This is a genomic window from Streptomyces sp. GESEQ-35 (genome assembly GCF_017948485.1).
Classification (GTDB): domain Bacteria; phylum Actinomycetota; class Actinomycetes; order Streptomycetales; family Streptomycetaceae; genus Streptomyces.
In genome coordinates this window covers 56,691-112,784 of record NZ_JAFFSX010000022.1, presented here as the reverse complement: position 1 = coordinate 112,784, position 56,094 = coordinate 56,691, and the positions used below count along the sequence as shown (strand labels likewise).

Sequence of the window (56,094 nt, the reverse complement as noted above, 5' to 3'; positions counted from 1 at the left end):
ATGCGGCGGCCCATCTCCTCGATGGGCTGGCGGACGCTGGTGAGGGGTGGGTCCATGTGGCGGGCGATGGCGGAGTCGTCGTAGCCGACGAGGGCGACGTCGTCGGGGATGCGGCGGCCGGCCTCGCGGAGGACCTGGCGGGCGCCCGCCGCCATCACGTCGGAGCCGGCGAAGACCGCGTCCAGGCCGGGGCAGCGCCCGATCAGCTTGGCCATCGCGCGGTGGCCGCCCTCTTCGGTGAAGTCGCCGGGTTCGATGAGGAGTTCGTCGACCTCCTGGCCCGCGTCGCGCAGGGCGTCGCGGTAGCCGTCGACGCGGCGCTGGGCGCCGTAGACGTCCTGGCGGCCGGTGATGTGGGCGATCGTGCGGCGGCCGCGGGCGAGGAGGTGCTCCACGGCCGAGCGGGCGCCGCCATAGTTGTCGGAGTCGACCGAGGTGAGCCTCTCGGCGGCCGAGCGCGGGCCACTGATCACCGCGGGTATCTCGAGCTGGACGAGGAGGTCGGGGAGCGGGTCGTCCGCGTGGACCGAGACCAGCAGGACGCCGTCGACGCGGTGTGCGGCGAGGTACTGGGCCAGGCGGGCGCGCTCCCGGTCGCTGCCGGCGAAGATCAGCAGCAACTGCATCTCCGTGTCGGAGAGTTCGGCGCCCACGCCCTTCAGCATGTCCGAGAAGTACGGCTCCGCGAAGAAGCGGGTCTCCGGCTCGGGGACGACCAGGGCGATCGCGTCGGTGCGGTTGGCGGCGAGGGCGCGGGCGGCGGTGTTCGGGACGTAGCCGAGTTCCGCGACCGCCGCCTCGACGGCCGCGCGGGTGGCGTCGCTGACCCGGGGCGAGCCGTTGATCACCCGGGAGACCGTGCCACGGCCGACCCCGGCGCGGGCGGCGACCTCTTCAAGGGTGGGCCGACCGCCACTCCGGCCCCGCGCTCCATGGATTGCCATGTGGCTCCGCCCTTCCACCGTCAACGCGCCGGCCTGGAATCTAACAGTCCCGGCTGAGATGGTGACCTTCCGAGCCGTCGCCCCGACCGGCCGGATCCTGCCCCGAGGTCCAGTTAACAGCCCGATAACTGAACGCATCTCTCCGCGCCCGCTCCCTTGACACCCCCGCCCGGACCGACGACTCTTCAACACATCACATGTGGGAGCGCTCCCACAGTACCTGACACATAAACATCCCGCACGTTCCCCGCCCGAGCCGCAGCGAGAACCAACGGGCCCAACAGTGCAGTTGGCCGGGGGGTCGGCACGTCAGGCAACAGGAGGACGCAATGCGCACGAGTACCCGCCGGTCCCGCAGGCTGTCGGCCCTCGCGGTCGCCGCCGCGCTGACTACGGGCCTGCTGGCCGGATGCGCCGAGGACTCGGACGGCTCCGGATCGAACGAGGGCGGCGGCAACGCCGACGGCAAGACCACCCTGACCGTCGGTACGTTCGGCACCTTCGGCTACAAGCAGGCCGGCCTCTACGACGAGTACATGAAGCTCCACCCCGACATCAGCATCAAGGAGAACGTCACCACCCGGACCGACGTGTACTGGCCCAAGGTCCTCACCCGGCTACAGGCCGGATCCGGTGCCGACGACATCCAGGCGATCGAGATCATGAACGTCACCGAGGCGGTGGAGACCCAGGCCGACAAGTTCGTCGATCTCGGCAAGGAGGTCGACAAGTCCCAGTGGCTGGACTGGAAGAACGCCCAGGCCACCACCAAGGACGGCAAGCAGATCGGACTCGGCACCGATGTCGGCCCGATGGCGATCTGCTACCGCAAGGACCTGTTCGAGAAGGCCGGCCTGGAGACCGACCGCACCAAGCTCGCCGAGCAGTGGAAGGGCGACTGGGGCAAGTACGTCGACCTGGGCAAGCAGTACATGGAGAAGGCGCCCAGCGGCACCAAGTTCGTGGACTCGGCCTCCTCGGTCTACAACGCGGCCCTCGGCGGCGAGCCCGAGCGGTACTACCAAACGGACGGCACCGTCACCTGGGACAAGTCGGCGAGCGTCAAGAAGGCCTGGAACGTCGCCATGGAGGTGGCGACCAGCGACATGTCGGCGAAGCTGAAGCAGTTCGACAAGCCGTGGGACCAGGGCTACGCGAACGGCACCTTCGCCACGGTGGCCTGCCCGGCCTGGATGATCGGCTACATCCTGGAGAAGTCCGGTGACTCCGGCAAGGGCAAGTGGGACGTGGCGGCGGCCCCGACCGCGTCCAACTGGGGCGGCTCCTTCCTCGGCGTGCCGACGGCGAGCAAGAACCAGAAGGAGGCCGTCGAGCTGGCGAAGTGGCTGACCGCGCCCGAGCAGCAGGCGAAGGTCTTCGCCAAGCAGGCCAGCTTCCCGTCGACCCCGTCGGCGTACGACAGCCTGAAGCCTGCGGCCGCCACCACGGCGTACTTCTCGAACGCGCCGATCACGGAGATCTTCTCGGCCTCGGCCGAGACCATCCCGAGCCAGTACTTCGGCATCAAGGACCAGGCGATCAACACCGCGCTGACCGACGTCGGCATCCTCCAGGTCGAGCAGAAGGGCAAGTCGGCCGACGAGGGCTGGGACGCAGCCGGCAAGGAGATCAAGGACGTGCTCGGCCAGTGACCAGCTCCAAAGAGGCTCTCGCGCATCCTGCGTCGAGCGCCGAGGCCGCGTCCGGCGATGAGCCGGGCGCGGCCCGGGGCGCTCACGGTCGCGGTACGCCGCCCCCGGGCCCGGGTTCCTGGCGGAGCCGGCTGTACCGCTGGGACATGAAGGCGTCGCCGTACGCGTTCATCGCCCCCTTCTTCATCGTCTTCGGGGCTTTCTCCCTCATCCCGCTGCTCTACACGGCCTGGTATTCGCTGCACAACGTGCAGCTGTCGAACCTGGACGGCCAGACGTGGGCGGGCCTGGACAACTACCAGAACCTGCTGTCCTCGGACTTCTTCTGGAACGCCCTGTGGAACACGTTCACCATCGGTGTCATCTCGACCGTGCCGCAGCTGATGATGGCGATCGGCCTGGCGCACCTGCTCAACTACCGGCTGCGCGGTTCGACGATGTGGCGGGTCGTGATGCTCACCCCGTACGCCACCTCGGTGGCGGCGGCGACGCTGGTGTTCGTGCTGCTGTACTCCTGGGACGGCGGCGCGATCAACTGGGCGCTCGGCGGCATCGGCATCGATCCGGTCAACTGGCGTGAGTCGGACTGGGGTTCGCAGTTCGCCGTGTCGTCGATCGTGATCTGGCGGTGGACCGGCTACAACACGCTGATCTACCTCGCGGCGATGCAGGCGATCCCGTCCGACCTGTACGAGTCGGCGTCGATAGACGGCGCGAACCGCTGGCAGCAGTTCATCCATGTGACGATCCCGCAGCTGCGGCCGACGATCCTGTTCACGGTGGTCGTCTCCACGATCGGCGCGACCCAGCTCTTCGGTGAGCCCCTGCTGTTCGGCGGGGTCAGCGGCTCCAAGGGCGGCTCCGACCACCAGTACCAGACGCTCGGTCTGTACATGTACGACCAGGGCTGGATCATCGGCAACCTCGGCAAGGCGTCGGCGATCGCGTGGTCGATGTTCCTGATCCTGGTGATCGTCGCCGTGATCAACCTGGTGTTCACCCGACGTCTGAGGAAGTCCCAATGACCACAAGTGAACTGACGCGACCTCAGGCGCCGGTGAAGAGGGATGCACCACGGCGCCTGAGGATCATGGGCGCGGGCAAGCAGCGGCACGCCGGCCCGGTGACCTACGTCGTCCTGACCGTCTTCGCCCTGGTGTCGCTGGCGCCGCTGGTGTGGACGGCGATCGCCGCCTCTCGCACCGACCGGCGGCTCGCGGAGACTCCGCCGCCGCTGTGGTTCGGCGGGAACCTGTTCAAGAACATGGAGACGGCGTGGGAGGAGGGGGGTCTCGGCACGGCGATGTTCAACACGACGTTCGTCGCGGGCACGATCACCGTCTCCACGGTGCTGTTCTCCACACTCGCCGGGTTCGCCTTCGCCAAGCTGCGGTTCAGGTTCTCCGGTGTGCTGCTCCTGCTGACCATCGGCACGATGATGATCCCGCCGCAGCTGGCCGTCGTACCGCTGTATCTGTGGATGGCCGACCTGGGCTGGTCGAACCAGCTCCAGACCGTCATCCTGCCCACCCTGTGCACCGCGTTCGGCACGTTCTTCATGCGGCAGTACCTGGTGCAGGCGCTGCCGACGGAGCTGATCGAGGCGGCGCGGGTGGACGGGGCGAGCAGTCTGCGGGTCGTGTGGCACGTGGTCTTCCCGGCGGCGCGGCCCGCGATGGCCGTGCTGGGCCTGCTGACGTTCGTGTTCGCCTGGAACGACTTCCTGTGGCCGATCATCGCCCTGAACCAGGAGAACCCGACCGTGCAGGTCGCGCTGAACTCCCTCGGTACCGGCTATGTCCCGGACCAGGCGGTGATCATGGCGGGCGCGCTGCTGGGCACGCTGCCGCTGCTGATCGCCTTCCTGCTGTTCGGCAAGCAGATCGTGGGCGGCATCATGCAGGGCGCGATTAAGGGCTGACGCCCGCCCGCCGCCCAAGGGGCCGAGTCACCGCCGCCTCGGCCCCTTGTCCCCCTCCCCCTCCGTCTCCGGTCTTCCCGACCTCCAATGGGAGCGCTTCCATGCCTGAGTCCGAAACGCCCGTGACCTTTCCTCCCGCCTTCCTCTGGGGCGCCGCGACCTCCGCGTACCAGATCGAGGGGGCGGTGCGGGAGGACGGCCGCACCCCCTCGATCTGGGACACCTTCAGCCATACGCCGGGGAGGACGGCCGGCGGTGAGCACGGTGACATCGCTGTCGACCACTACCACCGCTACCGCGAGGACGTCGCGCTGATGGCGGAGCTGGGCCTGACCGCGTACCGCTTCTCGGTCTCCTGGCCGCGGGTGCAGCCGACGGGCCGCGGTCCTGCCGTCCAGCGCGGCCTGGACTTCTACCGCCGGCTGGTCGACGAACTGCTGGCGGCCGGCATCAAACCGGCCCTCACCCTCTACCACTGGGATCTGCCGCAGGAGCTGGAGGACGCGGGCGGCTGGCCGGAGCGGGACACGGCGTTCCGGTTCGCCGAGTACGCGCGGATCGTCGGCGAGGCGCTCGGTGACCGGGTGGAGCAGTGGATCACACTCAACGAGCCGTGGTGCAGCGCGTTCCTGGGCTACGGGTCGGGGGTGCACGCGCCGGGCCGCACGGACGCGGCGGCCTCGCTGAAGGCGGCCCACCATCTGAACCTGGCGCACGGACTGGGTACGTCGGCTCTGCGCTCGGCGATGCCGGCCCGCAACTCCGTGGCGGTGAGCCTCAACTCCTCGGTGGTCAGGACGGTTTCCGAGGACCCGGCCGACCTGGCGGCGGCCCGGAAGATCGACGACCTCGCCAACGGCGTCTTCCACGGTCCGATGCTCAGCGGCCGCTACCCGGAGACACTGTTCGCGGCGACGTCGTCGGTCACGGACTGGTCGTACGTCCTGGACGGCGATCTCGCCCTGATCCACCAGCCGTTGGACGCGCTGGGCCTCAACTACTACACCCCGGCGCTGGTTTCGGCGACGGAGCCGGACGCGAGCGGCCCGCGGGTGGACGGCCACGGAGCGAGCTCGTTCTCCCCCTGGCCGGGCGCGGACGACGTCGCCTTCCACCAGACCCCGGGCGAGCGCACGGAGATGGGCTGGACGATCGACCCGACCGGCCTGCACGACCTGATCATGCGCTACACGCGGGAGGCTCCGGGCCTGCCCCTGTACGTGACGGAGAACGGCGCCGCCTACGACGACAAGCCGGACCCGGACGGCCGCGTCCACGACCCCGAGCGGATCGCCTACCTCCACGGCCACCTGACCGCCGTACGCCGGGCGATCAGCGACGGCGCCGACGTCCGCGGCTACTACCTGTGGTCCCTGATGGACAACTTCGAGTGGGCGTACGGCTACGGCAAGCGCTTCGGCGCGGTCTATGTGGACTACTCGACGCTGGAGCGGACGCCGAAGTCGAGCGCGCTGTGGTACGGGGAGGCAGCGCGCACGGGGGCGTTGCCGGCCGTAGAGGGGGACTGAGCGGGGGGCGGGGCGCGGCACGTCGAGGGTCGTGCCGCGCCCCGGTCTGTTCGGTGGGGTTGCTGTCCAGTGGGGCTGTCTTCTAGTGGGGCTGCCGTACGACCGCGATCTCTCCCGGCGCCACCTCGACCGTGCCCTCCGTGACCGGCTTCCCGGTGAGGAGTTCGGTGGCGTCCGAGGGGACCGGGATCTCGGCTCCCTTTCCGGCATGGTCGATCAGGAAGAGGTAGTCGGCGTCCGTGCCGCGCCGCAGCACCGCCTCGATGCCCTCGGGGACGGCGTCCAGCACCGGCCGTACGCCTGCCTCGTCGCGGATGCGCTCCAGGAGGGCGGCGAGGGTGTCCGGGTCGGGGCGAGTGGACAGATACCAGGTCGTGCCGGTGCCGTGGGAGTTGCGGGTCACCGCCGGGACTCCCTCCAGCGGGCCGTCCGTGTACGACGCCACCGCCTCGGCGCCTTCCAGGCGGACGCGCTCCGACCACAGGGTTCCGGTCGCGTCGCCGCCGAGGCCGACCCTCTCGCCCGGCAGCAGCGGGAACAGTTCGTCCGTGCGGACGCCGAGCGCCTCCCGGAACGCGCCCGGGTAACCGCCCAGCCGTACATGGCAGTTGTGGTCGACCATCCCGCTGTGGAAGCCGACGGCCAGCGTCCCGCCGCGCTCGGCGAAGCCGGTGAGGTTGGCGGCGCCCGTGTCGTCGATCAGGTAGAGGCTGGGGGCCAGGACCAGACGGTACGAGGACAACTCCGCGTCCGGGCGTACGAAGTCCACGGCGACGCCCGCCCGCCACAGGGGCTCGTACCAGTCACGGACCAGGTCCTGGAAGCGGACCTGCTCGCTCGGCTGCGACGGCAGCTCCATCGCCCAGCGTGCGTCCCAGTCCCAGACCACGGCCACTTCCGCCGTACCCGTGCTGCCGCGCACTTCGGCCAACGCCTTGAGATCCGCGCCGAGTCGGACGACGTCCCGCCAGATCTGGCTGTCCGTCCCCGCGTGCGGCAGCATCGCCGAGTGCCACTGTTCGGCGCCCGCCCTGGCGGCCCGCCACTGGAAGTAGGCGATGCCGTCCGCACCGTGGGCGACATGGGCGAGGGCGTTGCGGCGCAACTCCCCTGGGTCCTTCGCCCTGTTGACCGGCTGCCAGTTCACCGCGCCCGTCGAGTGCTCCATCAGCAGCCAGGGGCCGCCCGCGAGGGAGCGCACCAGGTCGCCGCTGAGCGCGATGTCGATCTCCGACTCGGGGTCGGCGGACTGGAGGTAGTGGTCGTTCGAGACCACGTCCAGCTCGGGGGCCCAGCGCCAGTAGTCCAGGGCGTCGAAGTTGTACATCACCATGAAGTTGGTGGTGGCGGGGGTCGACGGGGCCGCCTCCCGCAGTACGTCCCGTTCGGCCTTGTACAGCGACAGCAGTGCGTCGCTACAGAAGCGGCGCCAGTCCAGCTGGTGGGTCGGGTTGGGGACGGCGCCCGTCGCGCGGGGCGGGATGATCTCGTCCCAGTCGTAGTACCACTGGCTCCAGAAGGCGGTGCCCCAGGCGTGGTTCAGCGCCGCCAGGTCGTCGTACTTGGCCCGCAGCCAGCCGCGGAACGCCGCCGCGCTCTCGTCGCAGTAGCACTCCGCGTTGTGGCAGCCGTACTCGTTGTGGACGTGCCACATCACCACAGCCGGGTGGTCGGCGTACCGCTCGGCCAGCGCGCCCGCGATCCGCAGCGCCGCCTCCCGGTAGGCCGGGCTCGAAGGGCAGAACGTCTGGCGGCTGCCGTACGAGAGCCTGCGGCCGTCCTTGTCGACGGGCAGCGCCTCCGGGTGGGCCTTGAAGAACCACGCCGGGGGTGCGGCCGTCGGGGTCGCCAGGTCGGCGGCGATGCCGTGCTCGTGCAGCAGACCGAGGATCCGGTCCATGCGCGAGAAGTCGTACTCGCCCTCGGACGGTTCGAGCAGCGCCCAGGAGAAGATGCCGACGCTGACCATGGTCACGCCGGCCTCGCGCATCAGGCGTACGTCCTCGGCCCAGACGTCCTCGGGCCACTGCTCGGGGTTGTAGTCGCCGCCGTAGGCGATGCCCGGGACGTTCAGCATGCGTCAACTCCGGTGAGAAGGCGGCGAGTCGTCTGCACGCCCCACTCGTCCAGCGACAGCAGCCGGTCGCTGGACGCCATCAGGCCGCCGGTCGCCTCCACGTGCGCGGCCCAGCGCTCCCGCGTCTCGACCGCCGGACGCGCCATCAGACAGTCCGGGTCGTTGATCCAGAGCCGCCCGTGCTGCCACCGTCGTCCGACGCCCGTGAACTCGGCGGCGTCCTGGCCGGGTTGGCTGTAGTCGTCGGCCTGGGGGCGGCGGTACGGGGCCGTGTCGGCGCTGACGCGCATCGCGTCGAACAGGCCGATGGAGGGGAGGATCGGGGCGCCGCAGCCCAGCAAGTACGCCTCCTCGCCGATCGCCTCACGGATGAGGGTGATGCCCTCGCGGTACGCGGTGAGTGCGTCCGCGCCGGAGTGCCGTACGCCGTCCAGGGCGCCCGCGTAGAGGAAGTCGACCTTGAAGTAGTCGTAGCCCTCGGCGCGCAGGGTGGTGAACACCTCGACCAGGTAGGCCGCGGCCTCCGGGTGCGTGGTGTCCAGGACGTACAGGTCGTGGCCCCAGTTGACGCCGGCGTTCAGGGGCGCGCCGTTCTCGTCGCGCACCAGCCAGTTGGGCTGGGTGGCGGCCAGATTGCTGCTCGGGTCCACCAGGAACGGTGCCGTCCAGATGCCCGCCCGGCGGCCCCGGGCGCGGATCGTGTCGGCGATGCCCGCGCGGGAGCGGAAGCGGCCGGAGAGGGTGAGCCAGTCGCCGAGGGCGCTCTGGTAGCCGTCGTCGATCTGGACGACGTCGATGGGCAGGTCGAGGGTGTCCATCGCACGGAGGTTCTCGTGGATGTCGTCCTCGGTGACGTTGGTGAAGTACTCGTACCAGGAGCACCAGACGGTGGGTGCCGGGCGAGGGGCCGGTGTGCCGAGGCCGTCGGCCCAGTCCGCCAGCACCGCCTGGACGGACGTCCCGGTCAGCAGCTTCACCGGCCCGTCGGCGCTGACCTCCGCGTGGTCGCCCTGGACGGTCAGCCGGATGGACGGGACCGTGTGCCGCGGGTCCGCCGCCGCCCACAGCCGGACCGGTGAGCCGTCGCCCGGGTCGAGCGCGAGCAGCCCCTCGCCCTGGAAGGTCCCGGCGGGGACGGTGACGCCGGGGCGGTAGCAGACGGTCGCCCAGTTGGCGTTGGTCGGGCGGTGGGGGGTGTCGCCGAGGGCGTAGGCGCCGCTGGGGCTCCAGGACTGCCAGCCCTCCTCGTGGACGCGGGCGGTGCGCGGGTCCACGGGGACGGTGGCGAGCGGGGTGAAGGGGGTGTGCACGGGGTTCTCTTTCGGGGAAAGGGGGGTCAGCCCTTGTTGGCGCCCAGGGTCAGGCCGCTGACGAACTGGCGCTGGAGCACGAAGTACACGATCAGCGTGGGGATCGCGGTGAGCAGGGCGCCGGCGGCGACCAGGTTGGGGTCGGTGAAGTACGCCCCGGTGAGGTTGTTGAGCGCCGAGGTGATCGGCATGTTCTCGCCGGTCGAGATCAGGACGAGGGCCCAGAAGAAGTCGTTGTAGATCCAGATGGACAACAACGTGGCCAGGGCGGCCATCGCCGGGCGGCACAGCGGCAGCACGATCTGCCAGTACTGGCGCCACACCGAGGCGCCGTCCACCAGCGCGGCCTCGGTGAGCTCGTGCGGCAGCGAGCGCATGTAGTTGCTCAGCACGAAGGCGCAGAAGCCGGACTGGAACGCGACATGGATGAGGACCAGGCCGAGCGCGGAGTCGTACAGCTTGCCGGACATGGTGATGCCGGGCAGGTCGATCAGCAGGTACATCCGGTACAGCGGGGTGATGATGACCTGCTGCGGGAGCAGGTTGCCCGCCGTGAAGACGAGCAGCAGCGCGATGTTGAGGCGGAAGTCGAAGCGGCTGACGTAGAAGGCGACCATCGAGGACAGGAACAGCGTCAACAGCACCGCCGGCACGGCGATGATCAACGTGTTGACGAAGTAGTGGCCCATGTCCGACTGCGTGAACGCGTTGGTGAAGTTGTCGAAGTTCAACGTGTCCGGCCAGGACACATATCCCTTCTCACTCGTCTCCGCGTACGGCCGCATGGCCGAGTACAGCGCCCAGAGCAGCGGCCCGAGCCAGGCCAGTGAGGCGCCCGCGAGGAAGAGGTGCAGCAGGATCCGGGCGGGGCGGACGGGCGTACGGGACTTGGTCACGACGGTGGTGCTCATGCGCGCCGCTCCTTCCGGAAGGTGGCCACCAGGTACGGAATGATCACGACGAGCGAGATCAGCAGCAGGACGACCGCGATCGCGGAGCCGTAACCGATGCGGCTGGACTCGCCGATGATGTTGTTGGTGACCAGGATCGAGAGCAACTCGGTGCCCTCGGCGCCCTTGTTGAAGACGAAGACCAGGTCGAAGGCGCGCAGGGCCTCGATGATGGTGACGACCAGGACGACGGTGTTGGTGGGGCGCAGCGTCGGGAAGATGACGTTCTTGAACGTCTGCCACTCGTTGGCGCCGTCGAGCGCGGACGCCTCCCGCAGCGACGGGTCGACGCCCTTCAGGCCGGCCAGGTAGAGGATCATCATGTAGCCGGTGTGGCGCCAGGACGCGGCGATGAGGATGGCCCAGAGGTTGAGGTCCGGGTCGCCGATCCAGTCGATGTACTTGCCCGGCTCGTTGGCCCCGATGATGCTGTTGATCAGTCCGGTGTCGGGGTTGTAGATGAGCTGCCAGACGAAGCCGATGACGGCCATCGACATGACGACGGGCAGGAAGAACGCCGTCTGGTACACCCTGCTGAACCGGATCTTCTTGTCCAGCTGCACCGCCAGGAACAGGCCGAGCGGGGTCGGGATCGCGATCAGCACCACGAACCAGATGACGTTGTGCTGGACGGCGGGCCAGAACTGCGGGTTCTGCTCGAACAGTTCCTTGAAGTTCTGGAGCCCGACCCACTGGATCGTGTCGAAGCCGATGCCGTCCCAGGTGGTGAAGGCCAGCGCGATCGAGGCGAGGGCGGTGACCCAGACGAGGGCGATGTGCAGGATCGTCGGCAGACCCGCCATGAAACCGAGGGTGATCCGGTCACGGCGGGTGAGCAGACGGCGGTGGCCGCGGTGGGCCTTGGGTGCGGGGGCAACGCCCGGAGGCGGCACGGCGGCCGCCTCCGGGATCTCCTTGGTGGTTTCGGTTGTCATGAGGAGGCGAAGATCGTCTTCTTCTGGCGCTCGATCGAGGACAGCAGACTGTCGACGCCCTTGGGGTCGCGGATGAACTTCTGCAGCGACGGCTGCATCACCGTGGAGGTGAAGTCCGGACGGCTGTCGCGGTCCATGAACTGGGTGAGGCTCTTGGCGCCGGAGATCATGTCGTACGCCTTCTTCTGAAGGGGGGTGTACGACGAGGTGTCGGCCTTGGTGGAGGCGTGGACCGCGCTCGGGTCGGACTTGAGGTAGATGGTCTCGGCGTCCGGAGTGCCCAGGTACTCCAGGAGCTTGACCGCCTCGGTCTTGTTCTTCGGGCTCTTGCTCATCATGAAGCCGTCGGTCGGCGCCTCGACGGTGTCCTGCCCGTACGCCGGGTCGATCTCCGGGAAGGCGAAGAAGTCGAGGTCTTCCAGGTCGGCCGCGTTGGTGAACTGCTGCGCCACGAAGGTGCCCAGCAGGTACATGCCCGCCTTCTTCGACACCAGGGTCTGCGCGGCGTCCTGCCAGGTACGGCCGACGGCACCCTCCTGGTGGTAGGGGAGGATCTCGGCCCACAGGTCGAAGACCTTGCGCACCTTGGCGTCGGTCCAGGACGCCTTGCCGCCCATCAGGTCGACGTGGAAGTCATAGCCGTTCTGACGGAAGTTGATCTGGTCGAAGGTGCCGAGCGCGGGCCAGGCGTCCTTGTCGCCGAAGGCGATCGGGACCAGCTTGTCCTTCTGCATCTGCTTGCACAGCGCGACGAAGTCGTCCCAGGTGGTGGGGACTTCGTAGCCGTACTGCTTGAAGACGCTCTTCCGGTAGAAGATCGCCCAGGGGTACGTGTACAGCGGCACGAAGTAGTACTTGCCGTCCTCACCCTTGCTGAGCTTCTGCATCGCCGCGGGGAAGTTGCCCCCGATGGTCTGCCACACGTCGTCGATCGGGGTGGCAAGGCCCTTGGCCGCGAAGAACTGCATCCGGTAGCCGGCGAACCAAGTGAACACGTCGTCCGGCGTGCCCTGGAGGTAGGAGTTGATCTGCTCCTGGAAGGTGTTGGAGTCCTTGGTGTTCACGTCGACCGTGATGCCGGACTTCTTCTTGTACGCCGCGTAGATGTCGGCGAACGCCTTCTTCGGCACCGCGTCCGACGCCTTCGAGCCCAGCGTGACCGTCTTCGGGTCGGCGGCCGTGCCGCTGCCGCCGCAGGCGCTGAGCAGGGGTATGCCGGCACCGAGCACGGCCGCGCCGCCTATGCCGCGCAGCAGGGTGCGCCGGCTGGGCGCGGGGAGGGCGAGACCCGAGGGGGAGAGATCATGCATGAACGGCTCCAGGGGTGAGGGTTCGGCCATGAGCGAGCCGCATCGAGTTCCGCCGTAATCACTCAGAAATCAACGTGACCGAACATGGGTGGCGTAATAACAGCCGTATGTCCTGCCATGCGTCAAGGGTTTGCCGCCCCAGTTGTCGAAACGTAATCGACATCACCGGGCACCTGTCGGGAGACGCAAAGGGGGCGCACAGCCGCCGGTGCGGCTGCGCGCCCCTGTGGGGGGTGGCCTGACCTACTGGAAGGCGGCGAACGCCTTCGAGAACGCGTGCTCGTCCTGGAGGATCGAGCTGCATGTCGCGTCGGCGGACGGCTTGGTGCCGCCCGGGCACTGCTTGTCACGGGTCGCGGACCACATCGACAGCCAGCCGAGGCCCTTGGACTTCGCGAAGTTCACCAGCTGGGTGGCGTCGTCGACCTTGAAGATCTCGGTCACGACGTCGTTGACGCCGATCATCGGGGTGACGGCGACCGTCTTCCAGGCCGCGCTGTCGGAGAGCCCGAGGACGCTCTTGACCTGGGCCTGGGTGGCGGTGGCGGCCTGCTCGGCGTAGGTGCCCATGTCGCCGCTGTACGCCGGGCCGTAGTCCATCGCCATGATGTTGACGGTGCCGATGCTGACGCCGTTCTTCTTGGCGTCGGACAGCAGGTCCACGCCGGCCTGGGTCAGGCCCTCGGGCATGACCGGGAGGGTGAAAGAGACGTCCAGGCCAGGGTGCGCCTGCTGAAGCTTGGCGATGGCCTGGGCGCGGCGGGTGTTCGCCGCCGTGTCCGGCAGCGCGCCGCCCTCGACGTCGAAGTCGACCTTGGTGAGCTTGTAGGCGTCCACGACCTTGGTGTACGCCGTCGCCAGCGCGTCGGCCGACGAGCAGGTCGTGGCCAGCTCGGAGCCGGCCGCGCCGCCGAAGGAGACCCGGACGTCGCCGCCCTTGGCCCGCAGGTCGCCGATCTGCGCGGCCACCGCGTCACTCGCCAGGTCGCTCACGCCGCCCCACTTGGGCGTGCAGCTGCCACCGTCGGTGATGAAGGCGAGGTTGTAGTTCTTCACGCCGGTGGCCGCGGCGGCGCCGACCAGGTCGAAGGCCGGGTAGAGGGAGGTGTCGACGTACGGGGCGAAACCGGCGGCGGCGGTGGTGCCGTTGCCGGAGCTCTCGGAGGGGGTGGCGGTCGGGGTCGCGGTCTCGGTCTCGGACGGCGTGGCGGTGGGCGTCGGGGTCGCCGTCGGGGTCGAGGTCTCGGTCGGGCGGCCGCTCGGCTCCGGCGTGGCGCCCTCGTCCGCGGAGCACTTCTGGTCGCCGATGAGACAGCCGGCCGGGGCGCCGGTGCCGTTCACCACGAAGCCGACGGTGACCGACTCGCCGGCCGCCAGGCCGTCCTTGTCCCAGGACGCCGGCTTCACGGTGACGTGCGAGCCGCTGACGCTCGACTCGGCGTTCCACAACGAGCCGAGTCTGCTGCCGGAGGGCAGATCGAACTCCAGCGTCCAGTCGGCGTCCCGCTCACCGCTGTTGTTCGTGACGACGTACTGCCCGGTGTAACCCGTCGACCAGTCACTGGTCCTGGTGTACGCGGCGCCGACGCCTGCCGCCTGCGCGGTCCCGGTGAACAGGATCGCGCCGCCGCCGACCACGGCCGCAGCGACCAGGCCGCCTATCACCTTGTTCCTGCTGCTGACCTTGCGCCGGTGCGCCATCGCGTGCCTGCCTTCGCTGTTCACGGGGGTGGGGTGCGGCAGCACGCTAGCGATCCGGAATCGGGCAAAGCGCCTGATCCGGGCGGGGGTTGGGGATCTTAGGGCGGGCTTAAGGATGGGATCGGGGGCGGTTAAAGGTCGAGACCAATCCCCCTTGCAACTACAACGAAAGGCGGGGGAAGGGCGTTCACTTCACGGAAGCCGAGCGCCTGCGCCGACGTACCGTCCCCCGGTGCCCCCTCCGCTCCGGCGCCCGCCCGTCCAGCTGGACCCAGATCCGCACCTCCGTGCCGCCCAGCACCGAGGAACCGATCCGTACGTCGCCGCCCGTCGACTCCGCGAGGCGCCGCACGATGTCGAGTCCGAGGCCGGTCGAGCCGGCGCTCCCCGACCCGCGCCCGCGGGCCATCGCCGCCTCGGGGTCGAGAATGCCGGGACCCGCGTCGGAGACCAGCACGATCACCGCGTCCTCGCCGTTGTGCACATCGACCGCGAAGGCCGTGCCCTCGGGAGTGTGCCGGAAGACGTTGCCCAGCAAGGCGTCCAGCGCGGCCGCCAGATCCGCCCGGGCCACGGGTATCCGCACCGGCCGGTCGACCCCGGCCACCCGCACCTTGCGCCCCTCGTCCTCGGCGAGCGCAGACCAGAACCCCATCCGCTCCCGCACCACCTCGGCCGCGTCGCACCCGCCACCGGCACCCGGCGCCGCGGTCTGCGGCTTGGCCTCCCGCGCCGTCTGGATGATCGTGTCGACCTCCCGTTCCAGCTGCGCGACGGCGGCACGGGTCTGCTCGGCGGCCGGCCCGTCCCCGAGCGAGGCGGCGTTGAGCCGGAGCACGGTGAGCGGCGTCCGCAGCCGGTGGGACAGATCGGCCGCCAACTCCCGCTCGTTCGCGAGCAGTTGTACGACCTGATCGGCCATGGAGTTGAACGCGACCGCCGCCAGCCGCAGTTCGGTCGGTCCCTCCTCCGGCACCCGGGCGCCCAGCTTCCCCTCCCCCAGTTCATGCGCACCCTCGACCAGACGCTGCGCGGGCTGCACCATCCGGACCCCCAGCCGGTCGGCGACCGCGACCGAGCCGACGACGAGCGCGACACCGACCGCGGCGAGCACGGCCCACGCCGTGTCGACGCCGTTGGTGACCTCGGACTCGGGGACGTACACCTCCACGACGGCGATCTCGCCGGAGCTGAGCGCGACCGGCTGGAGCAGCGTGGAGCCGCCGGGCACCTCCGTGGTGGAGGCGCGGCCCACCTTCCGCACGGTCGCGATGTCCTCGTCGGCGGCGCGCTGCTTGCCCAGGTCGACGGCGGTGGCGCCGTCGGCGGCCGGTATGTGCACGGCCATCCCGGAGTCCGAGCCGGCGGAGGCGACGACGCGCTCCAGCTGGTCGCGGTCGGTGGTGATGGACAGGGCCGGGGCGACGGCCGCGGCCTCCCGCTCGGCGTTGGAGAACGCGCGGTCGCGGGCCATCTCCTTGATGACGAGGCCGAGCGGCACCGCGAAGGCGACCACGACCATGGCGGTGACCGCCAGCGAGACCTTGACCAGTGCCCACCTCATGGCTCCACCCCCGGTGGCTCCAGCTTCACGCCGACCCCGCGCAGGGTGTGCAGATAGCGCGGTCGCGCCGCCGTCTCCCCCAGCTTCCGGCGCAGCCACGACAGATGGACGTCGATGGTCTGGTCGTCGCCGTACGACTGCTGCCACACCTCGGCGAGCAGCTCCTTGCGCGCCACGACGACACCGGGCCGCCCGGCCAGGAAGGCGAGCAGGTCGAACTCGCGCCGGGTCAGGTCGAGGCGTACGCCGTCCAGCTCGGCCTGTCGGCGCAGCGGATCCACGGTCAGCCCGCCGACGCGGATGACGGTGGACGGGGGCGCCTCCCCCGCCGTCGCACGGGACCGCCGTAGCACCGCGGCCATCCGGGCGGAGAGGTGGTCGACCGAGAACGGCTTGGTCAGGTAGTCGTCCGCGCCCGCGTTCAGCAGGCGGACGATCTCCGTCTCGTCGTCCCGCGCGGTGGCGATGATCACGGGGACATCGGTGATGCCGCGCAGCATCTTCAGCGCCTCTGACCCGTCCAGATCGGGCAGACCGAGGTCGAGGATGACCACGTCGAAACGGAAATGGGCGACCTCGCGCAGCGCCTCAAGCGCGGTGCCGACGCTGCGCACGGTGTGCGCGGCATCGGTCAGATGCCGGATGAGGGCCGAGCGTACGAACTGGTCGTCCTCGACCACGAGCACACTTGCCATGCGCCGCACCGTACGCCATGCGATGGACACCGGTCCGGCGCCTGTGGACAACTCCTCGCGGTGTGCATCCGGGCGACACCGGTGGGATGCGTGAGGCAGTATGGCCCGCGATGCGCAGAGGTCTCATACACGTACTGGCGTGGACGCTCGCCACGGGCGCGGCGGTCACGCTGTCGTGGTGGGGTGTCCACACGGTGATGGCGGGAACGGCCTACGACCCGCCGCGCGCCCTGCCCATTGCCTCCGGCGGTTCAACCACGCAGGAGTCGAAGCCGCTGGCCTCCTCGACAGCACGCGCCGAGCCGACGGGCAGCCCGTCGAGCACGCCGCCGTCGGCGCCGAAGCCGAGTGCGACGCCCTCGACGGCGCCGACGCAAGCCCCCAGCCCGTCCCCTACCGCCTCCGGCCGGGTCAAGAGCTACGACACCGACGGTGGGCGAGCGGTCTTCGACCTGAGTGAGACCTACGCGACGCTGGTGTCGGCGTCGCCCGCCGCGGGCTGGTCGATGCAGGTGTGGAAGACGGAGACGTGGATCCGGCTGGAGTTCGCGAAGGGGGCGGATCGGGTTTCGGTGTTCTGTACCTGGCACGACAGCGCGCCTCGGGTGGAGATCGAAAACTATTAGCTCCGCAGGTTGCGCAGTTTGCTGGGTGCGGGCCGGTGAGGGCTGGTCGCGCAGTTCCCCGCGCCCCTAGGGGGTGGTGGTGAGCCGGCGTTCAGCAGCGCCCGCGTTCAGCGGAAGACCGACGGTGGGGGTGCGGGTGACGCCACCGCTACCGCGTCTGTGACCGGTGCCGCTCCCCCGGTGAAGTCGGTCAGTGGTTTGCCGTGTTCGACTCGGCCCGGGTGTGGGTCGGAGGCGGCGCGGCGGGTGAGTTCGGGGAACGGGAGCGGGTGGTCGGAGGCGACGAGGACGGCGTTGCCGAATCGCTTGCCCCGCAGCACGGTCGGGTCGGCCATCAGCGCGAGCTCGGCGAAACAGGCGGAGGCGGTGGCGACCTGCCCCCGCAGATGGGCCAGCGGTGGCCCGTCCGCGAGATTGGCGGCGTACCACCCACCCGGCTTCAGCGCCCTGCGCACCTCGTCGAGGAACTCGGTCGAGGTCAGATGGGCGGGCGTACGGGCCCCGCTGTACACATCGGCGACGATCAGGTCGGCCCACCCGTCGGGCACCTTGGCGAGCCCCTCCCGCGCGTCCACGGACCGCACCCGGACCCGGGCCCCCGACTCCAACGGCAACTGCCGGCGCACCAGTTCCACCAGGGTGGCGTCCCGCTCGACGACCTGCTGGGTGGACCGGGGCCGGGTGGCGGCGACATAGCGCGCCAGTGTCAGCGCCCCGCCGCCGAGATGCAGGACGTGGACGGGGCCGCCGGGCGGGGCGACGAGGTCGACGACGTGACCCAGCCGCCGCTGGTACTCGAAGGAGAGGTGCAAGGGGTCGTCCAGGTCCACATGGGACTGGGGTGCCCCGTCGATGAACAACGTCCAGGCCCGCCCCCGGTCCCGGTCGGGTATGAGCTCGGCCAGCCCACCGTCGACGGCCTCGACGACAGGCGCATCGCCCGCACCCCGGCGCCGTGAGTTCCTGGACTTTCCCATTGGGCCATTATCGGGGCGCGGGGGAAGGTCGGCGCGGGCACGTCACCGACAGTTGTCCGCCGCCTCGATCAGCCGGGCCGCCTCCCCCAGCGCCGCCCGCAGCACCGCGGGGTCCGTCGCCAGGTCGGCCTCTCCCGGGGGCAGCAGCCAGTCCGAGCCCTCCACCGGCGGCTCGGGGTTCAGACACAGCCCCCGCCCGTTCGTCTCCGTGCACGTACTCCCGGGCACGTCCCATGCCGCCGCGGTCCCCGACGGCACCACGAACCCCAAGGTGTCGCACCCGTCGTCATGCAGCACCGGCCCCACCGAGTCCGCGGCGGCCCCGCGCCGCAGAATGTCGACCGCCTCCAGCCCCTGCCGGGCCGGCACCGTCACAAGATCGCACCCGTCCCCTTCGGCAGCGAACTCGGCGGCGAACGGCGTCGCACTGCTCTCCGGCGTCGGTGCATGCCCCGCCGTCGTCACCGGGGCACTCGGCACATACGGCACACACGATGCGACGCACTGGCTGGTCTCCACGCCGGCCTCCACCACGGAACCCCTCCTAGGACGAGCGGGTCGGGAGTCGGGCGGCTCCCGGTCCACTGAGTCCAACGCGTCGCCGCGTCAACGGCTACGCCGGAAGTCCGCCGCAAAGGATGGCAGTTCATGGCAGATCGTGGATGAGATATCCGGTTTGTAGCCAAACACTGCGTGGTGGCTCCGACACAGCGGGTACGTTCTTGCCCGCCGGACGCAGGGTGCCACACGGACAACCAGCCCTATATCCGGCATGGTTCGACGGTTCGCACGAGAGGACCCGGCCATGGCGTCGTCACAGATGACCCCGTCTCAGTACCCCCGGCCACCGCGGCCGAATCTCGCGTTCCGGCAGCTGCGCGGCCAGCGCTCGCCGGCCGAGTTCGCCGCGGCGGTCCGTCGGGCCGCCCGCGAGATCGGTGAGCGGGTCAGCTGCGACGCGCGCTACGTCGGTCGGGTCGAGGCGGGTGAGATCCGCTGCCCCAACTACGCATACGAACGGGTGTTCCTGCATATGTTCCCCGGTCGCACACTCACCGACCTCGGCTTTGCGCCCCGCGCATCCGTACGCGGACGCGGGGCGCGCGAACCCGACGACACGCCCCCTTCGCACACCACGAGCCCGGCGTACGGGATGGGTGAGACGGAGGGGGCACACGAGCCGTATGACCCGCAGAACCCCTACGAGACGCACGAGAACGACGAGGAGAGCGACGTGCTACGTCGCGCATTCATGACCGGCGGGGGCGCCACAGTGGCCGCCGCCCTGGGCCCCATCGGGCTCACCTTCGAGGCCGCGGCCGCACAGCGCCCGGCCCGCCGTTCCGGAGCGGGCGAGGCGGACGCTCTGGAGGAAGCCGTCCGCAGGATCCGGCTGCTCGACGACCGGCACGGCGCGGACGGCCTCTACCGGCGCGCGGCGGCCCCGCTGCGCGCCGCGTACGCCCTGCTCGACGCCGGCGCGACCCGGCAGACGACCGCCGACCGGCTGCACTCGGGCGCCGGTGAGCTGGCCATCTCGGTGGGCTGGCTGGCCCATGACTCGGGCCGGTTCGACGATGCGCGCTCGCACTACGCGGAGGCGCTCGCGACCGCCCGGTTGTCCGGCGACCCGGGGCTGGAGGCGCACGCCTTCTGCAACACGGCGTTCCTCGCGCGGGACGCGGGACGGCCGCGGGAGGCGTTGCGTGCCGCGCAGGCCGCACAGCGCGTCGCCCGCCCGCTGGGCTCCGCGCGCCTGATGTCGCTGCTCGCGCTGCGCGAGGCGGGCGGCTGGGCGGGGCTCGCCGACCGCACCGGCTGCGAACAGGCACTCGCCCGCGCACACGCCCTCTACGACCGAGGGACCTCGGACATCGACCCCGAGTGGATGAGCTTCTACGGAGAGGCCGAGCTGGAGGGCCTTGAGGCACAGTGCTGGTCCACCCTGGGCGACTGGCCCCGCGCGGCCCGCCACGCCCGGCGCGCCGCCCACCTCCAGGACCCCCACTTCACCCGCAACATCGCCCTGTACACCGCCGAACTCGCCGACGACCTGGCCCGCGGCGGCCACCCCGACGAGGCGGCCCTGGCCGGCATGCGCGTCCTGGACCTCCTGAACGAGGTCCAGTCGTCGCGCATCCAGACCATGCTGGCGGGAACGGCCCGCGTGCTGCTCCCGCACCGCCGCGCCTCGGAAGTATCGGCCTTCCTGGAGAGACACGCGTCGCTCCCGCGTACGGCATGAGCGACTGCGTACGGCGTGAGCGGCTGCGTACGCCCTACCCGCCCAGGTGCCCCAGGTCGTTCCAGCTCTCGATCGCCGGCTCGCCGTACGCCCATCCCAGCACCGACAACGACGTGGGATTGAGCCGTATCCGAGCCGCGAAATCCAGCGGCAGCCCCAGCCACCGCGCGCCGATGGACCTCAGGATGTGCCCGTGGGCGAAGACCAGCACATCCCGGTCCTCCGCCCGCGCCCACGCGACGGCCTCGTCCGCACGGGCCGTCACCTCGGCCAGGCTCTCCCCCTGCGGCACCCCGTCACGCCAGATCAGCCAGCCGGGCCGGACGGCCTGGATCTCCTGGGGCGTCATGCCCTCGTACGCGCCGTAGTCCCACTCCATGAGCACGTCCCAGGCACGCGCGCGTTCCCCGAAGCCGGCCAGTTCGCATGTCTCACGCGCGCGTGCCAGCGGGCTGGTGCGCACCTCGACGCCGGGGAGAGTGTCGTACGGCGCCCGGTGCAGCCGCTCGCCGAGCAGTTTGGCGCCGCGGCGGCCCTCCTCGAGCAGGGGGACGTCGGTCCTGCCGGTGTGTCTGCCGGACAGCGACCACTCCGTCTGTCCGTGCCGGGCCAGCAGGATGCGCGGTGCCATGGAAGACCTTTCCAGAGGGATTCCGGGAGGAATCGAGTCGGGCGTGTCCATCATCGCGCACGGTAGAAAGGGGCAACCCGCCGGGCGATCTCTGCGTCTATCAGGGCCGGGGGCGCCCCTCGGGGGCGCGCACATACACCGTAAAGTGGTACGTCCGGAGCGCCGGGCCGCGCGACGAGAAGGGGGAGGGCGATCGGATGCCGCACGCCGAAACACTGAGCACCGAGGCAGCCCCACGGACCCGGCTGCGCTGGTGGACCGAACTGCCGCTGATCCTGCTGGTGTACGCCTGCTACTCCGCGGGCCGGCTCCTCGTCGGGGGCGATGTCTCCAAAGCCGTCGACCACGGCCTGGCGATCCTGAAGATCGAGAAGGCCCTGCACCTCAACGCGGAGCATCCGCTCAACCGCCTGTTCACCCGCGAGGCCTGGATCGGCATCCCGGCCGACTTCTGGTACGCGTCGCTGCACTACGCCGTCACGCCCGCGATCCTGATCTTTCTCTTCCGGTCCCGTTCCCGGCACTACCAGGCGGCCCGCACCTGGCTGATGACGTCCACCTTCATCGGCCTGATCGGTTTCACGCTGCTGCCGACCTGCCCGCCGCGCCTGCTCGCCGACGGCCACGGCTTCGTGGACACGATGGCCCAGTACAGCTCGTACGGCTGGTGGGGCGGCGACGCGAGCGCGCCGAAGGGGCTGGGCGGCCTGACCAACCAGTACGCGGCGATGCCGAGTCTGCACTGCGGCTGGGCGCTGTGGTGCGGCGTGATCCTCTGGCGGTTCGGCGGGACGCGTCTGACCAAGGTCGCCGCCGTCGTCTACCCGCTGGTGACGACGATCGTGGTGATGGGCACCGCGAACCACTACTTCCTCGACGCGGTCGCGGGCGCGGCCGTGATGGGGGCCGGGTTCCTGCTGACGCCGTATGTGATGCGGGTCGCGAACCGGGTCCGGGTGCAGCTGGTGGCGCGGTTCGCGCCCGGCGCAGCGGGCTCTGGCGGCACACAGACCTCAGCACCGGCCTCAATTGTCAGTGGCGGATGCCAGACTTCCACGGGTGAGCGAATTCCATGGCAGCGCGAGCCACGAGCCGAGCCGAGTGCCGCCCCCCAGGACGCGGGGGACAGCGCTGCGGCACCGGCTCGCTGAGCTGCGCGGTCCCGATGTACCGGCCAAGGCGCTGGATGCCCGCGCCCTGGCCGCACTCGCCGCCAACCCGGGCTGCAAGCGGCGCGCGATCCTGGACGGCGCCGGGGTGAACAAGGCGACGCTGGCGAGCGCGCTGGGTGCACCGTCGGCCTTCGGGCAGTCGCAGTTCGCGTTCACCCGGGGCAACGCGTTCGAGGCGAAGGTCAAGGCCGACGGCGGTGCGGAGCTGCTGCGGCTGGTGCACGAAAAGCTGGACCCGGGCGCCGAACAGCCCGCACGCGCGCACGTGCCCGACCTGTCCGCGATCGGCCCCGAGGGGCGCTCCGCGCGTACCGCACTGGCACTGCGCGAGGCCGTCGAGGCCGCCGACTGGACGCTGCTCGACCATCCCATGCTCGCCCTCGACGTCGCGGGGTCACCCGCCTTCCTGGAGCCGGACGCGGTGGTCGTGCATCCGGACGGCAGCTGGACGGTCGTCGAGATCAAGTCCTTCCCGATGCTGGACGGTTCGGCGGACCCGGCGAAGGTGGGCGCAGCCGCCCGCCAGGCCGCGGTGTACGTACTGGCGCTGGAACAGGTCGCCGGCCACCTCAACCCCGCCCCGCGGGTACGCCACCGCGTGCTCCTGGTCTGCCCGAAGGACTTCTCCAACCTGCCCACCGCGTCCGCCGTCGACGTACGCAAGCAGCGCGCGGTGACCGACCGCCAGCTGGCCCGGCTCACCCGCATCCAGGACATCGCCGACACGCTCCCCGAGGACATCTGCTTCTCGCCCGAACTGCCCGCCGCCGAGCTGACGGAGGCCGTCGAGTCGGTTCCGGCGACGTACGCGCCCGAGTGCCTGTCCGCCTGCGAGCTGGCCTTCCACTGCCGCGACCGCTCCCGCGCGGCCGGCGCGGTGACCTCCCTCGGCCGCTCGATGCGGGCGGAGCTGGGCGGTCTGACGACGGTCGAGGACGTGCTCGCGGCGGCCCGCGGAACGGCCGGCGACCCGGACGACCCGGCGGTGGCGGCGCTGCGACGGGCAGCGGAGCTGCGGGCGGAGGCGCTCAACCAGCGTGCCGAGGAGGTGGCCACCCCGTGTCGCTGATCTCCACCCTCGCCCGCCTCGAAGCCGTCACCACCGGTTGCGCCCAGCCCGCCGCCACGGTCCGGCACCGGCATCTGTCCGACCGCCCTCTCGTCCTCGTGCCGCTCACCACGGCCGGTGAGGCCGGCGCCCCGCTCGGCGCACTGGTGGGCTGCGACCGGGACACGCCGCGACTGCTGGTCGTACCGCAGCCACGCGACCGTGACCTCAGGTTCGCGTTCCTCGCCGAGCTGGCGGACGTCGTGCTGCCGCACATCGACGCGTACGCCGACGCCGTCGAGGCGGCCGAGCGCACCGAGTCGGACCCCGAGACCGGCAAGCGGGTCAAGGTCGAGGTCGAACTGTGCGCGGACGCCCCGCAGTTGATCATCCCGAGCCGCGCGGGCGTCGACCTCGTACGACTGCTGGGACGCTCCATGCGCTTTCGGCGCACGGCGGAACAGGACCCGGAGACCCCGTACCCCGCACCACCCCGGGTCCCGCTGCTCGGCCGGTGGCTGACCCACTTCGCGGAGCGGGCCCGGGTGCCCGGCTCCGCACTGCTGCTCGCCATGACGGACATACTGGCCCGGCACTGGGCGACCGGCCAGTCCAGCCTCGAGGACCAGCACCTGGGCGCGCTGCTCGCCTGGATCGACCCTCCGGAGGGCGAGTCCGGAGCCGAGGCCGCGCTGCGGGCCGAGCTCGCGCGGGACGCGCAGGGCCAGCTGCTGTGCCCGCCCGCCGGTCCGGCCACCGACCCGGCGTTCGACAACAAGCTGCTCGCGCCCGCCATCGAGCGCTACGACCGTGCGCGCACCGCCCTCGCCGCCGCGGAGGACGGACTGGAGGCGGACGACCGGCTCGGTGAACTCACCACCGCCGAGCGGGAGATCCGCGACCTCGTGCTGAGCCGTACGCTGCCCACCTGGGAGGCGGTGTGGCGCGGCCTCGACCTCCTGCGAGCCCTGCCCGCCGGGGCACACGTCGAGGAGCGGTGGACGCGCGACCGCTGGTCCTTCACCGGCCATCGCGACCGGATCGTGGCCGGCGAGCCCCCGCAGCCGCGCCGCGACGACGCGGTCACCGCGGCCAACAAGCTCGCCGCACGCGAGCGCGAGCAGGCCCGTCTGGAGGCCCAGGAGGCGCTCGACGACCCGCTGGTGATGGCCGGGCGGCGGCTGTCCGGAGAGGCGTTCGCGGGCGAGGTCACGGATGTCGTCATGGCGTACAGCGAGGGCAAGCGCCCCAGCCCGCGCCCGCTGATCACGGTCCGCACGGGCGACCGGCCGCATCTCGGTGAGCGGGCGAGGGTGTACCGGTCGCTGGGCGGGAAGCCGCAGGCGGCGGAGTTCGTCGCGTACGAGGGGGACGATCTGATCGTCCTGCGGGTCGTCGACAAGATGGGCCGGGGAAAGGCGCCGGAGGAAGGATCGGTGCCGGACAAGGGCGACGCGGTCTGCTTCACGCTCTTCGAGCACGAACAGCGGGGCGGGCCCAAGCTGCCCGACCCGGAGCAGACCCCGTGGACACACGGCGGGCCGCCCGGAGAGGCGGCCGCCGTGGCCGAAATCGCCGACCCCGTGACCGCGGAGGACGTCCTTTGAACCCTCCCCCTCGCGAACGAGCGGGATTCCTGGCTCACGCCGCTCGATCGCTCAGCGAGCGACCGAGTCTTCCGCGATCGGCACCAGTCGGGTTGGAACCAGCCCGGTTTCCCCAGAGATTGGAGGTTGCTGTGCTGGCTTGGTTCTCGCTCAGCACGCGGCGACACTACCATCCGTCACTCGAATGGCACAACCAGTGACGGCCCGCACTCAGGGAGCCCCGCCCGACCCTGGTACGGCCGCCGCGCAGGCCGTCGCAGCGATCCTCTCCGACACCCTGCACGGCACCCACCGGGGCGTCGTCGTCGACTCCCCGCCCGGCGCCGGCAAGTCCACGCTTGTCGTCCGTGCGGCGCTCGAACTCGCCGACGCCGGGCGGTCGTTGATGGTCGTCGCGCAGACGAACGCGCAGGTCGACGATCTGGTGCTGAGACTCGCCGAGAAGAACCCCGAGCTGCCGGTCGGCCGGCTGCACAGCAGCGACACCGACCCGTACGACAAGGCGCTGGACGACCTGCCGAACGTACGGAAGTCCGCGAAGGCCGCCGACCTCACCGGCCTCCCGGTCGTGATCTCGACGGCCGCCAAGTGGGCGCACGTCAAGGTCGACGAGCCGTGGCGGCACGCGATCGTCGACGAGGCGTACCAGATGCGCTCGGACGCGCTGCTCGCCGTGGCCGGGCTGTTCGAGCGTGCGCTGTTCGTGGGCGACCCCGGGCAGCTGGACCCGTTCGCGATCGTGGGCAGCGAGCAGTGGGCGGGCCTGTCGTACGACCCGTCGGGCTCCGCCGTGACCACCCTGCTCGCGCACAACCCCGAGCTGCCGCAGCACCGCCTCCCGGTGTCCTGGCGGCTCCCGGCGTCGGCGGCGCCCCTGGTGTCGGACGCCTTCTACCCGTACACGCCGTTCCGTAGCGGCACGGGTCACGGCGACCGTCGGCTGACCTTCGCGGTCCCCTCGGACGGCTCCGGCCCCGACCGGGTGATCGACGAGGCGGCCGAGTCGGGCTGGGGCCTGCTGGAGCTGCCCGCGCGGCACACACCGCGAACCGATCCGGAGGCGGTGCGGGCCGTGGCGACGGTCGTACGGCGTCTGCTGGACCGCGGCGGTGCGGCCACGTCGGAACGGTCGGACGGACCGGCCCCGCTGACCGCCGACCGGATCGCGGTCGGCACAGCACACCGGGACCAGGCGGCGGCCGTACGGGCGGCACTGGGCGAGCTGGGCGTCGCCGATGTCACCGTCGACACGGCCAACCGGCTCCAGGGGCGGGAGTACGACGTCACGGTGGTCCTGCATCCCCTGTCCGGCCGCCCCGACGCGACCGCGTTCCACCTGGAGACCGGCCGACTCTGCGTACTCGCCTCCCGGCACCGGCATGCATGCATCGTGGTGTGCCGCGCCGGGGTGAGCGAGCTGCTGGACGAGTACCCGTCGACGGAGCCGGTGCAGCTGGGGACGGTCGTGAAATTCCCCGACGGCTGGGAGGCCAACCACGCGGTGCTGGCGCATCTCACCGAACGGCGGGTGAAGTGGCGGCCCTGATGCGCCATGTCCTGCACAAGTAGGTGGGCCGGAGCCAAGGTCGTCCCGGCCCACTTGCGTGGGCGCGAGAGAATGGACGGTGGTCCTGTCCGCTGGGGGTGTCCCACGCTGGCGGGGGAGGTGGTCCGTGACGTACGAGGAGGAGACAGACATGGCGGAGCCCACGCCGCGTCGGAACGAACCGCGGCTTCGCCCCGCGCCCCTGCTCTTCGAGCCTGCGCAGGTGGCTGAAGACCCCGAGCACTTCTTCGATCTGGAGTCGATAGAGGATCCACGCGCGTTGCTGGCGCGGGCGACGGAGCTGACACAGGCGTTCCGGGCGGCGGCCGATCGTGCGGTGGAGTTCCAGGCGATGGCGGCCGCGCAACTGGCGGATCCTCGACGGTTCGACCGGCTGACGGCGGCGGACATCGCCGAGCGGGCCGAGTGGACCGAGGACTACGCGAAGAAGATGGTCGAGTTCGGGCGGGACCTCATGGGGGGTACCTCAGACGGCGGGCGGGGCACCGCGGACCCGGTGTAGGCGCACTGGCATATGCCAGGCGGGCAAGATACTCCCTTCCACCCCCTCCCGTCCCGGTTTCCCGCAACTCTCCGGAACCCGATGCTCACCGCCGGTACATGTTGATGGCATGAGCCCCAGCACCCGCAATGAGCCGTTCTCCGATCGATTCGACGCATCCGGTGCACCCGCTGTATCCGAGGTCACCTCGGACGGGGCAGCATGGCTGGCGTCCGCAGGCATGTACCCGCGGAGCACCCTCGCGCTCTGGGCAGAACGGCCGCACGCTCCGGTCGTCCTCCCGTGCGGTACCGCCTTCGATGTCGTGAGCGCGCCCGCACTCTTCGGGCGTGAGCTGCTCGACCGGTTGTGGGACGAGGGGCCGGGGTCCGGGCCGGTGGCGGTGTTCCGTGGGCGGATGCTGCTGCTGGCCGGGCCCGGTACGGCACAGCGGCTGCCGTCGCTGCTGGACTGGGAGGAGTGGGGCGCCGGCGACCGGGAGCAACGCCGCACCGGAGGCATCCCGCCCCTGCTCTGTCACGGCCACGGCGACGCCGTGACCCTCCCCGCACCACTGGGCGCGATCGGCGTCCAGTCCCGCTGGCTCGTCGCCCCCGACACCCGTCACCCCTGGCTGCCGGGCCCGGAAATCCTGCTGTGGGCGGCCCTGCGCGCGGCCCGCTCCACCGTACGGATATCGATTTTTCCTCCCGCCGATCAGGATGCTAAGGTCTACGACGTCAGCAAGCGCCGCTAGCTCAGTTGGTTAGAGCAGCTGACTCTTAATCAGCGGGTCCGGGGTTCGAGTCCCTGGCGGCGCACGTTGTCGATGGCGAGGCATGTTCGCGGAATGCGCGAACCGGCCTCGCCATCGTCGTTTCTGCGCGGCGTCGGCCGAGCGGTCACCCACCCGTGATCTTCACCGTCCAAGCCCCCGCCGCCGTGCGCCCCTCCACCTCCACCCGGACCGGCTCACCCGGCACCGTGAAGGTCTCGCCGAGGGCGACCGGGGCGTCCGCGAGGGGTGGGTAGACCGAGTTCTCCCAGCAGGCCTCGGTGCGGGGATGGGCGTCGATGACCTCGATCGGGCCGCCGCCGGATTCCTCGCCGCTGCGGATGCGGTAGACGAGGATGCCCTGACGGCAGGCTGTCGCGTCGTTGCCGACGGGGCCGCGTGCCTCGAAGGCGAGGGCCGTGTCGGCGCCGGTGCGGACGATGGCCACCTTGGTGCCGCGGCCGAGGCCGAAGGACGGGGCGCCCGCGGCGCCGACCGCCGGGACGCCGGGGCCCGCCGCGAGCGGCTCCAGGGTCAGCCGGGTGGGTCCACTGCCCTGCACGCACCGCACCTGCCGCCCGTCCAGCCAGCCCAGCTTCCACTTGTGCCAGCCGAACAGGTCCGGCGCAAGGCCGAACTGGCTGCCCATCAGGTCCCAGTCGCCCACATAGGTGTCCCAGTCGCCCTTGCCGTCCCTCGGACGGTGGTACAGGTCCGGCAGATCGAAGACATGACCGGTCTCATGGGCCAGGACCAGCCGGTCCGGCGGGTGCTGTTCGAAGACCGTGACGACCCGGTGCAGATCCGTGCCGTCGGCCCGCAGCGGAGCCTCCAGGTTGACGACCTTCGTCGCGTCCGAGTCGACGCCGGGGGCGTGCGGATCGGCGACGAAGTAGACGATGTCGTAGCGCGAGAAATCGACGTGCGGATCGGCCGACGCCATGGCGTCGCGCAGGAACGCCGCCCGGTGCGCGGAATTCCAGTCGCGCTGTATGGCGTACGAGGTCGACGACTGGGGCATACCGATCCAGCGCCGGAGTGGGTGCGGGCGCAGGGTGAAACGGCCGTAGGAGGCGCGTTCGAAGAAGCGGCTGGTGGCCGGGAAGTGGTCGGCGGCCAGTTCGACGGGGGTGGTCAGCGGGGCGGAGTCCGGGAAGGAAAGGAACACCATGACCGCGTCCAGTTGACGGGCCGGGCGGGGATAGGCGGCGTTCCAGGTGTCGACGCCCTCCGAGTGATGGGCGTCGGTGCGATGCAGGGCGCACGAGGCCGCCGAGAAGGGCTCGGCGACCGAGGGGCCCGTGATCAGGGAGGTCGCGGCGAGCGCGGACATCGTGGTGAACACCGCGGCCGTACTGCGCAGTCGGGGCCGCGCCGCCATCCCACCGAACCCTCGGCGGACCACATGGGTGAGTCCGATGAGGGAGAGCTGACGCGGCACGGGGACCTCCGGGTGCGGTTCGCGGGACACCGCATCCAGCCTGTGGGAGATTGTCGTACTACGTCCTGTTTGTCTGAACCAGATGAGTGAGGGACCGGAGAGACCGTCAGAAGAGACCACCAGCGACAACCGCCAGAGACGACACCCCCGAATCGCTCACGGAACGTCACATGCGGTCGGGGGGCCGAAGAACCCGCCCATGTGCGGGCAGAAACGATCTGCCAGAAAGGCCGGTGCGTCGGGGACACTGGAGAGTGGCTGGAAGGGCCGGAGGCCAGCCTCTATGATCGGCACACTTTCCAGCCCGGACACGGCCCGGCGGCCTTCCTCCCGGTCGGCCAACCCGACGAGACCCATCCGAAGATCGAGTGCACTGCGGGAGCAAGCGGTGAGCGGAACGTCCGAAGGGCCGGCGCCCACGGCAGATCTCATCCGACCTGCTGTCACAGAGAGTAATGAAATGTCTTCGCCCGGTACCGACCCGGACACTTTGGCCCCAGCAGTCGACTTCCGTTCCGCCTTCACCGCGGCCCCGCTCGCGATGGCCGTGGTCGACCGCGAGGGCCTGGTCGTCAGTGCCAACGAAGCGCTCGGCGCCCTGATCGGCGCGCAGTCAGGGGCGTTGGCCGGGCGGCTCGCCGCCGATCTGGTGGACCTGGCGTCCGACGCCCGTACCTGGCACGCGTATCGCGAGGTACTGCGCGGGCGGGAGGCGCGGCTGCGCTGCACGCGTCGTATCAAGCATCCCGACGGACACGCGGTGTGGGTGCAGGTCATGGTCGGGCCGCTGCCGGACCGGGCCGAGGCGGTGCTGCTGTCCGTCGCCGACATCAGTGCCCGGCGTGAACTCCAGGCGCGGCTGCGGCACTTGCAGATGCATGACCCGGTGACCCGGCTGCCCAACCGCACGCTGTTCTTCGAGCGCCTTTCGGCCGCGCTGGAGGCGGAGTCGTACGACGAGGGTGGCACCGGACGGATCGGGCTGTGCTATCTGGACCTGGACGGCTTCAAGGCGGTCAACGACACGCTCGGCCACCGGGTCGGCGACCGGCTGCTGGCCGCCGTGGCGGAACGCCTCACGCGCTGCGCGGACGAGGCCGGTTACGCCCGGGCGAGCACGCCGCTGGTGGCACGGCTCGGCGGGGACGAATTCGCCCTGCTGGTCGAGGACTCGACGGGCACCGAGCAACTCGCCGAACTGGCCGAGTCGGTGCTGAAGGCGCTACAGGCGCCCTTCGACCTGTCCGGCCAGCGGCTGTCGCTCTCGGCGTCGATCGGCGTGGTCGAACGCCAGGCGGCGGGGACGACGGCGACCGGTCTGATGCAGGTCGCCGACACCACGCTGTACTGGGCGAAGGCCGACGGCAAGGACCGCTGGACGCTCTTCGACCCGGAGCGCAACGCCCACCGCATGACCCGCCAGGCCCTGGCCTCCACCCTCCGTCCGGCCATCGAGCGCGGTGAATTCACCCTCGAATACCAGCCGTTGGTGGGCATGGAGGACGGACGGGTGCGCGGGGTCGAGGCGTTGGTCAGATGGAACCATCCACAGTTCGGCGTACTGACGCCGAATCGGTTCATCGGATTGGCGGAGGAGGACGGTTCGATCGTGCCGCTCGGCCGCTGGGTGCTGGCGACCGCCTGCCGGCAGGCGCGGCGCTGGCAGTTGGAGCACCCGGAAGAGCCGCCGCTGTTCGTCAGCGTCAACGTCGCGGTCCGTCAGGTCTGGGACTCGGACCTGGTCGCGGACGTGGCCGAGACGCTGGCGGAGACGGGACTGGAGCCGCATCTGCTCCAACTGGAGCTCACCGAGTCGGCGGTGATGGGCTCGGCCGGGCGTCCCCTCCAGGCACTCCAGGCGCTGAGCGCGATGGGCGTGGGCATCGCGATCGACGACTTCGGCACCGGCTACTCGAACCTGGCGTATCTCAGCCGGCTGCCGGTGTCGGTGCTGAAGCTGGACGGGTCGTTCGTACGGGGCTTCCAGTACGACAGCTCCGATGACAAGGCCGACAAGGCCGTGGCGCCCAACCCGGCGGACGAGGTCATCGTCGAGGCGATGATCCAGCTCGCCCACCGGCTGGGGCTGACCGTCACGGCGGAGTGCGTGGAAACGTCGTCGCAGGCCACCCGTCTTCGGCGGATCGGCTGCGACACCGGGCAGGGGTGGCTGTACTCCCGTCCGGTGTCGCCGGATCGTATCTCCGAGCTGCTGGGCCCGCCGGGGGTTCAGGCGGCGGTCGGCAATCCGTAGGCGTCCGCGATGAGTTCGTAGCTGCGGACGCGCAGCGCTCCGTCGTGGGCGTGCGAGGTGAGCATCAACTCATCGGCTCCGGTGCGCTTTTGGAGGTCGTCGAGGCCTGCGCGGACCTCGTCGGCGGTGCCGTGGATGATGTTGGAGTTCCAGGAGCCGATGAACTCCCGCTCCATGGGGCTGAATTCGTAGGCCTCGGCTTCCTCGGGGGTGGGGACGAGACCGGGACGGCCGGTACGCAGGCGGATCATGTTCAGCGCCCCGGCCATGACCTGACGGCGGGCCTCCTTCTCGTCCTCGGTCGCGAGCGCGGAGACGCCGATGACGGCGTACGGCTCGTCGAGGACGGCGGACGGCTGGAAGGACTCCCGGTAGAGGTCCAGGGCCGGGATCGTGTTCTGCGCCGAGAAGTGGTGCGCGAAGGCGAAGGGCAGGCCGAGGACGGCGGCGAGACGGGCGCTGAAGCCGGAGGAGCCGAGGAGCCAGACCGGCGGGCGGTGCGGGGACTGGACACCGCCGGGGCTGGTCGCCTGGACCGGGCCGGGGACGGCGTGGATCCGGCGGTAGGGGTGGCCGTCGGGGAAGTCGTCGTCCAGGAACCGGTTGAGCTCGGCGAGCTGTTCGGGGAAGTCGTCGGCGCCTTCGTTGAGGCGGTCCGTGCGGCGGAGGGCCGCGGCGGTGGCGCCGTCCGTGCCGGGGGCGCGGCCGAGGCCCAGGTCGATACGGCCGGGGGCCATGGCCTCCAGCGTGCCGAACTGCTCCGCGATGACGAGCGGGGCGTGGTTCGGGAGCATCACTCCGCCCGAGCCGAGGCGGATGCGGTTCGTGTGGGCGGCGAGGTGGGCGAGGATCACGGCGGGCGACGACGAGGCCACGCCGGGCATGGAGTGGTGCTCGGCGACCCAGTAGCGGTGGAAGCCGCGGGACTCCGCGAGGCGGGACAGCTCGACGCTGGTCCGGAGCGCCTCGGTGGCGGTGTGGCCCGCGCCGACGGTGACCAGGTCCAGTACGGAGAGGGGGGTGGGGGCCGTGCCCTGCGCTGTGCCCCGGATCTCGTCTGCCGTCACGGTGAAGCCTCCTGTGTTGGTGCCGTGCGCTGTCCGCGGCAGGTCAACAGGAGGCTGTCTCCGTTTATTCCCGGGAGGGTTTTCGCCCCCGCCGCCCCTACCCGTCCCGTCCTGAAGGGGCTCCGCCCCTTCGACCCCGCTCCTCAAACGCCGGAGGGGCTGAACCTTGAGCCAGCGGCAGGGGCGAGTGGGCTCATGCCTGGACGATCGGTTCCCTCGTGAACAAGGAACCCAGCTCCGGCGCGTTCACGCGGCGGTCCGTCAGTCGCAGGGCCTCCCAGACCGTGACCTGGTTGGCGGTGAGGACCGGCTTGGACAGTTCCTTCTCCAGGGTCGGGAGGCAGGAGGCCGTGTGGAGGGCGGTGTCGGGGAGGAGGACCGCGTCCGCGTCCGCGTGGTCCGCCTCGCGCGCCAGCGCCAGCACCTCTTCCTCGCCCCACGTGCCGACCTCCGCGGCCGTGATGATCCCGGAGCCGCGGACGGACAGCACCTCCGCGCCTGCGGCCCGCAGGAACGCGGCGAACAGGTCCGCCACGTCGTCCGGGTACGTCGCCCCGACCGCGACCCGCCGCACGTCCAGCTCCCGTACCGCGTGCACGAAGGCGAAGGACGTCGAGGACGCGGGCATGCCGGCGGTGCGGGCGAGGCTGCGGACCTGATCGTGGGCGCCCTCCCAGCCGTAGACGAAACTGCCGCTGGTGCAGGCCCACACCACGGCCTCCGCGCCGGTCAGGCGGAGGGATTCGACGCCCGCCGACAGGCGTTCCGCCGCGCCCATCCGCAGCAGGGCGTCGACCCGGTGGGCGTCCTCGCCGATGTCCGTGTGGACGACGTCGAGCCTGATGTCGCTGCCCAGCAGCTGCTCGATGCGCGGATAGTCGTCCTCGGCGGAGTGGCCCGGGTAGAGGAAACCGAGTGCGGTCATGTCCAACCTTCCTGCTGCTGCTCTTCCTCCGGCAGTACGGGGCCGGTACGCGCGGCCGGATCGACCAGCCGCTGATACGGCCCCACTGCCCGGGTACCCAATCGGCGCAGGGCCGCCCACATCGTGACCTGGTTGGCCGACATGACCGGTAGGCGCAGTTCCGCCTCCAACTGGGGGATCACGTCGTATGTCGGCAGGTTGGTACAGCTGATGAACAGGGCGTCCGCCCCGCCCTCGCCCACCGCCTGCCGGGCCATGTCCGCCACATCCCGGTACGGCACCTTCCAGATGTGCCGCGTCAGGCCCATGAAGGCGCAGCCCGTGACCGTGACGCCCGCTTCCGCCACATACTCCTCCAGCGAGCGGGTCACGGACACGGTGTACGGCGTCACCAGCGCCACCCGGCGTACGCGGAGCTCGGTCAGCGCCTCCAGCAGGGCACCGGACGTCGTGACGGACGGGACCGCGCCCTCGCGGGTCATCGCCTCGCACATCGCGCGTTCGCCCGCGACGCCGCCGACGAAGCTGCCGGAGGTGCAGGCGTAGGCGACGACCTCGGGCGCGATGGCGTTCAGGGTGCGCACGGCGTCGCCGAGCGTCTCGTGTTCGCTGACCAGCCGGGCCAGGTCGAGGCTGACCTCGACGGGCACGAACGGCGTGCGGGTGAGGTGGAGGGAGACCTCGTCGGGCATCCATCGCCACAGCTCACGGTCGAGCGCGAAGTCGAAGGGGGCGACTACACCGACACCGCGCTGAGGGCGCGGTCCACCCAGAAAGGAGACATCCACGGCAGGCACCGGCCTCACATGAGAAACCAGGGTCAGCGGACCCGACGCCCGCCCATGTTGACGAAGGTAGGTTCGGGTGCGAGCGTGGTCAATCCTCGCATGTCGCCCGCAGGTCAACGTGTTGTTACCGCCGTATCACCGCCCACGTCAGACGGCCTTCGCCGCCGAGAAACGGCTCCCCGAATGACCTCTCCCCCGTCCGCGCCCACCCTCCTCGTCCTCGACGCCGAGCCGCCGCCCCGCCTCGGCCGCCTGACCGGCCGCGCGCGGATCGAGCACGCGGACCCGTCGACCCTCGCCGAACGCCTCCCGCACGCCGATGTGCTGCTCGTCTGGGACTTCACCTCGCACGTCGTGCGCGCGGCCTGGCCGGGCGACGGTCCGCGCCCGCGCTGGGTGCATACGGCGAGCGCGGGCGTGGACCATCTGATGTGTCCCGAACTGGCCGCCTCCGACACGGTGGTGACCAACGCCCGCGGCGTCTTCGACCAGCCGATCGCCGAGTACGTCGCCGCACTCGTCCTCACGATGGCCAAGGATCTGCCGCGGACGTGGGAGCTACAGCGCGCGCGGGAGTGGCGGCACCGCGAGTCGCAGCGGGTGGCGGGCACGCGCGCGTGCATCGTCGGCTCGGGCCCGATCGGGCGGACGATCGCCCGTACCCTCAAGGCCCTCGAGATCACGACGGCGCTGGTCGGGCGCACCCCGCGCACCGGCATCCACGGCCCCGCCGACATCGACCGGCTGATGGCCCGCGCCGACTGGGTGATCGCGGCCTCGCCGCTCACCGAGCAGACGTACGGCATGTTCGACGCCCGCCGCTTCGGCATGATGCAGCCCTCCGCCCGCTTCATCAACATCGGCCGCGGTCAGCTGGTCGTCGAGGACGCGCTCGCCGAGGCGCTGGCCAAGCGGTGGATCGCGGGCGCCGCGCTGGATGTCTTCGAGCATGAGCCCCTCACCCCCGACAGCCCGTTGTGGCAGCTCCCGGGTCTGATCGTGTCCCCGCACATGAGCGGCGACACGATCGGCTGGCGGGACGAACTCGGCAGGCAGTTCGTGGAGTTGTACGAACGCTGGGAGGCGGGCAGATCTCTGGTGAACGTGGTCGACAAGAAGCTGGGGTACGTACCCGGACGCTGAGGGCCCTGGGAGGCTGCTGCATGTCGGAGCTCACCGAGCTGACCGCCGTACAACTCGTCGACGGCTACCGCAAGGGCGAATTCAGCCCTGTGGAAGCGACCCGCGCGGCACTGGAACGGGCCGAGCGGATGGAGCCGGCCGTCAACGCGTTCGTACGCCTGGACTCCGAGGACGCGCTCGCGCAGGCCGCCGCGTCGGCGGACCGGTGGCGGCGCGGGGAGCCGGCGGGGCTGGTGGACGGGGTGCCGGTGACGGTGAAGGACATCCTGCTCATGCGGGGCGGGCCGACGCTCAAGGGCTCCAAGACCATTGACCCGAACGGCCGTTGGGACGAGGACGCCCCCTCCGTCGCCCGGCTGCGCGAGCACGGCGCCGTCTTCCTCGGGAAGACCACGACGCCCGAGTTCGGCTGGAAGGGCGTCACGGACTCGCCGCTGTCCGGGGTGACCAGGAATCCGCACGACACCTCGCGCACCGCGGGCGGTTCGAGCGGCGGGAGCGCGGCCGCCGTGGCGCTGGGTGCGGGGCCGCTGTCGCTCGGGACGGACGGCGGCGGCAGTGTGCGTATCCCGGCGGCCTTCTGCGGGATCTTCGCGCTCAAGCCGACGTACGGGCGGGTGCCGCTGTATCCGGCGAGCGCCTTCGGCACGCTGGCGCACGTCGGGCCGATGACCCGGGACGCGGCGGACGCGGCGCTGCTGATGGACGTGATCGGCGGGCCCGACGCCCGGGACTGGTCGGCGCTCGCACCGACGTCGTCCTTCGTCCAGGCCCTCGCCGGCGGCGTCCGCGGGCTGCGGGTGGCCTACTCGCCCTCGCTGGGCGGGCAGGTGGCGGTCCGTCCCGCGGTCGCGGCGGCCGTACGGCGGGCCGTGGAGCGGCTGGCCGGGCTCGGCGCGTACGTCGAGGAGACCGACCCCGACTTCACCGACCCGGTCGACGCCTTCCACACCCTGTGGTTCAGCGGCGCGGCCCGGGTGACGCAGCAACTCGGGCCGCAGCAGCGGGAGTCGCTCGATCCGGGGCTGCGGGAGATCTGTGCGACCGGCGCCCGGTACAGCGCGCTGGACTATCTGGCCGCCGTGGACGTACGCATGGAGCTCGGGCGCCGGATGGGCCGGTTCCACGAGTCGTACGACCTACTGGTCACCCCGACGCTCCCGATCACCGCGTTCGAGGCGGGCGTCGAGGTGCCCAAGGGCTCGGGGCATCGGCGGTGGACGGGGTGGACGCCGTTCACGTACCCCTTCAACATGACGCAGCAACCGGCGGCGACCGTGCCGGTGGGAGTCGACACGGACGGGCTGCCGATCGGGATGCAGCTGGTCGCCGCGCGGCACGGGGACGACCTCGTCCTGCGTGCCGCGCATGCGCTGTACGAGGCCGGGGTTGGTGGGGGTGGTACGCGCTGCTGAGCGCGCAACTTGTGTCGAGCGGTCCGACTCTTCCCCCTCTTAGCTCGGACCGGGGTGCGGTGAGCTTGGGATTGGCACCCTGAAGCGCTTTGACCTGGTGTTTCATGCGTTTCAGGGCGTTGACGGGGGTGCGGGTTTTATCGGGCTCGCACTCCCCGGAGACTCCCCCGGGAAACGCTGGGAAACGGCCGGGGCACGAAGCCGTTTGCCCCAGTGATCACCGGGGGATGACCAGGTCCCTGAGTTGCGCCGGAGTGGGGCCCTTCTCTCGATAGAGCAGGATGCCCACGATGATCACTACCAGTGGCAGCAGAGCAGTGAGCGCTGCGTCGGGAAGGCCCGCTAACGCCGCGCCCGCCATCGCCGACACGACAACGCCTCCAAGGGCCAACAAGCGCAGCCCTTCACGATGAACGACCTTGGGAGCGTCTCCGATCTGCTCGTCGTCGAGTAGATGGCTGACCTTCCCCTCGGCATACCGTTCCGCGATCGTCAGCAACATGACCGCCATGTCCTGCAACGCCTGCTTCGGGTGCGAATCCTGTCGGGCTTCAGCTTCGCGCAACGCCCCAACAACCCGGCCGATGTGATCCGCCGTAGCTCGATCTTGATGTGCGCGCGCCTTGCCTCGTCGTACGCGAGGAGCCCGCCACAGAACTCGCTCAACCGCACTCAACGAGATCTTGGGGACGTCGTCCCCCGCTTCCTCGCTGTCCAGCTTCTCGAACTCACGGCCGCACTTAACTGCGGTCAACACCAACGCGACAACTGGCCAACACAGCGAGAAGTCGTCGTGAGCCCTGTCTCCCCACTTCCGCTGCTTGTTCTTTGCCCTCCGCTCCCGGTGTTCCGGTCGCTGAGCAATCACCGCTACGACTCTGATAAGCAGCGGGATGAGGCCTGCGGCCACCACCGCCAAGATGAGGAAGCGCACGCCCAGGAAGGCGTCCTCCGGCCAGTCCCATGACTGCACAACGTCTACGAGAGCAGTCGCCTTCTCTCGCAAGTTGTCTACCGGCGACTGGGGGTGGGGAGACTCGTCCGTCGGCGGAGGGCGCCAGTTGAAGATCGCCTGCGCGTTCCAGGCCAAGTAGGCGAAGAGAACGAACAACACCGCGGAGATCGGGAGGGAGATCTGCGCCGCGTACCACCACCTCACCATCCACTCAGGAGTGAGTCTTTGCCCTCCCGCCACAGACCTGCCAGCCAGGACCGGCGGTAGTACCTCCTGCCCTTCCCTCAGAAGCGGCTCCGCATGTCGGAGTGCCAACCACCGTCGGCGTGGCCTGACCTCGCGTTTCACCGCGCGCATGCGCGCACGTGCCCAGCTCTGAAATGGGACGTAGGACCACAGGAGAAAGGGGGCCGCAATGAGAACACCCATCACCAGTAACGCCAGAAGCACCTTCACGTTGGGCAGTCTCGCCCACGGCACTGACACTCGAGCACGAAACGTCCATGGTTGCCCACCTCAGCCGCAGGCTAGGGACGGGGCGGGCGGTGACTAGTGGGTGCGCCAGTAGGTGACCCAGTCATGTGCGAGTCGGCCCATGTGCTTTTTCCAGTCCTGCGGGTCGTTCCGGGCGACCTCGTCCCAGGTGCAGGCGTTTGCCTCGGAAAACGCGGCGACGGATGCATGCGGGGCTGCCGCCCACGACGGGAACTGTCCGTGTGCCCACGCGTCCGCGGCTTCCGGGGTGTGACCGGCTTCCATGAGTCGAAGGATGAGTACGGCGGGGTCGATCCATGCTGCACCGCGAGTAGGCCATGCCCAGTCGATCAGGTGTGCGCGGTCGGTCACAAGCATGTTGTGCGGGGCGAGGTCGGTGTGCAGCAGGGTGTCGCCAGCGAGCTGCTCGACGCCGGCGGGGCCTGCGTAGCCGCTCCATCGGTCCTCGGCACGCTTCAGCACGATGCCGGGGCATGGCGTGTTCTGGAGCTCGATCAGGGCGCGGGCGACGAACGGTAGATCGGGGGAGCCAGGGGTGTAGTCGGCGTGGCGCCCGATGAGGTGCTCGTAGCCGATCAGGTCCCATCCGGCGGCCTGTACACGCCACAGCAAGCGGGGGCATGACGGAGGTAGGTACGGATTGATGACGGCCTCGCGCTGTTGCGTTCGAGCCTGGGGGTGATCAGTGGGCACGCCCTTGACGAACAGGGTCCCGTCGGTGGTCTGGATGGTGGCAGCGATGCCGGAGTTAGCGCCGGCGTCGGCGGTCTTGACGCGCAGTACCGGGCCGGTGTGCTGCTCAACAGCGTGACGCGCGGCAAGGGGTAGGTCGTCCCAGTGGATGCGGTCTACGGGCATGTGGGGTTCCTGGGTGGACGGGCGAGCCGCCCCCCGACCCTACGCGGGCGGGGGCGGCTCTGTGGTGCGTGCCGGTTTTAGTACGGCTGGTCGTCGTCAGCCTGGCACGAGCAGCCGAGGCTTTCAGAGAACGTGCCAATCTCCTTCGTGATCCTGAACTCGTCGTCGGCGATCGGACGGGACGTGATCGCGACGGGGAGCGGTCCGGCGGTCGGCGCGATCGGGCGGGGCGTGATCGCGACCATCACGGGGCCACGGGATCGGGTCTCTTCGATGGTGCGGGGCTCAATGGCGGTTGCCATGGGTTCACCTCACTGGTTCGGGGTCGGGATGCTGGCAGTACATGTTTCGTGGTGCCTTCGCCTCCTGGTAGAGCTTGGCCATGGGGCGGCAGGTGGTGCAGCCGCCCGGGTTGCCGTCGGCGTCCTTCTGGCCGAACGTGCAGCCGGCGCAGCCCCCGGTGCGAAGCTGTAGACCGTCGGCAATGCCGCCAAGGCGTTTCAGTCCCTCGATGCCTTCCTGCATCAACGGGATGTGTGGATCGCGGCCGATCTTGCATATGGACGCGTGGCCGAACGGGTCGGCGTGAAAGAACGTGTGTCCGGCGTTGCAGCCGGTGAACGGCTTCCGCTTGCGTAGGTACTTCGCGGCCTGCTCGGGAATCGGGGTCGCGTCGCCCTGGATGGTCGGCGACATGTTGGTGAACACGAACAGTTGGCCGTACTGCTCGGAGAGCTGCTCCATGGCGGCGAACTCGTCGGCATTGTCCTTCGTGATGACGATGTTCAACTGCAAGCGCAGGCCAGCCTCGCGCGCGGCGTCGAGTCCGCGGATGAAGCGGCCGAACGCACCCCGGTTGCGGGTGAACCCGTCGTAGGTCTCCTCGGTCGCGCCGTAGACGCTGAGCGACAGGTGATGGGGCGGGCGCTCGGTGAGCGTCTCCAGGATCTTTGCCTTGTGGAGCTGCGAACCGTTCGTCGAGATCGTCAGCATGATGCCGAGGTCGTAGGCATACGCGTACGCCTCGGGGAACTCATGGTCGATCAGCGGCTCACCGCCCGTGATCTGAAGCCAGAGCACGCCGGCGTCGCGCAGGATGTCGAGCAGCCGGACCTTGTCGGCCCATGGCATTCCCTCGAACCGCTTCAGCCCGAGGTAGCAGTGCGGGCAGTCGTAGTCACAGCCCTTGTTGATCTCGTATGACGCGCGCGCCATCCCGTACGGGGAAGGGGCGCGCACGAGGACGCTGTCGCGCAGGGGACTGTGTGCAGGGAGGTCGAGTCCCCAAGCCTGGCGTGCGCCGTCGACAAGCCAGTGCGGGGCCTCGGCGCCACTGCCCGCGGCCTTGCTGAGCTCGAGGTACCGGACGAGCGGAATCTGTACCCCGTTGTCATCGCCGGGGCGTAAGACGAGGTACTCATCGAGGAACGGGCTAGCGATCAGTTCGTGCATGGGCTTCCTCCCTGGGCGGTGGGGATGCGAAGGCGGCCGTCACGGAGGACCGACTCGGCTTGATCGATGGCGCCGTACGGCGTGGTGGTACACGACGAGGCGCTGGTGCTGGACGCGCTGTTCGTGAGCAGTCACGTACGGGCGAACAAGGGCAACGGCATGCCCGTCCAGGGGACGCAGTCGCTCCCGCACGTGCTTCGGCATGGGACGACGGGTGTACTTGGCCGGCGTCGGCAAGACGTTCTGCGTACTCGGAAGCGGGGCCGGAGTCAGGCCAGCCGTTATGCGACGGACGGTGGTGCGCCAGGTCCGGCAGAGCCCAGGCCCTAACCAAATGCCGAGGCACTCGATGAGGTCACGGATCACCTCGTCAGCCCTTGTCCTGCTGCCGCCCCGCCCGCCAGGCACTCGGCGTGCACGCGGCCGACCATGAGGTCGCCCTGGTGGAGGCAGCGGTCGATATAGCGGTCGCCTTCGTCCTCGGCGGCATGAACGTCGAGCGGTGCCAGGCCGACAACGAGGGCGACCTCGGGGCGGGTGAGGAGCAGCCGCCTCCAGTGCTCGTGCGTGGGAAGGGTGAGGCACTGGCCGATTCGTAGGAGTCGCAGGTGAGCGGAATCGTCGCGCACCGCAAGACATGTGCCCAGGTCGGCGAGGGATTGATCAGGTGTGCGGAGGCCGGCAGCGAGGGCGAAGGCCATCATGCGCCGGCGAATGTCCGCGGGGGTGGCGTCGCGCCAACGTGCAGGCAGATGCGCCAGGAGGGCGAAGGCAATCGAGTGACCGCCTGGGTCGGCACCGATCCACGTGCGGACGGTGAGAGGAGCGGTGACACTGTTCTTCGGCGCCGCCGGTACCCAGAGGCCACTCGGGGGTGCGGGCGTCAGCATGCGATCACCGTCATCGCGACTGGAGCATCGATCTTGAACTCGGCCCACACGACCTTGTGATCGGCGTACCGATCGACGCCCCATCCGTCAGCGCACGCGGATACCAGTAGGAGCCCGCGCCCCGTGTCGCTGTCGTCGTCCGGGTAGCGCTGTTCAGGCAGTGCCGGGCTGCTGTCGTGCACTTCGGCGCGTAACAGATGGTCGCTGATTCTGAGCCGCACGAGGATGCCAGTCGCCTCGGGTGCGCCATGAAGCACGGCGTTGGTGGCCAACTCCGATACGCAGAGCAGCACGTCGTCGACGCGGTCGCCGATCCCCCAGGTGTCGAGAATGTGCTCAGTGAACTTCCGCGCCACGTCTACGGATGCCGGATCATGGCTCAACGCCCGTGCGATTGACGGTTGTTGCCGGGGTTTCTGTGGGGGTGGCGCCATGACGCTCTCCGTCCCGGATGCGGTGGCATGTGGGTCGCTTGGCCCGTTCGGTGGAGCTCCACGGAACCGCTCCCTACGGCCGCGAACCAGAGCAGAATTGGCGCATGGATGAGGCATTCATGACGCATCACCGGGCATGACCTCGGGAGTTTCGACTTCGGAATCGCGAAGAACTACGCGGGAGATTCGCTCCATGGCTCTGAAACGGCACGGCTTGGTGCGCCACCGCCGCGCGGTGGGCCACACACAGGAAAGCCTCGCCGAGGCCCTGCGTGTGGAACGGTCTACCGTCGCGCGCTGGGAGTCGGGGAAAGTGGCACCCCAGCCGTGGATTCGGCCGCGGCTGGCGGAGGTTCTCCGGGTCAGCACAGAGGAGTTGACCGAGCTGCTTGTGGTCTCGTCCGCCGACGAGCAGCCAGTCGCAGAGCGCACCGAGTACGCCATGCGTTACCCGTCGCGTGTTGATCTCTCAACGGTTGCTGAACTGCGGGACCGCATGGCCTCCTTGGGCGAGCGCTACGACCGCCTGCCCTCCGCGACTTTGCTGGCGCGGGCCGGAGAACACGTGAGCAAGGTTGCCTTCCTCGCTGGAGAAGCTCCGTCAGGCCGCGTTCAGCGCGAGATGCGCATCCTCCAGGCGGACGCGGCGACCTTCATGGGGCAGCTCGTTTGGGACGCCTCCCAGCGGCGCGCCCACGAGACGGCCCGTTCGTACTACGCGCAGAGCGTCGACGTAGCTCGCCATCTGGGCGACCCAAACGCGGAAGGGCACGCCCTCTTACGGACCTGCTACGTGGCCCTCTACGGGGCCAGTGACTACCGGGAGGGTCTGAATCTGGCGCTCCAGGCAGTCCGTACAGCCCGATGCACCAGCCACGTACTCACGGGACTCGCCATGCTGCACACCGCGGAGGCGTACGCCTACCTGGGTGAAGGCAGCGACTGTGAGCGCGCCCTCGCGGGCGCCGAGAGGCACTTGGGGCAGGCCCACGGTGCGGACGCGGCCCACGATCTCTTCTCGCCTACGCACTTCGGCCGTCTGGCCGGTTCCTGCTACCTCTCGCTCGGCGACTACCGCAAGGCCGAACAGCTCCTGGCGCAGACCGCGGCAGAGCTGCACGACAGGCGCAAGTCCCGCGCGATCGTCCTCGGCAACCTCACTCTGGCTCGGCTCCGGGACGGGGACCTGGACGGAGCGCTCAGCGCGCTCAACGACGCTGTGAGCGAACTGCATGGCACACGCGGAGGTGGTGGGATGAACATCGTCTTCCGAGCCGCCCGGGAAATGCGCCCATGGCGCAACGAACCTGCGGTGCAGGACGCGCAGGACCGGCTGATGGCATTGATGGAAGCGATGTGACCACGGCAGGAAGGAGCCCGACGTGCGCACACATGCGGACGAGGCCAAGCAACGAGTACGCGAGCGCGTCTGGGATCTGCTTGACGCGGAAAACGCCGTCCTGAACGACACAGCACACGGCCGCATCCCGAACTTCAAAGGCTCCGACGCCGCTGCGGACCGGCTCGCCGACCTGAAGTCCTGGCGCGACGCGCGGGTCATCAAGGCCGTGCCGGACAAAGCGCAGCTGCCAGTGCGGGCTCGCGCGCTTGCCGAGCGGAAGACGGTGTTCATGGCCGTGCCGAAGCTCGCCGATCCGCGCCCCTTCTTTCTTCTCGATCCCGCGGTGCTCCCCGTCTCTCCGCAGGAGGCAGCTTCCAGCAAGATTGCGGCGACGGTGGCTCCGCGGGTTGACGTGGCTGACCTGCGGCCCGTCGACATGGTGGTCGTGGGCAGTGTGGCGGTAAACCGGGTCGGTGTACGCATCGGCAAGGGCGCCGGATATTCCGATCTTGAGTTCGCGTTCCTGATGGAAGCTGGTCTGATCAGCGACCGGACGGTGGTCGTATCCACAGTCCACTCCCTCCAGGTGCTGGAGGAGGACCTCCCGGCAACCGATCACGACTTCGGTGTGGACTTGATCGTCACTCCCGACGAGGTGATCTCCTGTGAGTCGCCTCACCGGCCGGCCGGGCTGGTGTGGGAGCACTTGGACGCGGAGAAGATCGCCGCCATTCCGGTACTCGCGGCCCGGGCTCCGGCGAACGGGCGCTGAAACGCGGGGAGCATGCAGAAGAGCGCTACTTGAAACAGCGTGATAATCCCTGTTTGAAGGGTGGTTGCTCGGCTACCCGCAGCATAGAAAGAATTCAATGACCGCCTTCCATGAATTGGACCCAAGGGATCGGCGTCGCGATCAGAAGCTGGCCACCATAGCGCTCACAGCTTCGGGGATACTGACGATCTCCGCATTCTCGGGCGATTCTCTCCAAGACTGGATCACGAGAGGCTTCATGGCGTTTATCTTCGCGCTACTTGGCGCCGAACTATTGATAAACCCTCCAGAGCGTGCACTAAAGGCAGTGACCAAATCGGCCTTAGCGGCCCCCACTGCGGGATGCGTGATCGCGCTTGCCCCTACCGCATCTTTCACTATCGTGGGAAGCTCTAGTGCGGACCCTGAATCGATCGGGATTACTCTCGCATTCACCATATCCGGATTGCGACTAGCCGCTGGCCCATTTGAGCCTTCCCGGGATCCACGCACCCAGGAAGGCATCGAGTACCGTATTACCAGCGCAACGACCGTTCATTCAATGGCTGCAGTGCTCGTCGCATTCGGATGCATCTTGGTCGTATGTGCACAGTCTTCACTCCCCGGTGCAGCTAGGCTCGCCATCAGCGTCACGTTATTTCTGGCAAGTGCATCGTTCGCACATAAGGTGAACCAACGGGTACGCAAAGTGTGCACAGTCGTATCGCGAGAAATAGCTGCCATTCGAGAAGCGTTTCAGGACCTCCCACGGGTCAGCCAAGACATCAGCTTCAAACAGGGGACACGAGAACACATCCGCGAACTCGACTTATGGCTCAGCACTCCGATCGAGACCGGATATCGATCAATCGGAAGGCCACTACTCTCCGAGAGAACCAGAGAACGATTCATTGCAGATCTACGTCGCGCGCTGGACCACCCGATATGGCCGGATCCGCTAGGGCCTTTGGGAGGGGACCTCAAAGAACTCGAAGCAGCCTGCAACAAGTGGCGCGATGGCACTGCCTGATGGACGGCGAAATCGTACCGCCGCCCGGGAAGAAGCGGTTTGAGGCAGGGCACCCACGGCGCCACACTCACCTCGTTCAATGACGCCGTAAACAAGCTGCACGGCAGGACGAGTTGGGACCGTCAGCCCTTTGCCGGGCGCGGCAACTTCGGCGGGCGCACGAGCCGTAGGCCAACCTCGATCAGCAGCCACCCGAGGCGGGCCCGGGCAGGCATGACGGTCGGGTCCGAATGATTGGAGCCGACGGTCCGGCGCAGCTGCCACGCGCAGGCCTGTGCATGCAGATCGGCGGCGCGGGCGGTGTGGATGTAGTGGTGGATGTCCGGGTGGTGGTTCATGACGCGGGCTCTTCCCGGCGGTTGCGGAACGCGATGCGCAACACGGTCACCGGCTCCGCCCCTTCAGGGCGCTGTGACGGATCGTCGGCCCGCCCGCCGTAGGAATCGAGCAGCAATGAGAACCGCTCTCTCAACTCGGCGAGTTCGGCCGCCGCCAGGTAGACGATGTCGTCGCTGAGCTGCTCCGCCTCGCGCCACTCGCGCGGAAGCGGTGAACGGGCCTTCGACCCGTATCAGCCCGACCAACTTCCTCCGGGTCGGGTGGGCGTAGGCACGCAGGGCACGAGGATCGTCGAAGTGGACGGAGCGCTTCGGCGTGCCGGGCGTGGACGTGGGCTCGGACATCCATCTAGAGCTAGCTTTCTAAAGGAACCTTTTCAAGTGGTGAGTGACCAGAGCGTGCGAACGCCTCAGAGTCCGCGGACTGGGTGTGGCCATACGTCTGCACGTGCTTCGCTGACAGCATGGACGTCGTTGCCGCAAGCCTCGTAGCCGTGCTCGGCACGCTGCTCGGAGCGACCTTGACCCATCTGTTTCAGCGGCGCACCGAGCTGCGGGCCGAGCAGTTCACGCGCAGCGAGCGGCTGCGGCAGGAGCGCATCGACGCGTATTGCGCGTACGGGGGTGCGCTGGCGAACTATCGGCGCGGTCAGATGGACTACTGGTTCGCCAAGCACGATGGCCGCGCCGTTGGCGAGGAGTCGATTCATGAACTGCGGCGGGAAGCCCAGAGGTTGAGGGCCGCGGCCATGGAGGCCATGTTCCGCGCCGAGTTGCTGACGGACTCCGTGGAGCTGGATGAGCTGGGGCGGAGGGCCCTCAAGGCGGTTGACCGAATTCCCGGTGCGCAGTTGCGGGACGAACTGGATCCTGTCCGCGAAGAGTCGCGGTCCTTGATCTATGAGTTCATTGCAGCGTCGCGGCGGCACATCCCGGGGCTGTACAGCGGCGAGTAGTCAGTACTCCAACCCGTGTGGCGACGAGGTGGATGGCGCCCTGATCGGTAGCAGTTTCAGGCCATGTCCGTCCAGGGCGCCATACACCCTCACGCCCTCCGGAAGCTGAGGCTCTCCCCCGCCGCCCCGGTCCGCCACAGGTCGTTGCAGGCCTCCGCCATCTCGGGGAGGCCCTCGACCACCGCGCCCCACACAATCCCCGGCACCCACCCCACGTCGCCGTTGAGCAACAGGTTGTTGCGCTCGTAGAACAGGGCCAGGTCGACGACGGTCGTGCCGGGGCGGACCTCCCGGTCGTAGCCGTAGGCCTTGGTGCCCAGCTCCGATCCCGCGAAGGCGAAATAGCACAGATCGCCGGGAATGGGGGTTACTGTCGGGTTTTCCAGGGGTGGTTCCGCTGTCGCGAATGGCGGAAAAAGGGCGTAGATCTCATTGCGTGCGTACTTCGCGTGGTAGACGTCGCCGGCGAGCGGCAGGGAATCCCAGACGGCCGCGCAGGTGATCGGCGCCCGGTCGTCGAGCAGCCGGGCCGTGCAGGTGATTCCGCGCTTGACCAGCGATACCTCGATATAACGATCAGCCATGCAGTCCATGGTGCCTCGCCGGTCAAGAGGGCCTGGCCAGGACCGGGGCCGAAATCGGCCCGCATAAGTCACATGAGGTCGGGTAGTTGCGCCGCCATGGCTCCATCTATGGAACATGGCTCATATACGTCCGGGCCCACGCGCCGGTCGCTGCTCGCGGGGGTGGCGGCGCTCGGCGCGCTGGGTGCCGCGGGCTGCTCGCGCGTCGCCACGGCATCGACCACGGAGGGCGGTGATCTGCTCGACCGGCTCAAGGCCCAGGGTGTCGTACGGCTGGGGATCGCGGGTGAGATTCCGTTCGGATACATCAACACAGATGGCGAGCTCACCGGGGAAGCACCTGAGCTGGCGAGGGCGATCTTCAAGCGGCTCGGGGTGGACAGCGTGCAGCCCGTGCCGACGGAGTTCGGATCGCTGATACCCGGCCTGAACTCGCAGCAGTTCGACGTGGTCGCGGCCGGGATGTACGTCAACGCCGAGCGCTGCGCCGAGGTCATCTTCGCCGATCCGGACTACCAGATGCTCGACGCCTTCATCGTGCGCAAGGGAAATCCGAAAGGGCTGCACAACTACAAGGACGTCGTCGAGAAGAAGGCGAAGTTCGCCACCGGAACCGGTTACGCGGAGATCGAGTACGCCGTCCAGGCGGGGTACAAGGAGAGCGACATCCTGATCGTCCCCGACCAGGTCGCCGGGCTGAACGCCGTGGAGGCGGGGCGCGTCGACGTCTTCGCCGGGACCGCGCTCACCACCCGTGAGGTGGTGAAGAAGTCCGGCAAGGCCGAGTCGACCGAGCCCTTCAAACCCATCCTCGACGGCAAACCGCATGTCGACGGAGGCGCCTTCGCGTTCCGCCCGACGGAGACGAAACTGCGGGACGCCTTCAACGTGGAACTGCGGAAGCTGAAGAAGAGCGGGGAGCTGTTCCGCATCCTCCAGCCCTTCGGCTTCACCAAGGCCGAGATGACCGATCTCACCGCGAAGGAGCTGTGCGGCGGATGACCTCGGGACTGTGGGAACTCGTACTCAAAGGCATCTGGATCACGATCCAGCTGCTGTTCTTCAGCACGCTGCTCGCGGGCGCCGTCTCCTTCGTGGTCGGCATCGCCCGCACCCACCGGCTGTGGATCGTCCGCTTCCTCGCGGGCTTCTACACCGAGGTGTTCCGCGGGACGTCCGCGCTGGTCATGATCTTCTGGGTGTTCTTCGTGCTGCCGCCCGCCTTCGGCTGGCAGCTGGTGCCGATGTGGGCGGGCACGCTCGCCCTCGGGCTGACCTACGGGGCGTACGGCTCCGAGATCGTGCGCGGCGCGCTGACCGCCGTCGACCCGGCGCAGAAGGAGGGCGGGATCGCGCTCAGCTTCACGCCCTGGCAGCGGATGCGGCTGATCCTGTTGCCGCAGGCGGTTCCGGAGATGATCCCGCCGTTCTCCAACCTGCTGATCGAGCTGCTCAAGGGCACCGCGCTGGTGTCGATCATGGGCATGGGCGATCTGGCGTTCAGCGGCAACCTGGTGCGGCTGGCACTTCAGGAGAGCGCGGAGATCTACACGTACATCCTGCTGATCTACTTCGTGATCGCCTTCCTGCTCACGCGGGTCATGCGGGGTCTTGAGAAGAAGTTGAAGGCCGGGGTCGGCAAGGCGCCGAAGCGCGGCATTTCCGCGCAGGAACTGAAGCGCGCCGATACCACCGGCGTCGGAGCCGGAGGTGGTGTCGGATGAACTGGGACTGGGACGCCGTAGGCGACTTCATGCCGCATTTCTGGGACGGCCTGCTGGTCACCCTCCAGGCGCTGGTGCTGGGCTCGCTGATCTCCTTCGCGCTGGGCCTGGTGTGGGCGCTGCTGATGCGGGTGCCGACGCGCTGGGTGACCTGGCCGGTCGGGGTGGTCACGGAGTTCGTGCGCAACACCCCGCTGCTGGTGCAGCTGTTCTTCCTCTTCTACGTCCTGCCCGAGTGGGACATCACCTTCTCCGCGCTGGCCACCGGCGTCTTCGCCATCGGCCTGCACTACTCGACGTACACGATGCAGGTCTACCGGGCCGGTATCGAGGCGGTGCCCGTCGGCCAGTGGGAGGCGGCGACCGCGCTGAACCTGCCGCTCAAGCGGACGTGGACCGTGGTGATCCTGCCGCAGGCGATCCGCCGGGTCGTGCCTGCGCTCGGCAACTACGTGATCGCGATGCTCAAGGACACGCCGCTGCTGATGGCCATCACCGTGCTGGACATGATGGGCGAGGCACGGCTGTTCTCCCAGCAGACCTTCCGGTTCACCGAGCCGCTGACCGTGATCGGCGTGGCCTTCATCCTCATCTCCTACCTCGCCTCCGTCCTGATGCGCACCCTGGAGCGACGCCTTGTCCGTTGACACAGAAAAGAACCCGACCGACGCGCCGGCCCCCTCGACCGAACTGATCCGCCTGGAGAACGTGACCAAGCGGTTCGGCGAGAACACGGTCCTCGACCACCTCGACTTCTCCGTGAGCGCGGGCAAGCACGTCACCCTCATCGGCCCGTCCGGCTCCGGCAAGACCACGATCCTGCGGCTGCTGATGACGCTGACCAAGCCCGACGAGGGCACCATCACGGTGGACGGTGAGCAGTTGTTCCCCGCGCCGGAGAAGCAGGTCCGCGAGGTCCGCAAGAAGATCGGGATGGTCTTCCAGCAGTTCAACCTGTTCCCGAACATGACGGCCCTCAGGAACATCACCGAGGCCCCGGTCACCGTGCTCGGCATGTCCAAGGACGAGGCCGAGGAGCGGGCGCGCGGGCTGCTGGACCTGGTGGGCCTGGCCGACAAGTGCGACGCCCGGCCGACCCAGCTGTCGGGCGGCCAGCAGCAGCGGGTCGCCATCGCGCGGGCGCTGGCGATGCGGCCGCAGGTGCTGCTGCTCGACGAGGTGACCTCCGCGCTCGACCCCGAGCTGGTCGCCGGTGTGCTCGATGTCCTCCGGGACATCGCCCGTACCACCGACATCACCATGCTCTGTGTGACCCACGAGATGAATTTCGCCCGGGACATCTCGGACCAGGTCCTGATGTTCGATTCCGGCCGGGTCATCGAGGCCGGCCCGCCGGAGAAGATCTTCAGCGATCCCGAGCAGGACCGAACGCGGGAGTTCCTCAGCGCGGTGTTGTGAATACAGGAGGTGAACGCGGGCAAGCGCCGGGACCTACCTCTCGGCGCTTGCCTTTGGCATATGCCAGCGTGTCAGTCCCCCTGCTGAGGGGGCCGGAATCTCGTCAACAACCGCTCACTACAAGCCTCTTGCCGGTTATCGTGGAGGGGATCCGCTGACTGGATTGCGGCCCAAGAGCGAGCAAGAGCGAGCGCAGGGGGATCACCGTGGCGCTGAAGCACGAGCCGACCGAGCCGACCGCGCCGAACCACTCGGCCCAGGACGCCCTGCGCGTGCTGGAGACGGTGGCGCGGCAATCCGCCGGGGTCACCGAAGCCGAGCTCGTCCGGCACACCGGCCTCGACCCCGAGCGGCTGACCGCACTGCTGCGGATGCTGCGCCGCGAGGGATACGTCGAGCAGATCGCCGACGGCGCCTATGTCACCGGCGAGGCCCTCGCCCGCCTCACCTCCGCGCACGGCCGTGACCAGGCCCTGCGCGAGAAGCTCCAGGGCACCCTCGACCGGCTGCGCGACTCGGTGGGCGCCGCCGTCTACATCAGCCGGTACGTCGACGGCGAGATCAGGGTCACCCAGTACGCCGACGGCCCCACCACCCCCGCGGTCAACGAATGGGTCGACTTCCGCTTCTCCGCCCACGCCACCGCGATCGGCAAGAGCCTGCTCGGCCAGCTCGACCACAACGGCCGCCGGGACCATCTCTCCCGGCACAAGATGCCCCGCCTCACCTCGCGCACCATCACCAGCGACCGGCTGCTGCTCTCCCGGCTCGAGGCCCAGCCGCCCACCGTGCCCCACCTCGACCTCCAGGAGTACGCGGTCGGCACGGTCTGCGCGGCCGTCCCGATCACGGCCGGCGCCGCGGTGGGCTGCCTCGCCCTCTCACTCCCCGTCGAGCACGCCCACCGGCTCAAGCAGGCGGCTGACGCGCTGAACCGCAACGCCGCCCCGGTGCTGCTCTCCCTGGCCATCTGACGTTGGTCAGGAGCACCCCTGAGGACCGGGTAATATTTTTCCGTCGCCGCCGCGAGGCACAAAAACGCGGTCGGCGAGGGTCATGCGCCGCTAGCTCAGTTGGTTAGAGCAGCTGACTCTTAATCAGCGGGTCCGGGGTTCGAGTCCCTGGCGGCGCACGATGTCGATGGCGAGGCATGTTCGCGGAAAGCGCGAACCAGCCTCGCCATCACTGTTACTGCGCGGCTGCGCCGCGCGCGGTGGGGGCTTCGCCACCCACACCCCCACAAGCCGGGCCTCTCGTGGGAGCGAGAGGCCCTTCTACGTCTGCCTGGGTCAGCCTCCGGTACGCGTACTCCCCCGTCGGCCGCCACCACACGGGATCGGCGCACCGGAACCCTTCCTTCCGTAGCTTCGCCCGATGGATCTTGTTCGTCGCCGTCACCGGCATCCGCTCCACGACCCGTACGAATCCGGGCGCCATCTTCGTCCCCAGATCCGGCTGGGCGACCAGGAACTCCGCGAAGTCGAGCGGGTCGAAGTCCCCGGAGATCGCCGCCATCACCTGGTCACCCGTCACCGGGTCCGGCACCGCGTACACGGCGACGGCATCCGCCCCCTCGTACCGGGCGAGGATGTTCTCGATCACCGCGGCGGCGAGGTTCTCGCTGTCGACGCGCAGCCGGTCGTCCATCCGCCCGGCGAAGTACAGGAACCCGTCGGCGTCCCGGTAGAAGAGGTCGCCGGTCCGGTACGCGCCGTCCCGCAGCCGCGCCGCGTCCGCCTCCGGGTTGCGCCAGTAGCCCTCGAAGGGGTTCGGCCCCCGGTTCACCAGCTCGCCGATCGACTGCTCCCCGTTGAGCAGCCGCCCGGCGCCGTCGAACTCGGCCGCGGGGCACTCCTTGCCGCCGTCCGGTTCAAGGATCGCGAGCCCCGGTGTCGCCGGCCCGACCGCCCCCGCCGGAGTCCCCGGCGTCCACTGCACCGCCGCCCCGCCCTCCGAGGACCCGTACCCCTCCACCAGCCGCACCCCGTAACGCCGTTCGAAGGCCGCCGCGTCCACCGCCCCCGCCTCCGTGCCGAACCCGAGCCGCAGCGGATTGTCCCGGTCGTCGGGCCGCTCCTCGGTGGCGAGAATGTACTGCACGGCCCGCCCCACATACGTGAAGTACGTCGCCCCGTACCGCCGTACGTCCGCCAGGAACCCCGACGCCGAGAACCGCCGCCGCAGCGCCACCCCCGCCCCGGCCGCCAGCGCGGGCGCCCAGTCGGCGATCACCGCGTTGCCGTGGAACATCGGCATGCAGATGTAGTGCACGTCGTCCGGGCGCACGCCGAAGTGACTCACAAGGGAGTGTCCGGCGGCGGCCAGGCGGCCCTGGGAGCAGATGGCGGCCTTGGGGGCGCCGGTCGAGCCGGAGGTGAAGCACAGCAGGAGACGGTCGTCCGGGGTGGCCCTGGACGCGTCCGGGTGGGCGTCGGCGTAGGGCGCGAGCAGGTCGTCGTACTCCTGCGAGTCGGTCAGCAGCACGCGTACGCCGGGTAGTTCGAGGCCGGCCAGGAGCGGGAGGCGGGTGCTGTCGGTGAGGAGGATCCGGCAGTCGGTGTGCAGGATGTCGCGGGCGAGTTCGGGGCCGCGACGGGTGGGGTTGATCCCGGCGACGGCCGCGCCGGCGAGGGCGGCGGCTGCCAACCACAGCGGGTATTCAGGGGTGTTGTCGAGCAGCACCCCGATATGCGGCTCCGCGCCCGCCGGCAGCAGATCGGCCAGCAGCGCCGCACGGGCCGCCGCCCCGGCCGCCGTCTCGTGGTGGGTGAGTGTCCGTTCCTCGAACCACAGCCCCGGCCGGTGGTCGCCCCACCGCCCGGCTACGAGTTCCGCGACCGTACGCGCCCTGGACTCCATGGGCGCGCACGGTAGTTGATGGGCCATCAGATGTGGAGGGTCAGGGTGAAGGGGTCAGCGTGACACCGTCGACGACGACGGTGTCGGTGGTGTCGTCGACGTCCTCGCCGAACCCGAACCCGAACCCGAAGCCGTCGGACATCTGGTTGTAGGTGACCATGAAGCCGACGCAGAACACCACGGCGACTCCGAGGAACGCCAGGATCCCGAAGGTGGCCGCCGCATGCTTGGCCCGGCGGGGCGCATGGGCCGTGGCGGCGACCTCTTGGCCGTCGGTGTAGTAGACGGTGACGAAGTCGCCTTCGAGGATGGTCCCCGGACCGTTCTCCTCCTCGAAGCGGACGGGCCGGCCGTCATGGGTGGTGAACTCGTAGACGTGGTGCATTGTCGTCCGCACGGACGTGTCGTTGCCGCCGCCGTGCACCGTCGTGTACGACCGCAGACACCGCCCCTCCGCCGTCAGTCCGCTGCTCCAGGCACTGCGGATCTGCCACCAGCGGTACAGCACGCGGTAGGCCAGGAAGAGGACGACGGCCATGATCAGGCTGGGTACGGCGTAGAAGATCACGTCCATGGCACTTCCCCCGAGGTCGAGTAGAGCTCCCCTACGCCGTCATGGTCATGTCGGCGTAGGGGGAACGTACCCGTGGGGGATGTCTGATTTGCTCAAGCCAAGCTCAGAACGTGACGTCGGAGCAGGCGTAGAACGCGTTGGACGTGTCCGCGATGGTCCAGACGGCCACGATGACGTGGTGGCCGCTGAGACCGCCGGGCAGGGTGCCGCTGTGCGAGAGGGTCTGCGGCGGGCGCTGGCCGTTGTAGGGGACGGTGAAGAACGGGGTGAGGTTGAGGTCCGAGCGGGCCAGGTTGTGGTTCTGGTTCCAGCCCGCCTTGGTGACGTAGTACTTGAAGTCGGTCGTGGCGTGCATGGCGGTGAACTGCCAGCGGAACGTGTAGCTCTGACCGCCCGACACCCTGGTGGTGGGCCAGGCGCCGCCGGACGGTGCGTTCGGTGCGCTGAGCTGGGCGAACTGGCCCAGGCCGCCGTTACATATCTGCCCGTCCGCGGGACCGGACGCCGGGAAGCCCTTCGGGCCCTCGACGCTCTGCGGCTCCCACTGGATGGAGCCGCAGTTGGGCACGGAGCCGTTCTGACAGAGCTTCTGCCTGCTGATGGGAAGGTCGGTGTAGCCGTGGCCGCTGGCGCCGCCGGAGGAGAGCACGAGGGCTCCGGTTGTGGCGAGGCCCACAGCGATCGCGGACAACTTGGTCTTGTTACGCATACTGCCGCTCCCGGAGAACGTGGGGGAAGTTCACTGAGCTGTGCAGGTCTAGACCAAGTTTCAGATTATTGCGATCACTTGAACATGTCCATACCAATCGGGGAACTCATTCAGGACACAGTTCAGGGCCCGTTCTCCCCACGCCCCGAACAGAACGCCACCGTCAAGTCCTTCACCAGCACCTTGCGTTCGTAGTCGTCGAGGTCCACCAGCCCCCGCATGGTCAGCCGCGTCACCGTGTCCTCGACCGAGTCGACGACCGACGTGAGCACGCTCGCCCGGTGCTGGGCGTCCAGCGCGGCGATCCGGCGACGGTGTATGGCGGGGGCGACCTCGGGGGCGTACTCGACCCGCACCGGCTGCACCGAGAACACCTCCAGGCCGACCGGCGTCGCGTCCACCCCGACCAGCCGGGTCAGCACGTCGGCCGCCGCGTCCACGGACGGCTTCGCGGCGCCCGGCATCTCCACCGGAACCCGGGCGAGCGCGGCCTCCACGCACTCGCGCAGATACGTCTCGTGGTCCTCGACGGCCAGCGTGGCCCGCGCGGTGTCCCGCACCCGCCACACCACGAGGACGACGACCCGCAGCGCGATCCCGCTCCCGTCGGCCGCGGGCATCGGCTCACTGCGCCAGTGCCGCAGCCGTACGTCGACCCGGCGCCGCAGCAGCAGCGGGTTGACCCACATGAGGCCGGTACGCCGGACGGTCCCCCGGTAGCGGCCGAACAGGCCGAGCACCCAGGCCCCTCCGGTCCGCCCCCGGGCCAGCCCGCCGAACCCGAACAGACCGAGGGCCCCGGCCCCGGCGTACGCCGCCCACTGCACGGGCCCGAGCCCGGCGCCCGCGGTCACCGGCAGCCCCAGCGCCGCCGTCACGGGCGGCGGCAACGCGCCGGCCCACCACGAGGTGAGAACAGATCCGGCCACCCCGGCCCCCCCGGCGAGCACTCCCACCACACCGGGCAGCACCCGCGCCGGACGCTCGGCCAGGGCGGGGTCCACCTCCGGCACCGGGCGGGCCTTCGCCGGTGCCGGACGGCGCAGCCGCGGCTGCTCGCCCGTGCCCTGCCGACGGCCCACGACGGCGGGCCGAAGCGGTACGGACACCGGGTCGGGGTCGTCGCGGAACAGCAGGTGGACGGGGATCTCGGTGGTCGCCTCGTTCCGGATCAGCCGGGCGGGCCGGGGGTCGCCCTCGACCGGATCCTCGGAATCGGGTGCGTGCGATGTCGTCGTGGTCATGGGTGCCTCCAGCCTCCGCGCCAGATGCGCCAGATGCGAAAGAACAGTGGGATGGGCGGCCTTGGGTCAGGCGAACAGCCGCCGCCAGGTCTCCGGACCCGGGTGGCCGTCCGCCGCGCCGCCCCGCCAGCCCTGGGAGCGCTGGAAGGCCTCGACGCCGCGCCGGTGCGCCTCGCCCCAGCGCGGACCAGGTTCGGCCGGGTAGTGCTTGCCGAACCCCTTCTTCACCAGCTGCCGGCCGAGCTGGGTGACGTACTTGTTGTCGGCACCCGGCCGGAACATCGCCCGCCCCGGATAGCCGGGCACCCCGTGAGAGGAGGGGGCGGCCGGTCCGGCCGCCCCCGCGGTGATGTCCTTGCCCCGGCCGTTGACCAGCAGCGCCCAGGTCTCCTGCCCCGGCAGCCCGTCCGCGTCGGCGCCGCTCCAGCCCTGGGCGCGCTGGAAGGCCTGGGTCGCCCTGGTGTCGGCGTCCGTCCAGCGCGGGCCCGGACCCGAGGAGTAGAAGCGGCCGGCGCCGCGCTTGACGAGCATGCGGCCCAGTTCGGTGACGTACTTGTTGTTGGCGCCGGGACCGAAGTAGGCCACTCCCGGGTACGGCGTCGCGTCGGGCGCGCTCGGCTTCCCACCCCCCGCGCCTGACGCCAGCCCCTTGTAGCGGTAGGCGAGATAGCGGTCGGAATGGCTCCAGTAGGCGTAGGGGGTCGCCCGCTTACGGGCGAACGGGCGGGTG

Annotated in this window: 52 protein-coding genes and 2 tRNA genes (2 of these 54 running past the window's edge); 25 read left to right on the top strand and 29 right to left on the bottom strand. The window is 69.7% G+C overall.

The genetic code is table 11. The annotated features are described in order from the left end of the window. Positions 1-944: the 5' portion of a LacI family DNA-binding transcriptional regulator gene (locus KCH87_RS33900; RefSeq protein WP_210591198.1), read on the bottom strand. Its footprint begins 112 nt before the window's first position; only the first 944 of its 1,056 coding nucleotides appear in the window; the start codon lies at positions 942-944; its stop codon lies off the left edge, out of view. 329 nt (positions 945-1,273) lie between these two features. Between KCH87_RS33900 and KCH87_RS33895 the strand changes: the two genes are divergently transcribed. The 4 genes from KCH87_RS33895 to KCH87_RS33880 all read left to right on the top strand — a co-directional run bounded on the left by KCH87_RS33895 (position 1,274) and on the right by KCH87_RS33880 (position 6,046). Then, positions 1,274-2,596, top strand: coding sequence for an ABC transporter substrate-binding protein (locus KCH87_RS33895; RefSeq protein ID WP_210591196.1), 1,323 nt, complete (start codon positions 1,274-1,276; stop codon positions 2,594-2,596). Further along, positions 2,593-3,621 carry a carbohydrate ABC transporter permease gene (locus KCH87_RS33890; RefSeq protein ID WP_210591194.1) on the top strand — a complete coding sequence of 343 codons (1,029 nt, stop codon included), beginning with the start codon at positions 2,593-2,595 and terminating at the stop codon, positions 3,619-3,621. The genes KCH87_RS33895 and KCH87_RS33890 overlap by 4 nt, the downstream gene beginning before the upstream one ends. Next, complete coding sequence (locus tag KCH87_RS33885; protein ID WP_210591192.1) at positions 3,618-4,517, top strand: carbohydrate ABC transporter permease; 900 nt, start codon at positions 3,618-3,620, stop codon at positions 4,515-4,517. Before KCH87_RS33890 ends, KCH87_RS33885 begins: the two co-directional genes overlap by 4 nt. Before the next feature lie 101 nt (positions 4,518-4,618). Next, a complete protein-coding gene (locus KCH87_RS33880) occupies positions 4,619-6,046 on the top strand; it encodes a GH1 family beta-glucosidase (RefSeq protein ID WP_210591191.1) in 1,428 nt (475 codons plus the stop codon). Positions 6,047-6,128: 82 nt separating this feature from the next. On the opposite strand, the gene KCH87_RS33875 is transcribed toward KCH87_RS33880, so the two are convergent. From KCH87_RS33875 to KCH87_RS33840, 8 genes are all read right to left on the bottom strand, one after another. Next, positions 6,129-8,123, bottom strand: coding sequence for a beta-galactosidase (locus KCH87_RS33875; protein WP_210591189.1), 1,995 nt, complete (start codon positions 8,121-8,123; stop codon positions 6,129-6,131). Then, positions 8,117-9,433: a glycoside hydrolase family 36 protein gene (locus tag KCH87_RS33870; protein ID WP_210591187.1), complete on the bottom strand. Its 1,317-nt coding sequence runs from the start codon at positions 9,431-9,433 to the stop codon at positions 8,117-8,119. The genes KCH87_RS33875 and KCH87_RS33870 overlap by 7 nt, the downstream gene beginning before the upstream one ends. 26 nt (positions 9,434-9,459) lie before the next feature. Continuing rightward, complete coding sequence (locus tag KCH87_RS33865) at positions 9,460-10,344, bottom strand: carbohydrate ABC transporter permease (RefSeq protein ID WP_210591185.1); 885 nt, start codon at positions 10,342-10,344, stop codon at positions 9,460-9,462. After that, entirely contained in the window at positions 10,341-11,318 is a 978-nt protein-coding gene (locus KCH87_RS33860; protein ID WP_210591183.1) for a carbohydrate ABC transporter permease, read from the bottom strand. Before KCH87_RS33860 ends, KCH87_RS33865 begins: the two co-directional genes overlap by 4 nt. Continuing rightward, the gene (locus KCH87_RS33855; protein ID WP_210591180.1) at positions 11,315-12,628 is read right to left on the bottom strand and encodes an ABC transporter substrate-binding protein; all 1,314 of its coding nucleotides are present in this window, start codon (positions 12,626-12,628) and stop codon (positions 11,315-11,317) included. Before KCH87_RS33855 ends, KCH87_RS33860 begins: the two co-directional genes overlap by 4 nt. A gap of 243 nt (positions 12,629-12,871) precedes the next feature. Next, the gene (locus tag KCH87_RS33850; RefSeq protein WP_210591403.1) at positions 12,872-14,329 is read right to left on the bottom strand and encodes a cellulose binding domain-containing protein; all 1,458 of its coding nucleotides are present in this window, start codon (positions 14,327-14,329) and stop codon (positions 12,872-12,874) included. 187 nt (positions 14,330-14,516) lie between these two features. Next, a complete protein-coding gene (locus KCH87_RS33845; RefSeq protein ID WP_210591177.1) occupies positions 14,517-15,893 on the bottom strand; it encodes a HAMP domain-containing sensor histidine kinase in 1,377 nt (458 codons plus the stop codon). After that, positions 15,890-16,588 (bottom strand): response regulator transcription factor, encoded by a 699-nt coding sequence (locus tag KCH87_RS33840; protein ID WP_210591175.1) that lies wholly within the window; start codon positions 16,586-16,588, stop codon positions 15,890-15,892. Before KCH87_RS33840 ends, KCH87_RS33845 begins: the two co-directional genes overlap by 4 nt. A gap of 110 nt (positions 16,589-16,698) precedes the next feature. Here KCH87_RS33840 and KCH87_RS33835 point away from each other — a divergent pair, with 110 nt between their 5' ends. Then, the gene (locus tag KCH87_RS33835) at positions 16,699-17,214 is read left to right on the top strand and encodes a hypothetical protein (protein ID WP_210591400.1); all 516 of its coding nucleotides are present in this window, start codon (positions 16,699-16,701) and stop codon (positions 17,212-17,214) included. Positions 17,215-17,321: 107 nt separating this feature from the next. Here KCH87_RS33835 and KCH87_RS33830 read toward each other — a convergent pair whose 3' ends face one another. Both KCH87_RS33830 and KCH87_RS49550 read right to left on the bottom strand, forming a co-directional pair. Then, positions 17,322-18,191, bottom strand: a complete 870-nt coding sequence (locus tag KCH87_RS33830) for a spermidine synthase (protein WP_210591172.1) — start codon at positions 18,189-18,191, stop codon at positions 17,322-17,324. Positions 18,192-18,233: 42 nt separating this feature from the next. Then, complete coding sequence (locus tag KCH87_RS49550; RefSeq protein WP_308298986.1) at positions 18,234-18,725, bottom strand: hypothetical protein; 492 nt, start codon at positions 18,723-18,725, stop codon at positions 18,234-18,236. A 271-nt stretch (positions 18,726-18,996) separates the two neighbouring features. Between KCH87_RS49550 and KCH87_RS33820 the strand changes: the two genes are divergently transcribed. After that, positions 18,997-20,436, top strand: a complete 1,440-nt coding sequence (locus KCH87_RS33820; RefSeq protein ID WP_210591170.1) for a hypothetical protein — start codon at positions 18,997-18,999, stop codon at positions 20,434-20,436. A 34-nt stretch (positions 20,437-20,470) separates the two neighbouring features. Here the strand turns inward: KCH87_RS33820 and KCH87_RS33815 are convergent, their stop codons facing one another. After that, the gene (locus tag KCH87_RS33815; protein ID WP_210591167.1) at positions 20,471-21,067 is read right to left on the bottom strand and encodes a histidine phosphatase family protein; all 597 of its coding nucleotides are present in this window, start codon (positions 21,065-21,067) and stop codon (positions 20,471-20,473) included. 197 nt (positions 21,068-21,264) lie between these two features. Between KCH87_RS33815 and KCH87_RS33810 the strand changes: the two genes are divergently transcribed. The 7 genes from KCH87_RS33810 to KCH87_RS33780 all read left to right on the top strand — a co-directional run bounded on the left by KCH87_RS33810 (position 21,265) and on the right by KCH87_RS33780 (position 27,763). Further along, positions 21,265-22,218, top strand: a complete 954-nt coding sequence (locus KCH87_RS33810) for a phosphatase PAP2 family protein (RefSeq protein WP_210591164.1) — start codon at positions 21,265-21,267, stop codon at positions 22,216-22,218. Then, complete coding sequence (locus KCH87_RS33805; protein WP_210591395.1) at positions 22,169-23,308, top strand: hypothetical protein; 1,140 nt, start codon at positions 22,169-22,171, stop codon at positions 23,306-23,308. The genes KCH87_RS33810 and KCH87_RS33805 overlap by 50 nt, the downstream gene beginning before the upstream one ends. After that, positions 23,299-24,894, top strand: a complete 1,596-nt coding sequence (locus KCH87_RS33800) for a hypothetical protein (protein WP_210591161.1) — start codon at positions 23,299-23,301, stop codon at positions 24,892-24,894. The genes KCH87_RS33805 and KCH87_RS33800 overlap by 10 nt, the downstream gene beginning before the upstream one ends. A 184-nt stretch (positions 24,895-25,078) precedes the next feature. Further along, complete coding sequence (locus KCH87_RS33795) at positions 25,079-26,440, top strand: AAA domain-containing protein (protein WP_210591158.1); 1,362 nt, start codon at positions 25,079-25,081, stop codon at positions 26,438-26,440. A 151-nt stretch (positions 26,441-26,591) separates the two neighbouring features. Then, positions 26,592-26,963: a hypothetical protein gene (locus KCH87_RS33790; protein WP_210591155.1), complete on the top strand. Its 372-nt coding sequence runs from the start codon at positions 26,592-26,594 to the stop codon at positions 26,961-26,963. Positions 26,964-27,072: 109 nt separating this feature from the next. After that, a complete protein-coding gene (locus KCH87_RS33785) occupies positions 27,073-27,699 on the top strand; it encodes a hypothetical protein (protein WP_210591152.1) in 627 nt (208 codons plus the stop codon). Continuing rightward, a tRNA-Lys gene (locus tag KCH87_RS33780) sits at positions 27,690-27,763 on the top strand. The genes KCH87_RS33785 and KCH87_RS33780 overlap by 10 nt, the downstream gene beginning before the upstream one ends. Positions 27,764-27,844: 81 nt before the next feature. Here KCH87_RS33780 and KCH87_RS33775 read toward each other — a convergent pair. Further along, positions 27,845-29,188 carry a M6 family metalloprotease domain-containing protein gene (locus tag KCH87_RS33775; protein WP_210591149.1) on the bottom strand — a complete coding sequence of 448 codons (1,344 nt, stop codon included), beginning with the start codon at positions 29,186-29,188 and terminating at the stop codon, positions 27,845-27,847. 358 nt (positions 29,189-29,546) lie between these two features. Between KCH87_RS33775 and KCH87_RS33770 the strand changes: the two genes are divergently transcribed. Further along, on the top strand, positions 29,547-31,412 hold the full coding sequence (locus tag KCH87_RS33770; RefSeq protein WP_210591147.1) for a bifunctional diguanylate cyclase/phosphodiesterase: 1,866 nt from the start codon (positions 29,547-29,549) through the stop codon (positions 31,410-31,412). Here the strand turns inward: KCH87_RS33770 and KCH87_RS33765 are convergent. From KCH87_RS33765 to KCH87_RS33755, 3 genes are all read right to left on the bottom strand, one after another. Next, positions 31,388-32,479, bottom strand: a complete 1,092-nt coding sequence (locus tag KCH87_RS33765; protein ID WP_210591144.1) for an LLM class flavin-dependent oxidoreductase — start codon at positions 32,477-32,479, stop codon at positions 31,388-31,390. The two genes, KCH87_RS33770 and KCH87_RS33765, sit on opposite strands and share 25 nt — an antisense overlap. A 193-nt stretch (positions 32,480-32,672) precedes the next feature. Beyond that, on the bottom strand, positions 32,673-33,404 hold the full coding sequence (locus KCH87_RS33760) for an aspartate/glutamate racemase family protein (RefSeq protein ID WP_210591141.1): 732 nt from the start codon (positions 33,402-33,404) through the stop codon (positions 32,673-32,675). Then, on the bottom strand, positions 33,401-34,192 hold the full coding sequence (locus tag KCH87_RS33755; RefSeq protein WP_210591138.1) for an aspartate/glutamate racemase family protein: 792 nt from the start codon (positions 34,190-34,192) through the stop codon (positions 33,401-33,403). Before KCH87_RS33755 ends, KCH87_RS33760 begins: the two co-directional genes overlap by 4 nt. Positions 34,193-34,375: 183 nt before the next feature. On the opposite strand from KCH87_RS33755, the gene KCH87_RS33750 reads away from it, so the two are divergent. Beyond that, positions 34,376-35,335 (top strand): D-2-hydroxyacid dehydrogenase, encoded by a 960-nt coding sequence (locus KCH87_RS33750; protein WP_210591135.1) that lies wholly within the window; start codon positions 34,376-34,378, stop codon positions 35,333-35,335. Between the two features lie 20 nt (positions 35,336-35,355). Next, positions 35,356-36,750, top strand: coding sequence for an amidase (locus tag KCH87_RS33745; RefSeq protein WP_210591133.1), 1,395 nt, complete (start codon positions 35,356-35,358; stop codon positions 36,748-36,750). Between the two features lie 217 nt (positions 36,751-36,967). Here KCH87_RS33745 and KCH87_RS49545 read toward each other — a convergent pair whose 3' ends face one another. The 6 genes from KCH87_RS49545 to KCH87_RS33715 form a co-directional block, all read right to left on the bottom strand. After that, positions 36,968-38,161: a hypothetical protein gene (locus KCH87_RS49545; RefSeq protein WP_247197216.1), complete on the bottom strand. Its 1,194-nt coding sequence runs from the start codon at positions 38,159-38,161 to the stop codon at positions 36,968-36,970. Positions 38,162-38,254: 93 nt separating this feature from the next. After that, on the bottom strand, positions 38,255-39,058 hold the full coding sequence (locus KCH87_RS33735) for an aminoglycoside phosphotransferase (RefSeq protein ID WP_210591130.1): 804 nt from the start codon (positions 39,056-39,058) through the stop codon (positions 38,255-38,257). Between the two features lie 77 nt (positions 39,059-39,135). Beyond that, positions 39,136-39,360 carry a hypothetical protein gene (locus KCH87_RS33730; RefSeq protein WP_210591127.1) on the bottom strand — a complete coding sequence of 75 codons (225 nt, stop codon included), beginning with the start codon at positions 39,358-39,360 and terminating at the stop codon, positions 39,136-39,138. A gap of 4 nt (positions 39,361-39,364) precedes the next feature. Beyond that, positions 39,365-40,510, bottom strand: coding sequence for a radical SAM protein (locus KCH87_RS33725; RefSeq protein WP_210591125.1), 1,146 nt, complete (start codon positions 40,508-40,510; stop codon positions 39,365-39,367). A 362-nt stretch (positions 40,511-40,872) separates the two neighbouring features. After that, positions 40,873-41,400 carry a hypothetical protein gene (locus tag KCH87_RS33720; RefSeq protein ID WP_210591122.1) on the bottom strand — a complete coding sequence of 176 codons (528 nt, stop codon included), beginning with the start codon at positions 41,398-41,400 and terminating at the stop codon, positions 40,873-40,875. Then, positions 41,394-41,834: an ATP-binding protein gene (locus KCH87_RS33715; protein WP_210591119.1), complete on the bottom strand. Its 441-nt coding sequence runs from the start codon at positions 41,832-41,834 to the stop codon at positions 41,394-41,396. Before KCH87_RS33715 ends, KCH87_RS33720 begins: the two co-directional genes overlap by 7 nt. Before the next feature lie 136 nt (positions 41,835-41,970). On the opposite strand from KCH87_RS33715, the gene KCH87_RS33710 reads away from it, so the two are divergent. Both KCH87_RS33710 and KCH87_RS33705 read left to right on the top strand, forming a co-directional pair. Then, on the top strand, positions 41,971-43,194 hold the full coding sequence (locus tag KCH87_RS33710; RefSeq protein ID WP_308298985.1) for a helix-turn-helix transcriptional regulator: 1,224 nt from the start codon (positions 41,971-41,973) through the stop codon (positions 43,192-43,194). 22 nt (positions 43,195-43,216) lie between these two features. Further along, complete coding sequence (locus KCH87_RS33705) at positions 43,217-43,948, top strand: 5-formyltetrahydrofolate cyclo-ligase (RefSeq protein WP_210591113.1); 732 nt, start codon at positions 43,217-43,219, stop codon at positions 43,946-43,948. A 1,131-nt stretch (positions 43,949-45,079) separates the two neighbouring features. Here the strand turns inward: KCH87_RS33705 and KCH87_RS33700 are convergent. After that, positions 45,080-45,295, bottom strand: a complete 216-nt coding sequence (locus KCH87_RS33700) for a hypothetical protein (RefSeq protein ID WP_210591110.1) — start codon at positions 45,293-45,295, stop codon at positions 45,080-45,082. A gap of 464 nt (positions 45,296-45,759) precedes the next feature. Between KCH87_RS33700 and KCH87_RS33695 the strand changes: the two genes are divergently transcribed. Continuing rightward, entirely contained in the window at positions 45,760-46,251 is a 492-nt protein-coding gene (locus tag KCH87_RS33695) for a hypothetical protein (protein WP_210591107.1), read from the top strand. Positions 46,252-46,340: 89 nt separating this feature from the next. On the opposite strand, the gene KCH87_RS33690 is transcribed toward KCH87_RS33695, so the two are convergent. Continuing rightward, positions 46,341-46,835: a DUF3830 family protein gene (locus KCH87_RS33690; RefSeq protein ID WP_210591105.1), complete on the bottom strand. Its 495-nt coding sequence runs from the start codon at positions 46,833-46,835 to the stop codon at positions 46,341-46,343. A 108-nt stretch (positions 46,836-46,943) separates the two neighbouring features. Between KCH87_RS33690 and ehuB the strand changes: the two genes are divergently transcribed. The 6 genes from ehuB (at position 46,944) to KCH87_RS33660 (ending at position 51,110) form a co-directional block, all read left to right on the top strand. Further along, positions 46,944-47,837, top strand: coding sequence for an ectoine/hydroxyectoine ABC transporter substrate-binding protein EhuB (ehuB, locus tag KCH87_RS33685; RefSeq protein ID WP_247197215.1), 894 nt, complete (start codon positions 46,944-46,946; stop codon positions 47,835-47,837). Continuing rightward, the gene (ehuC, locus tag KCH87_RS33680) at positions 47,834-48,559 is read left to right on the top strand and encodes an ectoine/hydroxyectoine ABC transporter permease subunit EhuC (protein ID WP_210591099.1); all 726 of its coding nucleotides are present in this window, start codon (positions 47,834-47,836) and stop codon (positions 48,557-48,559) included. The genes ehuB and ehuC overlap by 4 nt, the downstream gene beginning before the upstream one ends. Further along, positions 48,556-49,206 carry an ectoine/hydroxyectoine ABC transporter permease subunit EhuD gene (gene ehuD / locus KCH87_RS33675; protein WP_210591096.1) on the top strand — a complete coding sequence of 217 codons (651 nt, stop codon included), beginning with the start codon at positions 48,556-48,558 and terminating at the stop codon, positions 49,204-49,206. Before ehuC ends, ehuD begins: the two co-directional genes overlap by 4 nt. Further along, positions 49,196-49,978 (top strand): ectoine/hydroxyectoine ABC transporter ATP-binding protein EhuA, encoded by a 783-nt coding sequence (ehuA, locus tag KCH87_RS33670; protein WP_210591093.1) that lies wholly within the window; start codon positions 49,196-49,198, stop codon positions 49,976-49,978. The genes ehuD and ehuA overlap by 11 nt, the downstream gene beginning before the upstream one ends. A gap of 206 nt (positions 49,979-50,184) precedes the next feature. Continuing rightward, on the top strand, positions 50,185-50,952 hold the full coding sequence (locus tag KCH87_RS33665) for an IclR family transcriptional regulator (RefSeq protein WP_210591089.1): 768 nt from the start codon (positions 50,185-50,187) through the stop codon (positions 50,950-50,952). Positions 50,953-51,036: 84 nt separating this feature from the next. Further along, positions 51,037-51,110 (top strand) — tRNA-Lys (locus KCH87_RS33660). Between the two features lie 56 nt (positions 51,111-51,166). Here KCH87_RS33660 and KCH87_RS33655 read toward each other — a convergent pair. The 5 genes from KCH87_RS33655 to KCH87_RS33635 all read right to left on the bottom strand — a co-directional run. Further along, the gene (locus KCH87_RS33655; RefSeq protein ID WP_210591086.1) at positions 51,167-52,837 is read right to left on the bottom strand and encodes a long-chain-fatty-acid--CoA ligase; all 1,671 of its coding nucleotides are present in this window, start codon (positions 52,835-52,837) and stop codon (positions 51,167-51,169) included. Between the two features lie 40 nt (positions 52,838-52,877). Continuing rightward, positions 52,878-53,411: a DUF3592 domain-containing protein gene (locus KCH87_RS33650; protein ID WP_210591083.1), complete on the bottom strand. Its 534-nt coding sequence runs from the start codon at positions 53,409-53,411 to the stop codon at positions 52,878-52,880. A 103-nt stretch (positions 53,412-53,514) separates the two neighbouring features. Next, positions 53,515-54,120 carry a lytic polysaccharide monooxygenase gene (locus KCH87_RS33645; RefSeq protein WP_210591080.1) on the bottom strand — a complete coding sequence of 202 codons (606 nt, stop codon included), beginning with the start codon at positions 54,118-54,120 and terminating at the stop codon, positions 53,515-53,517. A gap of 122 nt (positions 54,121-54,242) precedes the next feature. Then, a complete protein-coding gene (locus tag KCH87_RS33640; protein ID WP_210591078.1) occupies positions 54,243-55,364 on the bottom strand; it encodes an SPFH domain-containing protein in 1,122 nt (373 codons plus the stop codon). Between the two features lie 66 nt (positions 55,365-55,430). Continuing rightward, positions 55,431-56,094, bottom strand: the 3' portion of a protein-coding gene (locus tag KCH87_RS33635) for a peptidoglycan-binding protein (RefSeq protein WP_210591075.1). It continues 629 nt past the right edge of the window; 664 of the gene's 1,293 nt are visible here — the last part of the coding sequence; its start codon lies off the right edge, out of view — the gene reads right to left on this strand; it ends in the stop codon at positions 55,431-55,433.

Coding starts and splice junctions, on each gene's coding strand:
- KCH87_RS33730 (WP_210591127.1), bottom strand. CDS start 39,360: ATGGCAACCGCCATTGAGCCCCGCACCATCGAAGAGACCCGATCCCGT.
- KCH87_RS33745 (WP_210591133.1), top strand. CDS start 35,356: ATGTCGGAGCTCACCGAGCTGACCGCCGTACAACTCGTCGACGGCTAC.
- KCH87_RS33855 (WP_210591180.1), bottom strand. CDS start 12,628: ATGCATGATCTCTCCCCCTCGGGTCTCGCCCTCCCCGCGCCCAGCCGG.
- KCH87_RS33735 (WP_210591130.1), bottom strand. CDS start 39,058: ATGCCCGTAGACCGCATCCACTGGGACGACCTACCCCTTGCCGCGCGT.
- KCH87_RS33895 (WP_210591196.1), top strand. CDS start 1,274: ATGCGCACGAGTACCCGCCGGTCCCGCAGGCTGTCGGCCCTCGCGGTC.
- KCH87_RS33835 (WP_210591400.1), top strand. CDS start 16,699: ATGCGCAGAGGTCTCATACACGTACTGGCGTGGACGCTCGCCACGGGC.
- KCH87_RS33790 (WP_210591155.1), top strand. CDS start 26,592: ATGGCGGAGCCCACGCCGCGTCGGAACGAACCGCGGCTTCGCCCCGCG.
- KCH87_RS33850 (WP_210591403.1), bottom strand. CDS start 14,329: ATGGCGCACCGGCGCAAGGTCAGCAGCAGGAACAAGGTGATAGGCGGC.
- KCH87_RS33865 (WP_210591185.1), bottom strand. CDS start 10,344: ATGAGCACCACCGTCGTGACCAAGTCCCGTACGCCCGTCCGCCCCGCC.
- KCH87_RS33700 (WP_210591110.1), bottom strand. CDS start 45,295: ATGAACCACCACCCGGACATCCACCACTACATCCACACCGCCCGCGCC.
- KCH87_RS33640 (WP_210591078.1), bottom strand. CDS start 55,364: ATGACCACGACGACATCGCACGCACCCGATTCCGAGGATCCGGTCGAG.
- KCH87_RS33880 (WP_210591191.1), top strand. CDS start 4,619: ATGCCTGAGTCCGAAACGCCCGTGACCTTTCCTCCCGCCTTCCTCTGG.
- KCH87_RS33860 (WP_210591183.1), bottom strand. CDS start 11,318: ATGACAACCGAAACCACCAAGGAGATCCCGGAGGCGGCCGCCGTGCCG.
- ehuD (WP_210591096.1), top strand. CDS start 48,556: ATGAACTGGGACTGGGACGCCGTAGGCGACTTCATGCCGCATTTCTGG.
- KCH87_RS33720 (WP_210591122.1), bottom strand. CDS start 41,400: ATGCTGACGCCCGCACCCCCGAGTGGCCTCTGGGTACCGGCGGCGCCG.
- KCH87_RS33750 (WP_210591135.1), top strand. CDS start 34,376: ATGACCTCTCCCCCGTCCGCGCCCACCCTCCTCGTCCTCGACGCCGAG.
- KCH87_RS33695 (WP_210591107.1), top strand. CDS start 45,760: ATGGACGTCGTTGCCGCAAGCCTCGTAGCCGTGCTCGGCACGCTGCTC.
- KCH87_RS33845 (WP_210591177.1), bottom strand. CDS start 15,893: ATGAGGTGGGCACTGGTCAAGGTCTCGCTGGCGGTCACCGCCATGGTC.
- KCH87_RS33840 (WP_210591175.1), bottom strand. CDS start 16,588: ATGGCAAGTGTGCTCGTGGTCGAGGACGACCAGTTCGTACGCTCGGCC.
- KCH87_RS33645 (WP_210591080.1), bottom strand. CDS start 54,120: ATGCGTAACAAGACCAAGTTGTCCGCGATCGCTGTGGGCCTCGCCACA.
- KCH87_RS33875 (WP_210591189.1), bottom strand. CDS start 8,123: ATGCTGAACGTCCCGGGCATCGCCTACGGCGGCGACTACAACCCCGAG.
- KCH87_RS33815 (WP_210591167.1), bottom strand. CDS start 21,067: ATGGCACCGCGCATCCTGCTGGCCCGGCACGGACAGACGGAGTGGTCG.
- KCH87_RS33715 (WP_210591119.1), bottom strand. CDS start 41,834: ATGGCGCCACCCCCACAGAAACCCCGGCAACAACCGTCAATCGCACGG.
- KCH87_RS33885 (WP_210591192.1), top strand. CDS start 3,618: ATGACCACAAGTGAACTGACGCGACCTCAGGCGCCGGTGAAGAGGGAT.
- KCH87_RS33690 (WP_210591105.1), bottom strand. CDS start 46,835: ATGGCTGATCGTTATATCGAGGTATCGCTGGTCAAGCGCGGAATCACC.
- KCH87_RS33830 (WP_210591172.1), bottom strand. CDS start 18,191: ATGGGAAAGTCCAGGAACTCACGGCGCCGGGGTGCGGGCGATGCGCCT.
- KCH87_RS33760 (WP_210591141.1), bottom strand. CDS start 33,404: ATGACCGCACTCGGTTTCCTCTACCCGGGCCACTCCGCCGAGGACGAC.
- KCH87_RS33810 (WP_210591164.1), top strand. CDS start 21,265: ATGCCGCACGCCGAAACACTGAGCACCGAGGCAGCCCCACGGACCCGG.
- ehuB (WP_247197215.1), top strand. CDS start 46,944: ATGGAACATGGCTCATATACGTCCGGGCCCACGCGCCGGTCGCTGCTC.
- KCH87_RS33820 (WP_210591170.1), top strand. CDS start 18,997: ATGGCGTCGTCACAGATGACCCCGTCTCAGTACCCCCGGCCACCGCGG.
- KCH87_RS33795 (WP_210591158.1), top strand. CDS start 25,079: ATGGCACAACCAGTGACGGCCCGCACTCAGGGAGCCCCGCCCGACCCT.
- KCH87_RS33725 (WP_210591125.1), bottom strand. CDS start 40,510: ATGCACGAACTGATCGCTAGCCCGTTCCTCGATGAGTACCTCGTCTTA.
- KCH87_RS33785 (WP_210591152.1), top strand. CDS start 27,073: ATGAGCCCCAGCACCCGCAATGAGCCGTTCTCCGATCGATTCGACGCA.
- KCH87_RS33650 (WP_210591083.1), bottom strand. CDS start 53,411: ATGGACGTGATCTTCTACGCCGTACCCAGCCTGATCATGGCCGTCGTC.
- KCH87_RS33655 (WP_210591086.1), bottom strand. CDS start 52,837: ATGGAGTCCAGGGCGCGTACGGTCGCGGAACTCGTAGCCGGGCGGTGG.
- ehuC (WP_210591099.1), top strand. CDS start 47,834: ATGACCTCGGGACTGTGGGAACTCGTACTCAAAGGCATCTGGATCACG.
- KCH87_RS33710 (WP_308298985.1), top strand. CDS start 41,971: ATGACCTCGGGAGTTTCGACTTCGGAATCGCGAAGAACTACGCGGGAG.